Here is a 55,897-nt window from a genome sequence, read left to right on the forward strand (position 1 = left end):
CTCCACCGCCGCTGCCGGTGCCCGACGAGCCCAACTGATAAACAACCCAAACAGCGCGCCCCACGAGGGCGCAGGAAGATAAACCGATGGCCATGCGCTCTGAATATTGCGGTCTTGTGACCGAGGCCCTGATGGGCCAAACCGTGACCCTGTGCGGCTGGGTGAATCGCCGCCGTGACCACGGTGGTGTGATCTTCATCGACCTGCGCGACCGCGAAGGTTATGTGCAGGTGGTGTGCGACCCGGACCGCGCCGAGATGTTCAAGACCGCCGAAGGCGTGCGCAACGAATTCTGCGTGCAGGTCAAGGGCCTGGTGCGTGCACGTCCTGCAGGCACGACCAATGACAAGCTCAAGAGCGGCCAGATCGAAGTGCTGTGCCACGAACTGAACGTGCTGAACGCTTCGGTGACGCCTCCCTTCCAGCTGGACGACGACAACCTGTCCGAAACCGTGCGCCTGACCAACCGCGTGCTGGACCTGCGCCGCCCGGTGATGCAGCGCAACATGATGCTGCGCTACAAGACCGCCATCCAGGTGCGCAACTTCCTGGACAAGCAAGGCTTCATCGACATCGAAACCCCGATGCTGGGCAAGTCCACCCCCGAAGGCGCCCGTGACTATCTGGTGCCTTCGCGCGTGCACGACGGCGAATTCTTCGCGCTGCCCCAGTCGCCCCAGCTGTACAAGCAGATGCTGATGGTGGCCGGCTACGACCGCTACTACCAGATCACCAAGTGCTTCCGCGACGAAGACCTGCGCGCGGACCGCCAGCCTGAATTCACGCAGATCGACTGCGAAACTTCGTTCCTGAACGAAGAAGAAATCCGTGCCATCTTCCAGACGATGATCAAGGAAGTCTTCCAGACCCAACTGAACGTGGATCTGGGCGAATTCCCCATCATGACTTACCAGGATGCGGCCTTCCGCTTCGGTTCGGACAAGCCCGACCTGCGCGTCAAGCTCGAATTCACCGAGCTGACCGACTGCATGGGCGATGTGGACTTCAAGGTCTTCTCCACCCCTGCGACCACCAAGGGTGGCCGTGTGGTGGCCCTGCGCGTGCCCGGCGGCGCTGCGATCTCGCGTGGCGAAATCGACGGCTACACCGAGTTCGTCAAGATCTATGGCGCCAAGGGCCTGGCCTGGATCAAGGTCAACGAAGTGGCCAAGGGCCGTGACGGCCTGCAGTCGCCCATCGTCAAGAACCTGCACGATGCAGCGATCGCCGAAATCCTGAAGCGCACTGGCGCACAGGATGGTGACCTGCTGTTCTTCGGTGCAGACAAGGAAAAGATCGTCAACGACTCCATCGGTGCGCTGCGCCTGAAGGTCGGTCACAGCGAATTCGGCAAGAAGAACGGCCTGTTCGAAGACAAGTGGGCACCGCTGTGGGTGGTGGACTTCCCCATGTTCGAATACGACGAAGAGAACGACCGCTGGGCCGCCGTGCACCACCCGTTCACTTCGCCCAAGGACGGTCATGAAGACCTGATGGACACCGATCCCGGCAAGTGCATCGCCAAGGCCTACGACATGGTGCTGAACGGCTGGGAACTGGGCGGTGGCTCGGTGCGTATCCACCGCGCCGACGTGCAGGCCAAGGTGTTTGCGGCACTGAACATCACGCCGGAAGACCAGCGTGCCAAGTTCGGCTACCTGCTGGATGCGCTGCAATACGGCGCACCTCCCCACGGTGGCTTGGCCTTCGGTCTGGACCGCCTGATCACGCTGATGACCGGCTCGGATTCCATCCGTGACGTGATCGCCTTCCCCAAGACCCAGCGTGCACAGGACCTGCTGACCCAGGCGCCTTCGCCGGTGGACGAGAAGCAGCTGCGCGAGCTGCACATCAAGCTGCGCAACGTGGCGGTGACCACCACCACGGCCGAGTAAGCCATGGCCTGATCCAGCGGTGGTGCTGCGGCGCTAGCCGCTGGCGAGCGACCCCTGCCAACGCCACCCAGCCTCCCGGCCGGGTGGCGTTTTTCATGGCCGTCGCTCCAAGGCATGAGAGCAGGGCGGGCATCCGTTATGGCTGAAAAATGCTGTGCTGCAGCATGGTCGTGGGGCGGCTCCAGCGGCTTTTCCGCGCAGGACACAGGTTTTGACCTTTTTCGGCCCGGCTGCGGCGCTACCATGGGGTGATGGCATCCATGGTTTCCTGCGCACCGGCGTCCGCCGCTGTCCCTGTGGCAACGGTCCCGGCCCCGGATAGCGCTTTCAAAATTCCGGAATCGGTGCTGGTCATCATCTACCGTGCAGATGGCCAGGTGCTGCTGCTGCGCCGCACCCAGGCGGCGCCCGAGGGGCAGCCCTTCTGGCAAGGGGTGACCGGCAGCAAGGACTTCGAAGGGGAAGACTGGCAGGCCACCGCAGTGCGCGAGGTGGCCGAGGAAACCGGCATCGATGCCCGAGCCCCCGGCTGCGTGCTGCAGGACTGGGCCTTGCAGAACACCTACACCATTTACCCGCACTGGCTGCACCGCTACGCCCCGGGTGTATGGTTGAACACGGAGCGGGTGTTCGGCCTGCGCGTGCCGATGGGCACCCGCGTGGTCTTGAATCCGCGCGAGCACACCGCATTTGCATGGCATGACTGGCGCGAAGCGGCCGACCGTTGTTATTCGCCCTCCAATGCCGAGGCCATTCTCCATTTGCCTGCCTATCTCACCGCATGATTGTTGAGTCCACCCCTTCCCCAGAGAAGATCACCGCGTCCGGCATCGTGCTGCCGCCCGAGACCGGTTTGCTGCGCGTGGCCACCTACAACATCCACAAGGGTGTGCAGGGCCTGGGGCCGACGCGGCGCCTGGAGATCCACAACCTGGGCCATGCGGTGGAACAGTTGGATGCCGACATCGTCTGCCTGCAGGAAGTGCGCAGGATGAACCGCAAGGAGGCGGCCTATTTCGACCGCTGGCCGGAAGTGGGCCAGGCCGAGTTTCTGGCCCCCGAAGGCTATGAGTCCGTCTACCGCACCAATGCCTATACCAAGGACGGCGAGCACGGCAACGCGCTGCTGACGCGCTGGCCGGTCAAGGGCCACAACCACCTCGATATCTCGGACCACCGCTTCGAGCAGCGCGGCCTGCTGCATGTGGAGGTGGAAGTGCGTGGCCGCTCGGTGCACGCCATCGTGGTGCACCTGGGCCTGATCCCCGGCAGCCGCGTGCGCCAGATCCATGCGCTGCAGCAGTTCATCGAGCACGAAGTGCCGCCCGGCGCGCCGCTGGTGGTGGCGGGCGACTTCAACGACTGGGGCAACCACATCAAGCGCATGCTGGCCAGCTTCGGCCTGTACGAATTTGAGGGTGAAGACCTGAGGGCGCTGACCTATCCCTCGCGCCTGCCGCTGGCCCAGCTGGACCATGTGTATGTGCGCGGCCTCACGCCCACCGGGCTGATGGTGCCCCAGGGCCGTATCTGGTGGCGCATGTCCGACCACCTGCCGCTGATCGCCGAATTCCGGCTGTAATGGGGCTGTGCGGGCGGACACGCTGCGCATCGCCATGGGCGACGGCTGTCGCATCGGTATTGGAGTGCTATCTAAAACGTAGCTATCTGTGCGCTCGCAGACTGCGTGATATGCCCATTTCCTTGTTGTGACTGTGCCCGGGAATCGCTGGTAACATGCTTGGCATGTTTAGTGATCTGGCTGCCAACCCCATGAATCCTGCGAACCCGGACGAGGGTACACCCGTCTCCGTGAAGATCCGTGAACGGATCACGGCAGCCCGCAAGCGCTTCAACGCCAATGACAACATTGCCGAATTCATCGAGCCCGGTGAGCTGGAAAAGCTGCTGGACGAGGTGGAAACAAAGATGCAGGGTGTGCTCGACAGCATGGTGATCGACACCGCCAACGACCACAACACCCGCACCACCGCGCGCCGTGTGGCCAAGATGTACCTGAACGAGGTCTTCAAGGGCCGCTATGTGCAGGCCCCGGCCATCACTGAATTCCCCAATGCCGAGCACCTGAACGAGCTGATGATCGTCGGCCCCATCACCGTGCGCAGCGCCTGTAGCCACCACCTGTGCCCGGTGATCGGCAAGATCTGGATCGGGGTACTGCCCAATGAACACACGAATGTGATCGGCCTGTCCAAATACGCCCGTCTGGTGGACTGGGTGATGGGCCGCCCGCAGATCCAGGAAGAGGCCGTGGTACAGCTGGCCGACCTGATCATGGAAAAAACCCAGCCCGATGGCCTGGCCATCGTGATGGAGGCATCGCATTTCTGCATGTCCTGGCGCGGTGTGCGCGAGATGGACAGCAAGATGCTGAACTCGGTGATGCGCGGCGCCTTCCTGAAGGACGCCAACCTGCGCCGCGAATTCCTGTCGCTGATTCCAGGGAGGAACTGATCCATGTTGGTGCGCCTGCTCTATGCCAGCCGCGCGGTCGATACCTCGCCCGCGGCCATCGAAGCCATTCTTTCCCAGTCGCGCGAGCACAACCCCTGCAATGGCCTGACCGGCGTGCTGTGCTACGGAGGCGGTGTGTTTCTGCAGGCCATCGAGGGCGGACGCAGCGCCGTCAGCCACCTGTTCGGTACGCTGATGCACGACGCACGCCACAAGGATGTGGAGCTGCTGCAGTTCCAGGAAATCGACGAACGCCGCTTTGGCGGCTGGACCATGGGCGTGGTCAACCTGAACAAGCTCAACCATTCCATCTTGCTCAAGTACTCCGAGAAGGCCGAGCTTGACCCCTATGCTGTCTCCGGCCAGGTGTCGTTTGCGCTGCTGGAGGAGCTGATGGCCACCGCATCCATCATCGGCCGGGCATGAAGCCGTATCGCTGACTTCACATCGCTCCAGCCCTTGCGGCTGGAACCAGGGGCCTTTCGGCCCCTTTGCTTTTCTGCTTTCGCTTTCGTTTTTTCTTGGCTTTTCTCGGGTCCAGTCGTTGTTATGAGTTTGCAGGCATTTGCGCTGATCATTGTGGCTGGTCTGATCCACGCGGGGTGGAACGTGGCGGCCAAGAAGGCGGGGGGCGACTCCCGCTTTGCCTTTTTCACCTCCATCATCATGATGGTCATCTGGGCACCGTTGGGCTGGTGGGTGGGGCGTGATGTGGTGCCTGGCTGGGGCAGGGCCGAATGGGCGGTGGTGGTCATCAGCGGCCTGCTGCACGTGGCCTACTACGTGACGCTGCTGCGCGGCTACCGGCATGCGGACCTGACCGTGGTCTACCCGCTGGCACGCGGCAGCGGGCCGCTGTTGAGCTCCATGGTGGCGATTGCCTTTCTGGGCGAGCACATCTCGACGCTGGGCGCGGCCGGTATTGCCGGCGTGGTGCTGGGGGTGTTCTTCATCGCCGGCGGTCCGGCGCTGCTGCGCCCGCGCAGCGACCCCGAAGCCCGGTTGCGCCTGCGCCGCGGCCTGCTGTATGGCGTGCTGACCGGCGTGTTTATTGCCAGCTACACCGTGGTGGACGGCTATGGCGTGCGCCTGCTGCTGATGTCGCCCATCCTGATCGACTACATGGGCAACTTTGTGCGTGTCTTCCTGCTGGCGCCGGTGGTGCTGCGTGATCTGCCGGAAGCGCGTCGCCTGTGGGCACAGCAATGGCGCTGGGCCGCCTTGGTGGCCCTGGTCAGCCCCGTGGCCTATGTGCTGGTGCTGTATGCCATGCAGACCGCGCCCATGTCCCACGTGGCGCCGGCGCGCGAAGTGTCCATGCTGTTTGCGGCGCTGATCGGCGGCCATCTGCTGGGCGAAGGCGACCGGGCCGTGCGTATCTTCGGGGCGGTGCTGATCGCCCTGGGCGTGACGGCCCTGGGACTGGGGTGAGGAACTCTGCAGCCCGGAAGGTTTCCGATGAAGAAGCAACCACCCGTCGCCATGTTCTCGGGAGTATGACCATGCCGTATCCAACCCCCTCTGTTGCGCGCAGCCCGGTGCGCCACCGCCGCTGGCAGGCATGGCTGGCGCTGCCCGTGCTGGGTGCGCTGCTGTGGGCGGCCGCCACCCAGGCCGCACCGGCGCCCTGGTACTGGTGGGTCAGCAAGCTGGACGGAAAGCGCGTCTGTGCGCAGCACATGCCGGCCAGTGGCTGGGAGCGGGCCGAAGGCCCGTTCACCCAGGCGGGCTGCCAGACGCAGCAGCCGCGTGCCTTGCTGGGTGGACCAGGGCGCTGACGCCAGGGCCCCAGCGCCCCAGCGCCGCGTCACCCACGCGCAAGCCGCCAACGGGGTGCCCGGCGTACCATGCGGGATGCACCGGCCGCAGGAGGCCGGAATTCCGCGTTGCCCACCGAGTTGCCCATGCCTTCCCTGGAATCCCTGACCGCGTTTTTTGGCGTTGCCGTGCTGCTGGCCCTGAGCCCCGGCCCGGACAATGTGTTCGTGCTGCTGCAGTCGGCCCAGAAGGGCTGGCGAGCCGGCCTGGCCGTGGTGCTGGGGCTGTGCGGGGGGATTCTGGTGCACACCACGGCCGTGGCCCTGGGCCTGGCGGCGGTGTTTGCCGCATCGGCCGCGGCGTTCACGGCGCTCAAATGGTGCGGTGCCGCTTACCTGGCCTATCTGGCCTGGGGTGCACTGCGGGCGCCCTCCAGCGTCAGCGACGGTCCTGTGCTGCAGGCCCGCGACCAGCGCCTGCCAGTGCGCGAGGCCCTGCGCATGGTGGGCCGGGGCCTGGTGATGAACCTGACCAACCCCAAGGTGCTGATCTTCTTCCTGGCATTTCTGCCCCAGTTTGCCAACCCGGCCCATGGCCCTGTGGCGCCGCAGATTGCCGCGTTTGGCGCGGTGTTCATGGTCGCCACCTTTCTGGTGTTTGGGGCCATCGCCTGCTTCAGCGGTGTGTTCGGCACGGTGCTGCAGCGTTCGGCCCGTGCCCAGTGGTGGCTGAACCGCCTGGCAGGCGTGGTCTTTCTGGGCATGGCCGTGCGCCTGGCCACGGTGCAGCGCTGAACCTGGTCTGGGCGGCGCGTGGTCAGTGCGGCAGGCCACGGCCGCTGAATGCCGTGCTTACACCGCTGCTGGCACAGGGATGGGATCTGCTGCGATCGCAGTGGTCTGCGGCGCAGCCTGGGCCATATCGCGCTGCAGTGCGGCCGGTGCCGAAGGATAGGGCGGCAGCGGGGCGCGCAGCTGCTCGAACGCGCGGGCCATCTGCAGCACGCCCAGGTCGTCAAAGCGCGGGCCGGTAATTTGCAGCCCGATGGGCAGGCCCTGGGCCGACTGCGCGCAAGGCACGGAAATGGACGGCTGCTCCGACATATTGAAGGGCACGGTGAACGCGATGTGCTCCAGCGGGCGCAGCGGGTCGTTGGTGGGCGAGGCCAGCTGCGCATCGAATGCAGTGATGGGCGCCACCGGCGAAAGCACATAGTCGAACGCCGCACAGGCCTGCACCGTGGCCTGGCGCGTGCGGAAGAACTGGTGCTGGGCGGCAAACAGCGCTGCGGCGGTCAGCCCGTCGGCGCTGTCGGCCCACTGGCGGATGAAGGGCAGCACCTTGTCTTGCTGCGCTGCAGGCAGGGCCTGCAGATCCATGTGGGAGCGCATGCGCCAGAAATGGTCCATGCCGTCCAGCATGTCGCGGGTCAGAAACGGAGCCATGGGCTCGACGATGGCACCGGCCTTTTCCAGCAGCGTGGCCGCATGCTCGATGGCCTGGCGCACCTCGGGCGCCACCGGCAGGCCGCAGCCCGCATCCAGCAGCAGGCCAAAACGCAGGCCGCGCAGGCGTTCCAGCCCGGTATCCAGCTGTTCCCAGGCGATGAACTGTGGCGGCAGCGCCATGCAGTCGCGTGCATCGGGCTGGGCCAGCACCATCATCATCAGCGCGGCGTCTTCCACGCTGCGTGTCATGGGGCCGGCACAGCGGCCGGTGTAGGGCGGGTCGATGGGAATGCGGCCCAGGCTGGGCTTGAAGCCCACGATGCCGCACCAGCTGGCCGGCAGGCGGATGGAGCCGCCGATGTCGGTGCCCACATGCAGCGGGCCGTAGCCGGCGGCCGCTGCGGCGCCGGCACCGGCGCTGCTGCCGCCGGGGCCTTTGGACAGGTCCCAGGGATTGCGCGCCGTGGCGTGGAAGCTCGACAGCCCGGAAGACAGCATGCCAAAGTCCGGCATGGTGGTTTTGCTCCACAGCAGCGCACCGGCTTCGCGCAGGCGGGCCGCGGGTGGGGCATCGGCCGCGGCAGGCACCAGGGCGGTGGCGGCCGTGCCCAGCGGCGTGGGGTCGCCGGCAGTGGCAATGTTGTCCTTGATGGTGGCCGGTACGCCGTCCAGCCAGCCCTGCGGCGCGCGCTGCTGCCAGCGGGCTTCGCTGGCGCGGGCCTGTTCCAGCGCGGCTTCGGGGCGCAGCAGGTAGGTGGCGTGCAGCTGGGGCTCCCAGCGTGCGGCCAGGTCCAGCACCGCCTGCATGACTTCGACCGGGGACAGCTGGCGTGCCATATAGGCCCGCAGCAGCTGGGTGGCACCCAGGGTGTGCAATTCGCTCATATCCCTCCTTTGCGGCCCCGCAGGGCGTTCAGAAATCAGATACCAGGAAAACGCGGCCGGCACAGGGTGCTGGCAGGGGCGGCGGCCGGTGCCGCCCTTCAGGAGATCAGGCCCAGGACAGTGCGGCCAGATCGTTCACAAAGATCGGCATGTCCTTCCACAGCCCGCGCAGCCCCTTGCTGGCCACGGTGACCCACTGCGGCTGGTAGAGAAAGGCGTGCACGCTGTCTTCGGCCAGCAGGCGCTGCGCCTCGCCCAGCAGGCGGGCACGGTCGGCCGGGCGCGGGGTGTTCTTGATCTTGTCGTAGAGCTGGTTGAACTGCTCGGACTTGTAGCCCCAGTAGTAGTCAGGCTTGGCGAAGTTGCCCAGATCGAATGGCTCGACATGGGAGATCAAGGTCAGGTCGTAGTTCTTGTTGGTGTAGGTGCCCGACAGCCACTGCGCCCATTCCACGTTCTGCAGCTTGAGCTTGATGCCCACCTTGGCCAGTTCGGCGGCAATGATCTCGCCGCCCTGGCGCGCATAGGGCGCAGGCGGCAGTGTCATGGTCAGCTCCAGCGGCAGCTTGACACCGGCTTCCGCCAGCAGCTTCTTGGCCTTGTCCACGTCATGCGGATTGATGCCGGTGGTGTCCACATATCCAAAGGCGCCGGGCACATAGTGGCTGCCGATGGGCACGCCATAGCCTTCGGCAGCGCCTTCGATCACGGTCTTGCGGTCGATGGCAGCAGCAATCGCGCGGCGCACACGGGCATCGTCCAGCGGCTTGCGCGCGTTGTTGATGGCCACAATGGTCTTGGCCCGCGAGCCGCTGACCAGCACCTGGAAGCGGGCGTTGTTCTTGAACTGCGGCACGCTGCGGGGCGTAGCGCGGGGGAAGGCGTCCACATCCCCGGCCATCAGTGCGGCCACCTGGGCGGCGGCGTCGGGAATGAAGCGGAAGGTGGCGCGGTGGATGCGGATCTTGGCGGCATCGCGGTACTGCGGCCAGGCCACCAGGGTGACCGAGGCGCCCTTGTTCCACATGCCCAGTTTGTAGGGGCCGGTGCCCACCGGCTTGGTGGTGTTGGTGGCGGCGCTTTTGGGCTCGACGATGATGGCCGTGGCCTGGCCCAGCACGAACAGGAAGTCGGGATCGATCTCCTGGGTGAGGATGACCAGCTGGTGCTCATCGACCACGCTGACCTTCATGCTGGCGAAGGTGCGCTTGTCCTTGTTGGTGCTCTTGTCCGAAGCGGCGCGCTCGAACGAGAACTTCACCGCCTGGGCGTTGAAGGGCTCGCCGTTCTGGAATTTCACGCCCTTGCGCAGGCGGAAGGTGTAGGTCTTGAGGTCGGGCGAGACGTCCCAGCTTTCGGCCAGCATGGGGGACACGCTGCCGTCGCTGTTGATCTTGGTGAGCGTCTCGAAGATGTTGTAGTGCACGATCTCCGCCACCGACGAGGCGGCGCTGGCCGTGGGGTCCAGCATGGGCGGCTCCAGCGTCAGTGCCAGGGTGACGCTGTCCTTCTTGCCCTGTGCCAGCCCGGTCAGCGGGTGCAGCAGGGGCACGGAAGCGAGTGCACCCGTGGTCAGAAGGTGGCGGCGGTTGATCATGGGGAAGGTCTCCGGTCGGATCTTGTTGTGGTGGTTGAATCAGGCTGCACAGCGTGCGCAGCGCACTCCGCTTTGTACACCACCCGGGGGTGCTGCCGTGTCGCCCTATGCGGCACTGGAGTCGGCGGCGCGGGCTTGGCGGCGCGCGCGCGCGCGGCCGGGGGCAATCGTGGGCGAGGCCTGCACCAGCTGGCGCGTATAGGGGTGCTGCGGGGCGGTGAACAGCTGCTCGGGCGTGCCGCGTTCCACGATGCGGCCCTGGTGCAGGACCACCACGTCCTGGCACAGCTGCTGCACCACGGCCAGGTCGTGGCTGATCAGCAGAAAGGTGACGCCATGGTGCTGCTGCAGGTCCTGCATCAGGTTCAGCACCTGGGCCTGCACGGACACATCCAGCGCGCTGACCGGCTCATCGGCCACGATCAGCTGCGGCCGGGTGATCAGCGCCCGGGCTATGGCAATGCGCTGGCGCTGGCCGCCGGAAAACTCGTGCGGGTATTTGTCCAGATCGCTGTCGCGCAGGCCCACCTGGGCCAGGACCTCGGCCACACGCAGGCGGCGCTGTGCAGCGGTGCTGGGCTCCAGCGCTTCCAGGGGCTCGGCGACGATGCGGGCGATGGTCTGGCGCGGGTCCAGCGATCCATAGGGGTCCTGGAACACGATCTGGAAGTGGCGCCGCAGGGCCCGCAGCTCGGACGCGGTCAGCGCGTTCAGGTCCTGCCCCAGCAAGCGGATGGTGCCGGCGCTGGGCCGGTCCAGCGCCATGACCAGGCGGGCCAGCGTGGACTTGCCCGATCCCGATTCGCCCACCACGCCCAGACTGCGGCCGGCGTGGATCTGCAGGCTGATGTCCTGCAGCGCGGCCACGGTTTCGGGCGCGCGCCACAGCTGGCGGCGCGGCAGCTGGTAGCTGCGCTGCAGATGCTCCACCTGCAGCAGCGGGGCGATGGCCGCGATGGCCGTGCTGGTGTCCGTGGTGGCCGTGGTCGCGGTATTCATGCGGCACTCCCTGCGACCATGCCGGAAGGGGGCAGCGCTGCCATGGCCTCGGGCCGCAGGCAGCGTGCCCAGTGCCGGTCGCTGCCGTCCTGGGGCACGGGCACGGGGCGCTGGCTGCGGCACTGCGGCTGGGTATAGCTGCAGCGGCCGCTGAAGGCACAGCCGGGCGGCAGATCGGCCAGCTCCGGCACGGTGCCGGCAATGGTCTGCAAGGGTGGCATGCGGCCATCGGGCAGGCGGGCGGCACCCAGCTGCGGGCGTGCGGCCAACAGGCCCCGGGTATAGGGGTGGGCCATGTGCCGGAACAGGGTCTCGGTGGGGCCGCTTTCCACCACGGAGCCGCCGTACATGACCAGCATCTGGTCCACGTTCTGGGAGATCACGCCCAGGTCGTGGGAGATCAGGATCAGGCCCATGCCGCGCTCGTCCACCAGATCGGCAATCAGATCCAGGATCTGCTGCTGCACGGTCACGTCCAGCGCGGTGGTGGGTTCGTCGGCAATCAGCACATCGGGCTGGCAGGCCAGGGCCATGGCAATCATGATGCGCTGGCGCTGGCCGCCGGAAAACTGGTGGGGGTAATCGCCCAGGCGCCGTGCGGCCTGCGGAATGCCCACGCGTTCCAGCAGGGACAGGGCCTCGGCCTGGGCGCTGCGTGCACCCAGGCCCTGGTGGCGGCGCAGCGGCTCGGCCACCTGGCGACCAATCGGGTGTACCGGGTTCAGGGCCGTCATCGGCTCCTGGAAAATCATGGCCATGCGGTTGCCGCGCAGCCGACTCCAGCCGGCCTCGTTCAGGTCCAGCAGGGACTGGCCGTGCAGGCGCACGCTGCCGTCGGTGCTGGCGTTGTCGGGCAGCAGGCCCATCAGTGCCAGTGCGGTGAGCGACTTGCCGCAGCCCGATTCGCCGATCAGGCCCAGCGTGCCGCCCCGCTCCAGCGCGAACGAGAGATCGCGCACGGCGCTCACCTGCCCGCGGTGGGTGTGCAGAGTGACGCAGAGGTGATCGACTTCCAGCAGCGGCATGGTGTTCCTTCAGCGGCGGCGCAGGCGCGGGTCTAGCAGGTCACGCAGACCGTCGCCCAGCAGATTCAGGCCCAGCACCGACAGCGCAATCGCCACGCCGGGGAACACGGCCAGCATCGGGGCCTGGAACATCAGGGTCTGCGCTTCGCTGAGCATGCGGCCCCAGGACGGCATGGGCGGCTGCGTGCCCAATCCAAGATAGGACAGGGCGGCTTCGGCCAGGATGGCAATGGCGAACTGGATGGTGGCCTGCACCACCAGCACCGACAGGATGTTGGGCAGCACATGCTGGCGGGTGATCTGCCAGCGGTTCTTGCCGCAGGCACGGGCAGCCAGCACATATTCACGGGCCCACACGGCATTGGCCGAAGCGCGGGTGATGCGCGCGAACGTGGGAATGTTGAAGATGCCGATGGCGATGATGGAGTTGACAATGCCCGCGCCGAACACGGCCGTCAGCATGATGGCCGACAGGATGGCGGGAAAGGCAAAGGTGAAGTCCGACAGCCGCATGATGGCTTCTTCCGTCCAGCCGCGGCGGGCCGAGGCCAGCAGGCCCAGCAGCGTGCCGATGGTCAGGCCGATGCCCACGGCGATCACGCCTACCCAGATGGAATTGCGCGCACCCACCAGCAGCAGCGAAGCCACGTCGCGGCCGTAGGCATCTGTGCCCAGCCAGTGCCGGGCGTCGGGCGCCTGCAGCTTGGTGTCCAGGTCCATGGCATACGGATCCCAGGGCGTCCAGACAAAGGACAACAGGGCGCAGGCGATCAGCAGGGCGGTCAGCGTCGCTCCTGCCACAAAGCTGGGGTGGCGGCGCGCGCGCTGCCAGAAGCCGGGGGAGGCCGTGGCGGCCGATACGGTGGCCGGGGCGGTGGCCTGGGCAGGGTGGGGTGCCACGGGGGGCACTGCCGTGGGCTCAGACATCGCTCGCCTCCACACGGGGGTCGATCACGGCGTACAGCAGGTCCACCACAAAATTCACTACGATCACCATGGCGGCCAGCAGCATCACGCAGTTGCGCACCACGATCAGGTCACGGTTGGCAATGGACTGGAAGATCAGCCGGCCCAGGCCGGGCAGGTAGAACACGTTTTCCACCACGATGGTGCCGGCCAGCAGATTGGCGAACTGCAGGCCCATCACGGTGATGACGGGAATCATGGCATTGCGCAGCACATGGCCCCAGAGCACGGCACGCTGGCTCAAGCCCTTGGCGCGGGCGGTGCGCACAAAGTCTTCACGCAGCACTTCCAGCACGGCCGAGCGGGTGATGCGCGCCAGGATGGCGGCCTGCACCACGGCCAGGGCCACGGCAGGCAGGATCAGCGCCTGCAGGGCGGGCCACCAGCCGCCGCCGACCTCCTCGGTCCAGCCGGGAAAGCCGCCGGCGGAAAACCACTGCAGCTTCACCGAAAACAGCAGGATCAGCAGGATGGCGAACCAGAAGTTGGGGATGGCGATGCCGATCTGCGCCAGGCCCATGGTGCCCACATCGCCCAGCTTGTTGTGGTGCGATGCGGCATAGACGCCGGCCAGCAGGGCCAGCACGGTGGTCAGCAGCATGGCCATCACCGCCAGGGGGATGGTGACGGACAGGCGCTCCAGCACCAGCTCCAGCACGGGCGTGCCGTAGGTGTAGCTGTCGCCCATCTGGCCCTGGAACAGGCCGGTGATCCAGTCGGTGTAGCGCTGCCAGGCGGGCTGGTTCAGGCCCAGCTGCTCGGCCATGGCCTGCACGGCTTCAGGGTCGGCGTCCGGGCCCAGCAGCACCTGGGCCACGTTGCCGGGCAGGATTTCCAGCACACCGAACACCACCACGGACGCACCCAGCAGGGTGGCGACCAGGGTCAGCAGTCGTTTGGCAAGGAAAATGCTCATAAAGCAATAGCGTGTGGTGCGCGCCGGGTGTGCGTGAGGGGCCAAGCTTAACGGGAAATCTTCGTTCCCGGTGGCAACTCGGCTGCAGGGGCTTGCCCGCACACCGGTCAGGTGCTTGGCGGACACCGATAATAGGCGCCATGTGCCCTATTTGTGTGTTGTTCCCGGGAGTGAAGCTATGGCGCTGATGATCACGGACGAGTGCATCAACTGCGATGTGTGCGAACCCGAGTGCCCCAACGATGCCATTTACATGGGCGAGCACATCTATGAGATCCATCCGCACAAGTGCACCGAGTGCGTGGGACACTTTGACGAGCCCCAGTGCATGCAGGTCTGTCCGGTGTCGTGCATTCCGGTGAACCCGGAGCATGTGGAAAGCCGGGAGACGCTGATGCAGAAATACCTGCGGCTGCAAGCGGAGGCCGGGTCGGCCGCGCATTGACCACGGCAGGGCCCCTGGCGGGGCGGGAGCTGCCGGCAAGGGGTTGAGTACCCCGCAAACCCACGAACGAACGGCACATGCCCACGCCAACACCGCGCGTGGGATGTTTTTCTCAGGACTCGGCGGTGGCTGCCGGCGGAGCCTTGCGTTCCGGCTTGGGGCGCGGCGCCTTGGTGGTGTGGATCTGCAGCGTGGCCTTGTCCATGTCGCCGGCCACCAGCTGGGGCCAGGATTTCAGGCTGTGGTCAATGCTGTCGTGGATCAGGTGCCACTGGTCCTGTGGCGGCTTCTTGAGCACCCAGCTGGAGACTTCCCCCTTGTGGCCCGGGTGGCCGATGCCCACGCGCAGGCGCCAGTACTGGTCGCTGCCCAGCTGGGCATGGATGTCGCGCAGGCCGTTGTGGCCGCCGTGGCTGCCGCCCTTTTTGAGTTTGACGATGCCGGGCGTGAAGTCCAGCTCATCGTGCACGACCAGGATTTCCTCGGGCTGGATCTTGAAAAAGCGTGCCAGCGCGCCCACTGACTTGCCCGACAGGTTCATGAAGGTCTGGGGTTGCAGCAGCCATACGGTCTGCCCCTGGACATTGGCACGGGCCATCAGGCCCCAGTAGCTGCGCTCGGGGTTGAGCTGCACTTTCAGCTCGCGTGCCAGCCCGTCGATCCACCAGAAGCCGGCGTTGTGGCGGGTGTCTTCGTATTCCGGGCCTGGATTGCCCAGGCCCACAAACAGTTTGATCATGGCGGTGATTATCCCGGTGGGGCTGCGGCCCTGCAGGGCGGCCCCCAAAAACAAATGGCCCACGCAGGGTGGGCCATGTGAGGGCATGGCCCTGGCGGGCCATGCAGTGCCAGGCACAAGAATTACTTCTTGCCCTTCTTGGCAGGAGCAGCAGGAGCGGCGGCAGCGGCGGCACCGGCTTCAGGAGCGACTTCAGGCAGCTTGATGGAGATCAGGGCTGGGTTCTTGTTGGAACCGCGCACCACAGCCTTCACGCCGTTAGGCAGCTTGACGGATTGCAGACCCACCACCGACTTGGAAGTCAGGGCGCTCAGGTCCACGTTGATGAACTCGGGCAGAGCGGAAGGCATGCACACCACGTCCAGTTCATGGATCAGCTGGGTCACGGTGCAGCTTTCGCCCTTGACGGCGGGAGACTCTTCCAGGCCGGTCAGGTGCACGGGCACCTTCAGGTGCACCTTGGTGGTTGCGTCCACGCGTTGGAAGTCCACGTGCAGCACCAGGGGCTTGTAGGGGTGGAATTGCACGTCGCGCAGAACGACCTTGGTTTCCTTGCCGTCCACATCCAGGTCCAGGATCGAAGAATGGAACACTTCCTTCTTCAGAGCGTGGAACAGGTTGTTGTGGTTCAGCTCGATCAGTTGGGCTTCAGCAGCGCCACCGTAGATGATGCCGGGGGTGTTGCCCGAATTACGCAGGCGGCGGCTCGCACCCGTACCTTGCAAAGCGCGCGAAGTTGCGGCGAATTTCATAATGAACTCCAGAGGGGGCGGACCGCGACCAGTCTCGCCCTGTTAATAAAAAGATGGGGCAGCACCTGCTGTCCCTGTCTTTGCGGTGCCCCGGAACACACCGCAGCCTCCGCGAGGGAGGCTGTGGGGTTTCGGACTTGAAAGGGGCTTAGTCCTGGAACAGGCTGCTCACCGAGTCACCCGAGGAGATGCGCTGAATGGTTTCAGCGAACAGGGGGGCGACGGAGAGTTGACGGATCTTGGTGCAGGCCTGGGCGTTGGCGTTCAACGGGATGGTGTTGGTCACCACCACTTCGTCCAGTGCTTCGCCTTCGGAGATGCGCTGGATGGCCGGGCCCGAGAAAATGGGGTGCGTGCAATAGGCATACACCTTCTTGGCGCCGCGCTGCTTGAGCACTTCGGCCGCCTTCACCAACGTACCGGCGGTGTCGATCATGTCATCCATGATCACGCAGTTGCGGCCTTCGATGTCACCGATGACGTGCATCACTTCGGACACATTGGCCTTGGGACGGCGCTTGTCGATGATGGCCAGGTCGCAACCCAGTTGCTTGGCCAGCGCACGGGCACGCACCACACCGCCCACGTCGGGCGAGACCACGATCAGATCATCGTAGTTCTTCTGGCGCAGATCGCCCAGCAGCACCGGCGAGGCGTAGATGTTGTCCACGGGGATGTCGAAGAAGCCCTGGATCTGGTCAGCGTGCAGGTCCATGGTCAGCACGCGCGACACGCCAGCAGCCTGCAGCATATTGGCAACCACCTTGGCGGTGATGGCCACACGGGTGGAGCGCACGCGGCGGTCCTGGCGGGCATAACCGAAATAGGGGATGACAGCGCAGATGCTCTCGGCGGAAGCACGCTTGAGTGCGTCCACCATCACCAGCAACTCCATCAGGTTGTCATTGGTGGGGGCGCAGGTCGGCTGCACGACGAAAACGTCACGGGTGCGAACGTTTTCCTTGATTTCGACAGTGACTTCACCGTCGGAGAAACGACCAACGTCGGCAGCGCCCAGAGTCGTGCCGAGATGCTGAGCGATCTCCGTTGCCATGGCAATGTTGGCATTGCCGGTGAAGACCTTGAATTGAGAGTGATTGGAGTGCATGTGCGTCCCAGTTATTGGGGTTACCTGTACGCAAAGAAATCTGGCAGGGGAAGAAGGATTCGAACCTTCGCATGCCGGAATCAAAATCCGGTGCCTTAACCAACTTGGCGACTCCCCTACACTGGTCTGCTGCTGTTGCAGCAAACCGGTAGTTCTTTAATCTGCTACCCACTCTTTCAGTGGATGGCGCGGCAGATTCTCGCAAATTCGGATTGTCCAGCTGCATTGCTCTGCAATTGGAAAATCCGCTTGCTTTATTTGCGCAAACACTGCACTTCCTGAGCCCGTCATTCTAGCCTGTAAACCGAGCGATTCGAGCCAATTTCTGACTTTTTTCACATCGGGGCACAAAGCCTCTGCGACAGGCTGCAAGTCGTTGTGACCAAAGTCAAAGTGATTTGCAGCAAAGTCTTCGATTGTAGCATTGTTTGTATCGCGCTGCAGCAGAGGCGAGGTGAAAATCCCCTTGGTGTCCAAACCGGCGGCCGGCTTGACCACGACAAAGCGGGCGGCAGGCAGAGGATGGGCGGGCGCCAGCGGGGTGATGTGCTCACCGATGCCTTGCACCCAGGCATTGTCTCCGCCAATGAAGAACGGGACATCGGCGCCCAGTTGCAGGCCGATGCGCGCCAGGGCGGCGCGGTTCAGCCCCAGATTCCACAGGCGGTTGAGCGCGATCAGGGTGCTGGCGGCGTCGGACGAGCCGCCGCCCATGCCGGCCTGTGACGGGATGTGCTTGTCCAGCGCGATGCGGGCGCCTTGTGTGCAGCCCGTGGCCGCTTGCAACGCCCGTGCGGCACGCACGATCAGGTCGTCCGCTGGCAGCGCCGGGGCATCGGCGTTCAGATCCTGGCGCGTGACGGCGCCGTCGCTGGTTTTTTCAAAATGCAGCCGGTCCTGCCAGTCGATGAGCATGAAGACCGATTGCAGCAGGTGGTAGCCGTCGGCCCTGCGTCCGGTGATGTGCAGAAACAGGTTGAGCTTGGCCGGTGCGGGCACGTCGTAGAGCGAGTGCATGGGAATCCGAGAGTAGGAAAAAGGATGGGTGAGGCCGTGCGGTCTCAGCGGTCTCAGCGGTCCAGGATCAGGCGCAGGCTGGCGGCCGGTGTGGGGCTGTGGCGTGTGGCAGCAATGCGGCCATCGGCATAGCGCTCCAGGTCCACGCTCCAGCCGTCGGCTGCCTGGTTCTGGCCCTGCAGCCAGGCAAACAGGGCGGGCACGGGAATGTGGGTGCCCAGGGTGTCGCGCACCAGTTCATCCAGCGATGCGGAGGTGCGCTGTGTCTGGCCCTGCTGCAGCAAGGCGCTGCCGGGTTGCCAGCTGATCAGGGCCACGCTGGAGCCCAGCGGGGTGAACAGCTGCAGGCTGCCGGCCTGGGGCGAGCCGCGCAGCTCGAACGAGGCGCTGAAGGACTGCGGGCCGTTGCTGTTCAGCACCGAGTCGTCCTGCAGCTGCAAGGCCATGCGGCCACTCCAGAACTGGCTGCCGGCATCCGCCGTGCTGCGCGGCGGCGTGCTGCAACCCACCAGCCAGGCGGTGGCGCCGAGGCCCGCCGCCAACAGCAGCCTGCGGGAAACCGCTTGCGTCACGGACGCACTCCCAGGCGCTTGAGGGTGGCCCGCAGCGTGTCATTCTGCGGATCGCGTGCCAGCGCCTGCTGCCAGATGGTGCGGGCACGGGTCTTGTCACCCAGTTGCCACAGCACTTCGCCCAGGTGGGCGGCGATGTCCACATCGTTGCGCAAGCCATAGGCTTTTTCCAGGATCGCCAGCGCTTCGGTCTTGCGGCCTTGCTGGAATTCCACCCACCCCAGGCTGTCCAGGATGAAGGGGTCATTCGGCGCCAGGTCTAGCGCCTTCTGGATCAGGGTCTTGGCTTCATCCAGGCGGATGCCGCGTTCCGCGAGGGAGTAGCCCAGCGCGTTGTAGGCATGGTGGTGGGTGGGCTGGCGTTCGATGACGCCGCGCAGCAGCGCTTCGGCGGTGTCGTACTTGCCGGCCTTGTCGGCCAGGATGGCCGTGTCATAGGCGATGTCGTTGTCTTCCGGCGACTGGTCCAGCAGGGTGCGCTGCAGCAGGTAGGCCTCTTGCGGCGCACCGGCATCGCGCAGCAGCTGGATTTCGGCGCGGCGCTTGAGCTTTTCCTGGGCGGGCGAGCGCGTGGGCACGGCGCGGATCAGCGCACGTGCCTGGGGCAGCTGGCCCTGGCGCGCCAGGATGGTGGCGCGCAGGCTTTGCACATTCAGGATGGCATGGCCGTCCTCGATCTTGTCCAGCCACTGGCTGGCGGCCTTGTCATTGCGCTGCTGCAGCGCGATGCTGGCGTGCATCAGATAGGCCTGGGTCAGCACGGCCTGGCGGGTGCTGTCGTCGGGCACTTTCTCGGCCAGCGGGATGAACTGGTCCAGCGAACGCTGGGCCGCTTCCGGTTCGCCGTTCTGGAATTGCAGGCCGGCCAGGGCCAGCCAGGCATCGGCAAACTCGGGATTTTCGTTGGTAATGATCTCCAGCTGCTCCCGTGCCTGGGCATTGCGTTCATAGCCCATCAGCACCCGGGCGTAGGCCATGCGGATGGTGGCGGAAGGCGAATGCTTCAGATAGCCCTGCACCAGCGGCTCGGCTTCGGGCATGTCGGCTTCCATCAGCTCCAGGGCCAGCAGGGCGGCGGCGCCGTTGTCCGGGGCCATGGCGTGCGACTTGCGCGCGGCGTCCAGTGCCAGTTCCTTTTGCCCGGCGACGATGCGCAGGTGGCCGACCGTGGCCCAGGCGGCCGGTCCGGTGTCGGGCTTGCGCAGTTCCTTGGCCAGTGCCTGCTCCACCACGGCTGCGGCCAGGGACTTGTCCGAAACCCGGCTGTACAGCTGGGCAATGGCCAGAAAGGAGGCCGGTTTGGAGGCTGCCGGGGTGAAGGCGATTTCCTGCTGCAGCGGCTGCAGGCTTTCGGAGACACGGTTCAGTGCCAGCAGCAGTTGCAGCACATAGCGGTTGGCGTCGCGTGACTGGGGGAAGGCGTGTTTCCATTCCTGCGCGGCCGACAGTGCACGGTCACCGGAGCGCGACTGCAGGCCCAGCTCGGTGGCGCGGCGGTACAGCTGTTCGCTGCCTGACTGGCGCGCCGCTTCCAGCATCAGGGCCATGGCATTGACCATGTCGCCCTGGCCTGCGGCCATTTCGCCCACCAGAATTTCGTAGAACAGCTCGGCCGACAGCTCTTCGGCACTGGTTTCGGGCTGGGCTGCGGAGGGGGCGGCGGCTGCCTTGGGCGTCGCTGGCCGGCCCTGGGCAAGCACGGCGTGCGACCCCAGAAGCAAGGCAAGGGCGAGGGGCAAGTGCAGAGGGCGGAAGTGAAGCTGCATCGACCCATAATAATCCAAGCCAACACCCCTTTGTCTCTATCTGCCCATGCCTGAATTGCCCGAGGTTGAAGTCACACGCCGCAGCTTTCGCGATGCCATCGTCGGGGCGCGGGTTCAGAGCGTGCGCATGGGCAAGCCTTTGCGCTGGCCTTTGGGCGTGGAACCCCAGGCATTGGCGGGGCGCGTGGTGCAGGAGGTGCGCCGCCGCGGCAAGTATCTGTTGGTGGATCTGGACGCCGGCATGCTGCTGCTGCACCTGGGCATGTCGGGCAGCCTGCGTTTTGCGCCAGAGCAGGGGGCTGCCGGCGTGCACGACCACTTTGACATGCAGACCGACCACGGCATGCTGCGGCTGCACGACCCACGCCGCTTTGGCGCCGTGGTGCATGTGACCGGCGAGGAAGACCCGCTGGCGCACAAGCTGCTGGATGGCCTGGGCATGGAGCCGCTGGACCCGGCGTCCTTCCGCTTCGAGCGCTTTGCCGCCGGGCTGCAGTCCAGCCGCACGCCGATCAAGCAGTTGCTGCTTGGGGGCAAACTGGTGGTGGGGGTGGGCAATATCTATGCTTCAGAAGTGCTGTTTCTGGCGCGCATTGACCCCCAGTTGCCGGCCAGGGACGTTGGTCCGCGCAAGGTGCGGCGCCTGTTTGACGGCATCCGCGAGGTGCTGGCACTGGCCGTGGCCCAGGGGGGAACGACCTTGCGGGACTTTTCCAGTGCCGACGGCATGCCGGGCCACTTTCAGCTGCAGGCCAAGGTCTATGGGCGCGACGGCCAGCCTTGCGTGGGCTGCGGCCGGCCGATCCGCATGCTGCGCCAGGGCCAGCGCAGCACCTATTTCTGCGCGCACTGCCAGAAGTAGCCAGTCGCCAGGCGGCTCGGCGGCCGGAATGGGCCAGCCGCAGCAACCATGCAGCGCTTGTCGCACAATGGCGGCCGCTGCCAGCGCAGTGCCGGAAGTCTGGAGTCTGGAGTCTGCCGGGGCAGGGTATTCCGCTCCACAGCAGATTGGAAACGCGGTGCTGCGCAGCTGGAGCCATGAATAACGGCAATGCAGCAGGGCACGGTTCTGGTGCCGGAACGCTGCTTGCCCACACACCTACATTCCCACGCGTGACCACTTCTTCTTTGTCCCTTGCCTCCGCCGTGGTGCAGTGGCAGGCCAGCCATGGCCGCAACCACCTTCCCTGGCAGCAGACCCGCGATCCCTACCGCGTGTGGCTGTCCGAAATCATGCTGCAGCAGACCCAGGTCACCACGGTGCTGGGCTACTACGAGCGGTTCTTGCAGCAGTTTCCCGATGTGGCCAGCCTGGCTGCGGCGCATGAGGATGCGGTGCTGGCGCTGTGGAGCGGCCTGGGTTACTACAGCCGGGCGCGCAATCTGCACAAATGTGCCCAGGCCGTGGTGCGTGACTTCGGTGGCCAGTTTCCGCGCACTGCGGTGCAGCTGGCCACGCTGCCGGGCATAGGCCGGTCGACGGCCGCTGCCATTTCCGGTTTTTGCTTTGGGGAACGGGCCGCCATTCTGGATGCCAACGTCAAGCGCGTGCTGACCCGGGTACTGGCGTTTGGCGACGATCTGTCGGTGGCCCGGAACGAGAAAACCCTGTGGGCCCTGGCCGAAGACCTGCTGCCCACCGGCGACCTGCAGGTTCAGATGCCGCGCTATACCCAGGGCCTGATGGACCTGGGTGCCACCGTCTGCCTGCCGCGCAGCCCCAACTGCCTGATCTGCCCTGTGCAGACGCTGTGCAAGGCCGCTGCCCAGGGCAATCCGCAGGACTATCCGGTCAAGACGCGCAAGACCAAGCGCAGCACGCAGGCCTGGTGGTTGCTGGTGTTGCGGGACGCCGCAGGCCACACCTGGCTGCAGCGCCGCCCGTCCAGCGGCATCTGGGCCGGCCTGTATGCCCAGCCCGCATGGGAAGCTGCCGTGGATGGGGTGGATGCGGCCATCGCCGGGCTGGGGGCTGTGCAGTCCCGCCAGGATCTGCCGGCCGTGCTGCATGTGCTGACCCACCGCGATCTGTTCCTGCACCCGGTGGTGGTACAGCTGGCAGGGGATCGCCCTGCGGTGGCTGGTGACTGGGCTGCGGGCGGCGCGTGGTTCAGCCCGGAGGCATGGCCCGGTCTGGGGTTGCCGGCGCCGGTGCGGCGCTTGCTGGAAAGCCTGGAATAAGCCGGAGCGGTGTACGGTGGGTGGCGTGCACGCCGCTGCACGCGACCTGCTGTGCCCATTCTCAGTGGCGGCGTTGGTCCATTTCGCGGTGGCGGCGCAGGGTGGTCCACTGGCCCAGGTAATGGTTGGCCAGTTGCTCCACCAGATAGACCGAGCGGTGCTGGCCGCCGGTGCAGCCAATGGCCACCGTCACATAGCTGCGGTGGTTCTGGTTCAGCATGTCCAGCCAGTGGTCCAGAAACTGGATGATGTGGGCCTGCATGCGCTGCACATCGGGTGACTGGCGCAGGTAGTCCATCACGGGCTGGTCCATGCCGGTCAGGGGGCGCAGCTCCTGCTCATAGTAGGGGTTGGGCAGCATGCGGACGTCAAACACATAGTCGGCATCCACCGGCAGGCCGTGCTTGAAGCCAAAGGACTGGAACACCAGCGTCATCTGCCCCGGCGGGACCGAAATCAGGCTCTTCACATAGCTTTGCAGCTGGGCGGAGCGCAGATTGCTGGTGTCGATCACGTGCGCGCTCTCGCGCAGCGGGCCCAGCAGTTCGCGTTCGTCCTCGATGGTTTGCACCAGGGCCAGGCGTGCGCCGTCCGTGTCCTGGCGCGAGAGCGGGTGGCGGCGGCGGGTTTCGGAAAAGCGGCGCACCAGCGTGCCGGTGGAGGCGTCCAGAAAGATGGAATGCACCACGGCACCACGCGCCTTGAGGGCGGTCAGTTGCTCGGGCAGCAGCGGCAGGCCCTTGGGGCTGCGCGCGTCCATGGCCACGGCCACCTTGTGCCCATAGCGGCTGGGCTCCAGCTGGGTCAGCGGGCCCAGCAGCTCGGGCGGGAGGTTGTCCACGCAGTAATAGCCCGCATCTTCCAGTGCGTGCAGGGCAACGGACTTTCCGGAGCCGGACATGCCGGTGATGAGTACAACTTCCAGGGCCATAGCGCGATACGTCTCCTTACAGCGCTCCACTATAGGCGATCAGCCCACATGGGCCTGGGCCAGCATTTCCCGGGCGTGTGCCAGCGTGGTGTCGGACAGGCGCTCGCCCCCCAGCATGCGGGCCACTTCCTGGACCCGGGCCTGCTGCTGCACGGGGGTGACCGAGCTGGTGGTGGCGCTCTTGTCGCGCCGCTTGCTGACCACATAGTGCTGGTCGGCGCAGGCGGCGACCTGGGGCAGGTGGGTGACGGCCAACACCTGGCGGTCGCGGCCCAGGGCGCGCATCAGCTTGCCCACGGTCTCGGCCACGGCGCCGCCTACGCCGGAGTCCACCTCGTCAAAAATCAGGGTGCCGGCCTGGCCCAGCTGGCTGGTGGTGACGGCAATCGCCAGCGACAGCCGGGAAAGCTCGCCGCCCGAAGCCACTTTGCCAATCGGGCGCGGTGTGGCGCCCGGGTGACCGGCCACCAGAAACTGCACGCCATCCAGGCCGCTGGGTGTGGGTTCTTCCAGCTTGTCCAGCTGCACGGCGAATTTGCCGCCCTGCATGCCCAGGCCCTGCATGGCCTGGGTGATGGCGCGCGAGAGCTTGGGCGCGGCCTTGGCGCGCTGCAGCGACAGGGCGCGTGCGGCGGCCTGGTAGGCCTCGTGTGCCTGCTGTTCCAGCTGGCGCAGCCGGCCCACATCGACCACGGCATCCAGCTGGCGCAGTTCGTCGCGCCAGGATTGCAGCAGACCGGGCAGCTCTTGCGGCGTGCGCTTGTAGCGGCGGGCCAGCTGCATCCACAGCGTCAGGCGGCTGTCCAGTTCTGCCAGGCGTTCGGGGTCCAGCTCGGTGCGGCGCAGATAGCTGTGCAGGCTGTGGCGGGCATCGTTGACCTGGGCCAGGCTGGAGGCCAGCACATCCGCAATCGCCAGGAATTCGGGCTCCAGGTGTTCCTGGTGCTGGAGCGTGCTGTGGGCGCGGGTCAAGGGGCTGGTGATGCCTGTTTCATCGTCTTCCAGCAGATGCAGTGTGCCCAGGGCGGTTTCCAGCAGGCTCTGAGCGTGGGACAGGCGGGTGTGCTGGGTGTTCAGCTCTTCCCATTCATCGGTGCCGGGGCTGAGTTTGTCCAGCTCGCCAATCTGCCACTGCAGGCGTTCACGTTCGCGCTGCAGCGTGTCCTGGGCGGCCAGGGCATGTTCCAGGTTCTTGTGTGCGGCACGCCAGGCGGTCCAGTGGGCGCGCAGCGATTGGGTGTCCACGCCGGCGTAGGCGTCCAGCAGCTCGCGCACGGCTTCGGGCCGGGTCAGGCTTTGCCAGGCGTGCTGGCCGTGGATGTCCAGCAGCGCATCGCCCAGGTGGCGCAACTGGGTGGCTGTGGCCGGTGCGCCATTGATCCAGGCGCGGCTGCGGCCCTGGGCATCGATCACACGGCGCAGCAGCAGGCTGTCTTCCTGGGCAAAGCCGCCTTCGTCCAGCCACTGGGACAGGTGGGGCGGGCAGTCGAATTCGGCGGTGATGTCGGCCTGGGGCGTGCCTTCGCGCACCACGCCGACATCGGCACGGCTGCCCAGCACCAGCTGCAGGGCGTCGATCAGAATGGATTTGCCGGCGCCGGTTTCGCCCGTCAGCACCGTGAAGCCGGCGTGGAGGTCCAGGTCCAGCGCCTGCACGATGACAAAGTCGCGCAGTGCAATGCGTTTGAGGGCCATGGCTCAGGTGCCCCCTTCGTTCCAGCCCAGTTTCTTGCGCAGCGTGGCGTAGTAGTTCCAGCCCAGGGGATGCAGAAAACGGATGCCATGGAGCGCACGGCGCACATAGATGCGGTCTCCGTGGCGCAGCGAGGCCAGCGACTGCATATCGAAATTGGCGCTGATGTCGCGCCCGCCCACCACTTCGATCATGACTTCGCCCTGGTCGGGCAGCACGATGGGGCGGTTGGACAGGGTGTGGGGGGCAATGGGGGCCATCACCCAGGCGCCCACGGACGGGTGCAGCAGCGGACCGCCCACCGACAGCGCATAGGCGGTCGAGCCGGTAGGTGTGGCCACGATCAGGCCGTCGGCACGTTGGTTGGAGACGAAACGGCCATCCACCTCCACCCGCAACTCCACCATGCCCGAGGTGCTGCCCCGGTTGACCACCACATCGTTCATGGCCAGGGCCTCGAACACGCATTCATCGCCCCGCATCACGCGGGCTTCGATCAGCGGGCGGCTGTCTTCTTCGTAGCAGCCTTCCAGCATGGCTTGCAGCGTGGGTTGGAAGTTCTCATCCAGCGGGATGTCGGTGACAAAGCCCAGGCGCCCTTGGTTGATGCCGATCAGCGGCGTGCCGTAGCGTGACAGGTGGCGGCTGACGCCCAGCATGGTGCCGTCGCCACCCATGACCAGGGCCAGATCGCAGGCTTGCCCCAGGGCGTCCACATCCAGACTGCGGTACTGTGCGGGCAGACCCATGTGCAAGGCGGTCTCGGCTTCCACAATCACTTCACAGCCCTGCGTGGTCAGAAAAGCTGCAATATCTTCCAGGGCCTGGCGCGGGCTGTCCTGGGGAAGGCCCGTGGGGGAAGCGACACGGTACTTTCCGATCAGGGCTACATGGCGAAACTTGGACGTCATAAGGGAAATTACATCATTAAAATCGTTCCATGCTCGATGATCGTTCCAAGTTGTTGTTGAAAGCGCTGGTCGAGCGCTACATTGCAGACGGCCAGCCTGTGGGGTCGCGCACGTTGTCGCGCGCCTCCGGCCTGGAACTGTCGCCGGCCACCATCCGCAATGTGATGGCGGATCTGGAGGAACTGGGCCTGATCGTCAGCCCCCACACCTCCGCAGGCCGCGTGCCCACCGCCAAGGGCTACCGGCTGTTTGTGGACACCATGCTGACCGTGAGCCGCGACATGCTGCCTGCGCAGGAACTGGTGCCCGAACAACCGCAGAAGGTGATTGCGAACGCCGCCAACATGCTGTCCAGCCTGTCGCAGTTTGTCGGCGTGGTGATGGCGCCGCGGCGCAGCTCGGTGTTCAAGCACATCGAGTTCGTGAAGCTGTCCGAGCGGCGGGTGCTGGTCATCATCGTGTCGCCGGAAGGCGATGTGCAGAACCGCGTCATCTTCACCGACCATGATTTCTCCGGCTCGCAACTGCTGGAAGCATCCAACTTCCTGAACGCGCACTACGCCGGTCTGGCCATCGAGCAGGTGCGCGAGCGCATGCAGTCCGAAGTGGAGCGCCTGCGCACCGAAGTGGCCAATCTGATGCAGGCGGCGGTCAATGTCAGCGCCGAGGCCATGAACCCCCAGCCCCAGGAGCAGGTCATCATCTCGGGCGAGCGCAATCTGCTGTCGGTGAGCGACTTCTCCAGCGACATGGGCAATCTGCGCAAGGCGTTCGACCTGTTCGAGCAAAAGACCCAGATCCTGCGGCTGCTGGATTTCTCCAGCCAGGCCGAAGGTGTGCGCATCTTCATTGGTGGAGAAAGCCAGGTCGTGCCTTTCGAAGAGCTGTCCGTGGTCAGCGCCCCTTACGAGGTCGATGGCCAGATTGTGGGCACGCTGGGCGTGATCGGCCCCACACGCATGCACTACGACCGGATGATCCAGATCGTGGACATCACCTCCAAGCTGGTCACCAATGCGCTGAGCAGCCGGCGCTAAGCCGTTACAATGCGTGCGCCCTGCCATGCGCCGGGCTGGCAAGGGGCGTTAGCTCAGTTGGTTAGAGCAGAGGACTCATAATCCTTTGGTCGCGGGTTCAAGTCCCTCACGCCCTACCAGTATTTATAAGGAAAGCCTGCTACCTAATTGGTAGCGGGCTTTTTTGATTTTGGAATCTGTAGGCACTTTTGAGGAACGCAGTTCAATGCCGAGTTCTGCGCTGCTGCCTTGAGTCCGCTGAGGTGCTCCTTGGTCCATTTCGTCCATACTTCGGCGCTGTTGCATAAATCAGCCCCAGGCCAGACTTCCCCAGCCCTAGACGTAGCTATGCCACAGCCACCGTCTGTGGGCAGCCCAGCTCCGTGAATCGATTGAGGATGGCGGCTCGGATGTGCAGCTCGTTGACCTGTCTCTCAAACGTGCGTGACATCACTCGTTCACCCAGTCGTTTGATGCAGTGCATCTTGGTTTCCACCAAGCTGCGCCGGTGGTAGCCACTCCAGTTCTTCCAGAGCTTGCGCCCGAGGCGCCTGCATGCGGCGATCGCCGCATTGCGATGTGCAGAGGCGTCGCCTTTGCGCATCCTGGCATTCTTTCTTGGGGGAATGATGGGCTTGGCATTGCGCCGCATGACAGCCGCATGCACGGGCTGGGTGTCATAAGCGCCATCGCCTGTCACCGTCAGAAGTGGCTCATCACCCGGCACTTGCTCCAGCAACTGCGGCAGCACGGCAGCGTCAGTGACGTTGTTGGAGGTGACGCAGATAGCCCGCACCTGCAGCGTTTGTGCATCGATGCCGATGTGCAGCTTGCGCCATTGGCGCCGGCGCTACGGCCCATGCTTTTTGCACTTCTACCCGCCTTCACCCAGGAACTTGATGCCTGTGGAGTCAACCAGCAGGTGCAGGCCGGCTGAACTGGGCCGGTATGCCACCTGCACATCCAGATTGCGTTGGCGGCGATACAGCGTGCTGAAGTCGGGAACTGGCCACGGCAGCCCAGACAACGCCAGCAGAGACTGAACAAATCCCGTGGTCTGCCGCAAGGCCAGTCCAAAGAGGTTCTTAATGGTCAGGCAGAACTGGATGGCTGCATCCGAGAACTGCGGGCTGCGCCCGCGTTTGCCGCTGGCAGCGGCAAACCAGGAGATGCCCTTGTCCAACCAGATGGTCAGTGAGCCCCGCGCTATGAGTGCTGCGTTGTATCGCTTCCAGTTGGTGGTGCGGTAGCGGGGCTTGGGTTGCGGAGACTGACTCATCGCCCGAGGCTACCTGAACCCAGGAGCCGATTTGTGCAACAGCGCCGGTGGAATTCAACACCGGGGTGATTCAATCCCGGGCTTCACTCGAGTCAAAAATAAGGGTAAACCCCATGTCCATTATGTGGTTTATTAAGATGCACGTCGTGCCGATTTCGAATCAAAATTCCACTAAACAATTGATATTATTGATTATTTTGTAATTTCAGAAATTTCAGAAATTTATGATTTATTAAGCATTTGCGATATTTGTATTGCAAATCAACTCCGCCACTGCACACCTTAGTTATAAAAAATAAGATACCGGCCTCGCATCTGTTGGTAGTTTGTGTGGAAATGCTCACTCTCCTGACATGCGAGTCTTCGGCCATGCCGATGTGTGCTTCGTTTTCGGGGCTAAAAAGCTAACTAACAACATGCCATTCTTTTACTTATCTTCGTTCCAGGGGGTTGTGCGATGCGCGCGTTAACCCTTTTGCTGTTGGCCATTCTTGGTATTCCGCTGACCCTTGGTGGCGGCTACCTGCTGTCGCTGGGCGGCAGTCCCTTCTATTTCATCAGCGGTGTCGTCGTGTTGATCGCCGCCTGGGGCTTTATCAAGCGCCAGCGCTGGTCCACTATGGTTTACGCCGCCTGGTTGCTGGTGCTGCTGGCCTGGTCGCTGTGGGAAGCAGGCCTGCACTGGTGGCCTCTGTCCACCCGTCTGGGTCTGCCCGCCATCATCGGTTTCATCATGGCGATTCCGGCATCGCGCCGCGGTCTGGCAGATACGCCTGCATTCGCTGAAGGCAAGCCCGTGCTGGCCATGTCGCTGCTGTCAGCGCTGGTGGCTGTGATGGGCATGCCGTTTCATTTGCATGAAATCGAAGGCAAGCTGTCGATGGAAGTGGTCAACCCCGACGCCAAGACCGGTGATACCGCGCAGGCCGAGGGTGACTGGGAAGCCTACACCGGCAGCCACCATGGTCAGCATTACTCCAAGCTGGGCCAGATCACTACAGAAAACGTGAACAAGCTGGATGTAGCCTGGCAGATTCAGACCGGCGACAAGAAAGGCCCTGGCGATGTACATGAAACCACGTACCAGGCCACGCCACTGAAGATTGGCAACAGCCTGTACCTGTGCACGCCGCACAGCATGGCCATTGCGCTGGACGCCGACACCGGTGCTGAAAAATGGCGCTTCGACGCCCAGGCCGGTCTGGAAAAAGGTCGCCAGCACCAGACCTGCCGTGGCGTGTCCTTCTACCGTGGTGCGGACGTGACCCCAGTGGCCGCTGCCGTTGCAGCTGTGGCTGGTGCTCAGCCTGCTGCACTGCTGGAAGCTCCTGTGGCCCAAGCCTCGGCTGCCCCCAAGGCCACCATGTGCAAGGATCGCATATTCCTGCCATCGTCCAACGCTAAGTTGTTTGCGCTGGACGCTGAAACCGGCAAGCCCTGCGAAGACTTCGGCGACAAGGGTGCTATCGATCTGATGCACAACATGCCCAACAAGCAGCCGGGCTACCTCAACCCCACCTCGCCTCCTGTGGTCGTGGGCGACACGCTGATCATCGGTCATTCAGTGAACGACAACTATGCCGTGGAATCTCCTTCGGGCGTGATCCGTGCCTACGACGTGCACACCGGCAAGCTGCTGTGGAACTGGGATTCAGGCAATCCTGACGCGACCGAGCCTTTCGATCCCGCCAACCCTGCGCAGGTGTACAAGGCCTCGTCGCCCAACAGCTGGACCGTGTTCTCGGCCGATGCCGAGCTGGGCCTGGTCTACGTACCACTGGGCAACCGCGTGCCTGACCAACTGGGTCAGTACCGCAACGAGCACGAAGAAAAATACACCGCGGCTGTCGTAGCGCTGGACATCAAGACCGGCAAGCTCAAGTGGCACCACCAGACCGTGCACCACGACCTGTGGGACATGGACCTGGCTTCGCAACCCGTGCTGCTTGATCTGGATCTGGAAAAGGGCCGCACGCCTGCCTTGGTACTGCCTACCAAGCAAGGTGACGTGTATGTGCTGGATCGCCGCGATGGCAGCCCCATCCATGCGGTGACCGAGCGCCCAGCGCCTCAAGGCTCTGACATTCCTGGCGAACACACCGTGGCCACCCAGCCCCTGTCTGCACTGAGCTTCGAACCACCCAAGCTCCAAGAGTCCGACATGTGGGGCGCTAGCCTGATCGACCAGATGATGTGCCGTATCCAGTTCAAGAAGCTGCGCTATGAAGGCCGTTACACCGCACCGTCGCTGCAAGGCACGCTGGTGTATCCCGGTAACTTCGGCACCTTCAACTGGGGCTCGATTGCGGTCGATCCACAGCGCCAAGTAATGTTTGGCATGCCGACTTACCTGGCCTTTGTGTCCACTCTGATCCCGCGCAGTGAGCTGAAGGGTGACACCGTGATGAACCTAGGCGAGCAGGGCATCAACGCCAACGACGGCGCGGGTTATGCCGTCAAGATGCATCCCTTCCTCTCGCCCATCGGCGTGCCTTGCCAGACCCCACCATGGGGCACGGTGGCTGCGGCCGATCTGCGTACCGGCAAGATTGCTTACCAATACCGCAACGGTACCATCCGCGATCTGTCGCCCATCCCACTGCCTATCAAGGTGGGCGTGCCAGGTATCGGTGGGCCACTGATGATTTCCTCCGGCGTGGCCTTCCTGGGCGCTGCCGTAGATAACAACTTCCGTGCCTACGATGTGGCCACGGGCAAGGAACTATGGAACGTGCGTCTGCCCGCTGGCGGTCAAGCCACGCCCATGACCTATCTGAACAGCAAGGGCGAACAGATGGTGGTGTTGGTAGCCGGCGGTCACGGCTCCATCGGCACTAAGGCCGGTGACTATGTCATTGCCTACAAGCTGAAGAAGTAAGCCAAACAAGCAGTGGCTGGCTGAGGTCAGCCACTGCCTTGCCTAGCAGGCCGTTGGTGGCTCCTGACCGGATGCTGCCAGCGGCTTTTTCTATGGCCTTGCCCGGCACGCAATGCGTTGCGTGCAAGGCTTCTCGAACCCTTTCTCTCTGACTCTCTATGAACAAAACTATTTGGGCGCTGGCTGTTGCTGCCATGCTGCCCGTGCTTTCGCTCGCACAATCGCATGTGACCATCTCGGGCCGTCTGGTGGGCGGTGCGGAATACATCGACAAGATCGCCAATGCCCAGGGCGGCACCGACTCGCTGACCCGCGCGGCCAACAACCAATGGGGCACCAGCATGCTGGGCTTCTCAGGCTCGGAAGATCTGGGCGCTGGCACCAAAGCCATCTTTAACCTGGAAGGTGGCTTTGGCTCGTCTACCGGTGATTTCAGCAATTTCAACCGCCGTGCATTTGTGGGTCTATCTAGCAAGAGCATGGGCACGCTGCAAGTGGGTCGTAACCTGCTCAACAGCAACGATGTCTGGAACCTGGACCCGACAGGCCAACAGTTCATGGGCAGCGCTACGCTGGTGCAGGGCCGCAACTGGCAAGGGTTGAGCAATGCGATCGAATACACCACCCCCAATATGGCTGGCCTGACTGTCAATGCCCAATATGGCTTTGGCGAAAAAGCAGATAACAGCAAGGCCAATCGCAGCGAGGGACTGTCGGCAGCTTACACCCAGGGCAATCTGGAGGTGCGCGCCATCTACACCAGCCGCCGCGATGCCATGGGCAGCTACAGCGATGTGTACAAGCATTCACAAGAAGCCATCATCGGCGCTACCTACCGCTGGGGTGCTGCCAAGTGGTTTACCGCCTACGACCACGTCAAGGCCAAGCATGCCAAGGCTGGTGCGCCTGACCGCTTGAAGCACGGCTGGGTCGGTGTGCGCTATGACGCCACGCCCCAGCTGACGCTGATCGGCGCTGGCTACCGCGTACTGGCCAACCCGGGCCACGGCAGCGCGACGCTGCTGATGTTGGGGGCTGACTACCGCCTGTCCAAGCGCACGTTCTTGTACGCATCGCTGGGCGGCGTCAGCAACAGCGCCCAGGCCAACTTTGCAGCCGATGTGTCTGTGAGCGGTCCAGGCAAGGGTGCCTCGCAGCGTGTGTTGTATGCAGGGGTGGGCCATTCGTTCTAACGAGGAGACGTCGGGTCCAGTGCGATCACGCATGATGTGAGTGAGGTTGTACCGAGTGCGGTGGAAGCTGGTGCTGGGCTGCTGCCGGTCTCGTAGACACCAGCCTAAGCTTCTCGAGCTTCTTCGAACTTTATCGGACTGATGTACCCAAGCGTCGAGTGCCACCGCGTTGGGTTGTAGAACGACGCTGTTGCATAACCCTGCGTGAGGATGAGCCTTCCCTTACCCAAGGCGCAGTTATGCCACACGCACAGTCGCAGGCGTTCCCACGCTGGTAAACCTGTTGAGGATGGATGCACGAACCTGTAGCTCTGTGACCTGCCGATCGAAGTCACGGGCCATCACCTGCTCACCCAGCCGCTTGAAGCAGCCCATCTTGGTCTCCACCAGGCTGCGGCGGTGGTAGCCGCTCCATTTCTTCCATATCGTGCGCCCGAGCTTGCGCGTCGTTCTCAGGATCTCGTTGCGGGCTTGTGCTCCCGCTCTGGCATAGGTCCACGGTTTCGCATTGCGGCGAGTCGGGATGATCGCTGCGGCTTGCCGACCGGCGATGGTCTCGTGGCAAGCTTTGGTGTCATAGGCACCATCTGCACTCACCGAGCACACGGGCTCGTCAGGTGGTATCTGGGCCAGTAGTTCCGGCAGCATGGGCGCATCGCCAATGGCGTTGTCCGTTATTTCGATGGCGCGGATCTCTAGAGTTTGTGCATTAATGCCTAGGTGAACATTGCGCCACTGTCGCCGGTAGTCGGCGCCATGCTTCTTGGTCTTCCACTCCCCTTCGCCCAGCATCTTCACGCCGGTGCTGTCGATCAGCAGCTGTAGGCCTGTCTGGTGGGGGCGTGCGGGGATGGTCACGCTCAAGGTCTTCTGGCGCCTGCACAGGGTGCTGTAGTCGGGTACCGCCCAATCAAGCCTGGCGAGCCGCAAGAGACTCTCAGCAAGGCCTGTTGTTTGTCGCAGCCCTAGACCGAACATGCACTTGAGCGTCAGGCAGAACTGGATCGCTGCGTCGCTGAATACCGCCGGCCGCCCGGTCCTGCCACTCGATGGAGCCTGCCATTGAAGGTCCGCGTCAAGCCACATCATCAGCGAGCCTCGGCGTTTGAGGGCAGCGTTGTACTCGGTCCAGTTCGTCGTGCGGTACTTCGCCCGAGGTGGTTTGCTCATAGGGGGAGCCTACCAAGTCGCGGGGTCTCGCATGCACGCCTCGGCCGACTTATGCAACAACGCCGTGAATCGTGCCAATACCACCCTCTGGTGGCCGCAAGTGCAAGCGCCTCACTCCCCCCTATTTCCGCAACCCGCAATTGAGTAGGAGGTGGGTGTTGTTTTATGGAGTGGCCGCAGGGCGCGCTGCGCCGGCATCTTCGGGTGAAGATGCGGCGTTTTCAGCAGGGGTGCCGCTGTCCATGGCTTGCCAGTCTTCGCCCCACAGTTCGCTGGGGTGGGGCGTGCGGTCGGAGCCATTGCCGCAGCGCAGGTCGGTGGCGGGGCAGTAGAGGTCACAGCCCCAGCACAGGCGTTCAGGGTGGGGCGGGTTGCTGGGGAATTTCTTGGCCATGGTGCCGCTCGCGGCATGGGGAGAATGCCCAGCCAGTATGCGCTGCAGTGGCTGTTGGGTGCTACGGCAAGCGACAGAAGATTCACCGCGGCTTGCCCTGTATCAAGCAATGGCTGTCTGCAGGCAACGCATGTTCGCACGGCACCGCACGGACCTGGCACCGTACCGTGCGAGCGCAGCGGGTGGCCGCTGGCATGGCCTGGACCCCAGGTGCCGCCCCGTGTGCCGGGCGGCACATCGCGGGTGCTCAGGCGGCGGTCAGCGCGCCGGGCATGGTCAGCTTGTCGGCGACCAGCAACTGCTGCATCTGGGCCTGGCTCATTACGCCCAGTTCCTCGGCCACGACCCCGATGGGTTTGCCGCTGGCAATGGCGGTTTTGGCAATCTGGGCGGCCCTTTCGTAACCGATCAGCGGGTTCAAGGCGGTCACCAGCGTCACCGAAGAGGCAATGCGCTCGTCCAGCACGCGGCGGTTGGCGACGATGCCTTCCACGCAGTTGACCTGCAGTGTGTGGCAGGCATGGGCCAGGTGTTGAAGGCTTTTGTGCAGGGCCCAGGCCATCAGCGGTTCGAAGGCGTTGAGCTGCAGCTGACCGGCTTCGGTGGCCATGGTGATGGCGACGTCGTTGCCAATCACTTCGAAGCACACCTGGTTCATCACTTCCGGGATCACGGGGTTGACCTTGCCGGGCATGATCGACGAACCGGCCTGGCGCGCGGGCAGCTGAATGTCGCCCACGCCGGCCTGGGGGCCGGAGGACAGCAGGCGCAGGTCGTTGCTGATCTTGGACAGCTTGACGGCAATGCGCTTCAGGATGCCGGAGATGTCGGCAAAGGCACCGGTGTCGCAGGTGGCGGCGATCATGTCGGCGGCCTTGACCACGGGCACGCCCGAGAATTCGGCCAGCTTCGGGATGACCACGTCGACATAGCCCACGGGGGCGTTCAGGCCGGTACCGATGGCGGTGCCGCCCATGTTGACCTCGCACACCAGGGGGGCGGATTCGCGCAAGCGCTTTTCATCGTCGGCAATCATGGAGACGAAGGCGTTGAATTCCTGGCCCAGTGTCATGGGCACGGCGTCCTGCAGCTGGGTGCGGCCGATCTTCAACACATCCTTGAATTCCACGGCCTTGTCCTGAAAGGCGCCGCGCAGTGCGGCAAGGGCCGCCAGCAGCTCCTGGATGCCGAACCAGGTGGCCAGCTTGACAGCGGTGGGGTAGGAGTCATTGGTGGACTGCGAGGCATTGACGTGGTCGTTGGGATGGATCACGTCATAACGGCCCTTGGCCAGACCGAGGTGTTCCAGCGCCCGGTTGGCGATGACCTCGTTGGCGTTCATATTGGTGGAGGTGCCGGCGCCGCCCTGGATCACATCCACCACGAACTGGTCGTGCAGTTGGCCGGCCGCCAGGTCGTCACAGGCCTTGGAGATGGCATCGGCCTGCGGGGCCGTGATGGTGCCCAGTGCCAGGTTGGCGTGGGCGGCAGCTTTCTTCACCAGGGCGTAGGCGCGAATCAGCTGGGGCATATGGGCCACGCTGTGGCCGGTGATGGGAAAGTTCTCCACCGCACGGGCGGTGTGGACGCCCCAGTAGGCGTTGTCGGGGATGTCCTTGGGACCCAAAAAGTCGCTTTCTTGGCGCATGGTGAGCAGATTGGCTGAAAAGAATAAAAAATCGGCTCCGGCACAGTGGGCCGGGGCCACGCGGGCGCAAGGTCCGGGCGTGGCAAAGCCCGGCTGATTGGCACTAAAACAGTGCAGTACCAAGCCGGGCTGTTGGGTGAAATTATGCTTAGAACGGATGAGAAGCCAAATTTTGCTGCATATCATGTCCATCGTCGCACTGTTTTGGTGCGATATGGGGAGTCCGTTTGACACGGTGCGAAAGCGTGCTCCACCGCACAGGGCATGGCTTTGCCGGGCTTCAGGGGGCGGACCCAATGGGATAGGCCGTGCTGGGCGGCGATGTGCTTGGCGCGGGGCTGCAAGCCCGTGCGCTGGTGAAAAACGGCACGGAACAGGAAAACGACTTGGGGGAAAGGGGCGTGCGCAACCCCGTTAGCGGGGATGCCTGACCTTGCCAGGGCGCGTGCCAACGGGGGCGATGGCACGCGACGGAAACAAAAAAGCCCACTTGCAGTGGGCTTTTTTTGTGGTGCGGATGCACCAATTGGTTGCGAGGGCTGGATTTGAACCAACGACCTTTGGGTTATGAGCCCAACGAGCTACCAGACTGCTCCACCTCGCGATAACTGGTTTTCTCTGATTCTGTGGTGCCCGGGGCCGGAATCGAACCGGCACGCCTTGCGGCGGCGGATTTTGAGTCCGCTGCGTCTACCAATTCCACCACCCGGGCAGCAATCAGGGAAGCGTGGATTATGGCACATTTATGCACATGCAAACGTATCCTTCGATTGAAAGCGTCATCGGCAACACGCCTCTGGTGGCACTGCAGCGCATCAACGCTGCCGCAAACGCGGAAAAAGGCAATGTGGTTCTGGGCAAGCTGGAGGGCAACAACCCTGCGGGGTCGGTGAAAGACCGTCCCGCGCTGTCCATGATCCAGCGCGCCCAGGAGCGCGGTGAGATCAAGCCTGGCGACACGCTGATTGAGGCCACATCCGGCAACACCGGCATCGCGCTGGCGATGGCGGCCGCCATCAAGGGCTACCGCATGGTGCTGATCATGCCGGAGGACCTGTCTATCGAGCGCGCCCAGACCATGAAGGCCTATGGTGCCGAGCTGATCCTCACGCCCAAGAGCGGCGGCATGGAGTACGCCCGCGACCTGGCCGACCAGATGGTGGCCCAGGGCAAGGGTGTGGTGCTGGACCAGTTTGCCAACGCCGACAACCCCCGCGCCCACTACGAAACCACGGGCCCGGAACTGTGGGCGCAGACCGGCGGCAAGATCACCCACTTCGTCAGCGCCATGGGCACCACCGGCACCATCACCGGCGTGGCCAAGTACCTGAAGGAGCAGAACCCGGATGTGAAGATCATCGGTGCCCAGCCCTCCGAAGGTTCGCGCATTCCCGGCATCCGCAAGTGGCCCGAGGAATATCTGCCCAAGATCTATGACGCCAGTCTGGTCGACGAGCTGGTCTATGTGAGCCAGGATGATGCCGAGGACATGGCCCGCCGCATGGCGCGCGAGGAAGGCATCTTCGCCGGCATTTCTGCCGCCGGTGCGTTGTGGGTGGCCCAGGAAATCGCCAAGCGCGAAACCAATGCCACCATCGTCTTCATCGTCTGCGACCGCGGCGACCGCTACCTGTCCACCGGCGTGTTCCCTGCGTAACAGCAGGCCTCCTGCCTGGCGGCTACACTGGCCGGGTTGATGCTCAAGATAGCAGTCTGCGCATGCTGCAAGCGTGCAGGCTGCTATCAAAAACTCAAACTCGCACCGGAACTTCCATGGCATTCGAAACCCGTTTTTGCTCGAACTGTGCCACGCCGCTGGAATGGATCACCCAGGCGGAAGACAGCGGCGATGTCAGCCGTCTGCGCTGCCCGGCCTGTGGCTTCACGCACTGGGGCAACCCCACGCCCGTGCTGGCGGCAGTGGTGGAAAACGACCGTGGCCAAGCCTTGCTGGCGCGCAATGCGCTGTGGCAGGAAGGCGTGTTCGGCCTGATCACCGGTTTCATGGAAGCCGGCGAATCTCCGGAAACCGGCATCTGCCGCGAGGTGCTGGAAGAAACCGGTCTGCAGGTCAAAGCCCTGCGCCTGCTGGGCAGCTGGGAATTTCTGCGCATGAACCAGGTGCTGATCGCCTACCACGTGCGCGTGGCGGGCAATCCCGACGATGTGCGCCTGTCTCCCGAGCTGCTGGAATACCGCTGGGTGACCCCCGAAGCCGCGCGCTGCTGGCCGGCGGGCACGGGCTATGCCCTGGCCCACTGGATCCGCGACAAGGGCGTGGAGCCACAATTCGGGGCCTTCCGTCCCGGCCAGAGCCCGGAACCGGATCCCGCCAAGTGGCCGCTGCGGCCATGGAGCGAAGATGCGCGGTTTCAGTTGCCGCCCACCCTGGCGTAACGCCCCCTGAGCCGCGATGCGGCTTCCCCTTCCCCCGTCTTTCCCCGTGGGCTGCTCCAGAGGGTGCCGTGTGCGCGATGGGGCAGCCCTTGTGCGTCGTGTGCGTCGCCCGCCCCCAGGCGTCGTGGTGCACTCACGCTTCGGAAGACGGTGGTGTGGAGCGTCACCCGTGGGGGCAGGTCGGTACCGCTGTCCGTCACAAGGCTGCTGCAGGCTTTCTACAATGGCCCTCCAGAGCAGCCCCCAAGGCTGCACTTTTGCGAGAACCCCATGCAGATTGACCAAGAAATCGACACCCGCGGCATGAACTGCCCTTTGCCCATCCTCAAGGCCAAAAAAGCCCTGTCGGGCATGGAGAGCGGCCAGTTGCTGAAAGTAGTGGCCACCGACACCGGTTCGTTGCGCGACTTCCAGGCATTTGCCAAGCAGACGGGCAACGAACTGGTGCACCAGGAAACCGTGGGCGACGAGTTCATTCACGTGCTGCGCCGCCGCTGATGCGTTAAAGGCGGGCTTCTGATCACAAAAGGCCTGCAATTGCAGGCCTTTTGTTCATTGTGACCGGGCAGAGTGTGCGGTCAGATGTCCAGGGTCTGGAGGTAGGCGCGGAACGAGGCGCCCACTTCCGGGTGCTGAAGTGCCAGTTCCACCGTGGCTTGCAGAAAGCCTTCCTTGCTGCCGCAGTCATAGCGCTTGCCGCTGTACTGGTAGGCGTAGACGGTTTCATGCTGCATCAGGCGCTCGATGGCATCGGTGAGCTGGATTTCTCCACCCACGCCCTTGGGCTGGCTGCGAATCTCGTCAAAGATGCGCGGTGTCAGCACATAGCGGCCGGCCACGCCCATGCGCGAGGGGGCCACTTCCGGTGCCGGTTTTTCCACGATCTCATCCACGCGCAGCAGCGGGCCGCCTGCGGGCTCGCCTTTGACAATGCCGTAGCGCTTGGTGTGTTCCAGCGGTACTTCCTGCACGGCCAGCAGCGAGCGGCCTTGCTTCAGGAAAGCGGCGGTCATCTGCGCCATCACGCCGGGGCCGCCGGGCAATCCGGTCATCAGGTCGTCGGCCAGGATGACGGCGAAGGGTTCGTTGCCCACCAGGGGCTCGGCGCACAGTACCGCATGGCCCAGGCCCAGCGACCGTGGCTGGCGCACAAACAGGCAGTTCATGTCGGCCGGGACGACGGCGCGCACCAGGTCCAGCATGGCCTGTTTGCCGGCACGTTCCAGCTCGTTTTCCAGCTCGTAGGCGGTGTCGAAATGGTCTTCGATGGCGCGCTTGCTGCGGCCGGTGACAAAGATCATGTCGCGGATACCGGCTTCATAGGCTTCCTCGACGGCGTACTGGATCAGCGGCTTGTCCACCACGGGCAGCATTTCCTTGGGTGATGCCTTGGTGGCAGGCAAAAAACGGGTGCCCAGGCCGGCGACAGGGAACACGGCTTTGCGCACGCGGTTCGGGTTGGTCATGACAAAACCTCAACAAATCCTCTACAAAAGGGAAAAAGGCGCTGTGACCGAAGCCGCAGCGCCTTCTGAGCTCAGCTTACCAGCGATCAGCCCAGGCGGGCCAGTTGTTCCTGGATGCGGGTCAGCGTGGCGCCAAAGTCGGCAACGCGCTTTTTCTCCTGCTCCAGCACCGCAGCGGGTGCCTTGGCGCAGAAGGCTTCATTGCCCAGCTTGCCGTTGGCCTTGGCGATTTCGCCTTCCAGGCGCTTGGCTTCCTTGGACAGGCGGGCCTTTTCGGCTTCCACGTCCACTTCCACGAACAGCGCCAGGCGGGCATCTCCCACCACGGACACGGGGGCGTTCTGCGCCTCGGTGGCCCAGGCGGCTTCGTCGTCGAACACCTTGACTTCGCTGAGCTTGGCCAGGTTCTTCAACACATCGGCATTGGCGCGCAGGAAGGCAGCGCCGTCGGCCGAGCCGGCCACCGTCAGCAGCGGCAGGCGCTGGGCGGGCGACACGCCCATCTCGCCGCGCAGGGCACGGCAGGCGTCCACCATCTGCTTGATGCGCGCCACATAGGCGATGGCGGCTTCGTCGATCTTCTCGGGCTGTGCCTCGGGGTAGGCGGCGATGGCGATTGAGGCACCGGCGCGGCCGGCCACGGGGGCCACCTTCTGCCACAGGGCTTCGGTGACGAACGGGATGATGGGGTGGGCCAGACGCAGAATGGTTTCCAGCGTGCGGATCAGCGTGCGGCGTGTGGCGCGCTGCTGGGCTTCGTTGCCGGTCTGGATCTGCACCTTGGCGATTTCCAGGTACCAGTCGCAGAACTCGTTCCAGACAAAGTCGTAGAGGGTGTTGGCGACGTTGTCCAGACGTAACTCTGCAAAGCCCTTGGCCACTTCGGCCTCGACCTTTTGCAGCTGCGAGACGATCCAGCGGTCGGGCTGGCTGAACTGCAGATAGCCGCCGGCACAGTCGGCCGCGGTGTGGTCCTGCAGACCGCAGTCATAGCCTTCGCAGTTCATCAGCACAAAGCGGGAGGCGTTCCACAGCTTGTTGCAGAAGTTGCGGTAGCCCTCGCAGCGCTTGCTGTCGAAGTTGATCGAGCGGCCCAGCGAGGCCAGTGCGGCAAAGGTGAATCGCAGCGCATCGGCACCGTAGGCGGGAATGCCTTCGGGGAATTCCTTTTGCGTGTTCTTGCGCACCTGGGGTGCGGTTTCGGGCTTGCGCAGGCCGGTGGTGCGCTTGTCCAGCAGCGGCTCCAGCGAGATGCCGTCGATCAGGTCGACCGGGTCCAGCACATTGCCTTCGGACTTGGACATCTTCTTGCCCTGTGCATCGCGCACCAGGCCGTGGATGTAGACATGCTTGAACGGCACGCGACCGGTGAAGTGCGTGGTCATCATGATCATCCGGGCCACCCAGAAGAAGATGATGTCGTAGCCCGTCACCAGCACCGACGAGGGCAGGTAGAGGTTGTAGTCATCGTCGGTGGCATCGGTCTGGTCGGGCCAGCCCATGGTGGAGAACGGCACCATGGCGGACGAGTACCAGGTGTCGAGCACATCCGGGTCGCGCGTGAGGGTCTTGCCGGGGGCCTGGGCCTGGGCTTCGGCTTCGTTCTTGGCAACGTAGAGGTTGCCTTCCTCGTCATACCAGGCCGGAATCTGGTGGCCCCACCACAGCTGGCGCGAGATGCACCAGTCCTGGATGTTGTTCATCCACTGGTTGTAGGTGTTGACCCAGTTCTCGGGCACAAACTGCACTTCGCCAGAGGCCACGGCATCGATGGCCTTCTGGGCGATGGACTTGCCGGTCGGATCCTGGTCGCTGACCTTGCTCATGGCGATGAACCACTGGTCGGTCAGCATGGGTTCGATCACCTGGCCGGTACGGTCGCAGATCGGCACCATCAGCTTGTGCTTCTTGATCTCGACCATCAGGCCCAGTTCTTCCAGGTCGGCGACGATGGCCTTGCGGGCCACGAAACGGTCCATGCCGCGGTATTTCTCGGGCGCTTCGTCGTTGATCTTGGCGGTCAGCGTCAGCACGCAGATCATCGGCAGCTTGTGGCGCAGGCCCACCTGGTAGTCGTTCTGGTCGTGCGCAGGCGTCACCTTCACCACGCCGGTGCCGAACTCGCGGTCCACGTATTCGTCGGCAATGATGGGGATGTGGCGGCCCACCAGCGGCAGGGTCACAGTCTGGCCGATCAGGTGCTTGTAGCGCTCGTCTTCGGGGTGGACCATCACGGCCACGTCGCCCAGCATGGTTTCGGGGCGGGTGGTGGCGACCACCAGATTGCCTTCACCGCTGGTCAGCGGGTAGGCGATGTGCCAGAGCGAACCGTCCTTTTCCTGGTTTTCCACTTCCAGATCGGACACGGCCGATTGCAGCACCGGATCCCAGTTCACCAGGCGCTTGCCGCGGTAGATCAGGCCTTGCTGGTACAGCTTCACAAAGGTCTCGGTCACCACCTTGGACAGCTTGTCGTCCATGGTGAAGTACTCACGGCTCCAGTCCACGGTATCGCCCATGCGGCGCATCTGCGTGGTGATGGTGTTGCCGGACTTTTCCTTCCACTCCCAGACCTTCTTGGTGAACTCGTCACGGCCCAGGTCATAGCGGCTCACGCCCTGGGTCTGCAGCTGGCGTTCCACCACGATCTGGGTGGCAATGCCGGCGTGGTCGGTACCGGGAATCCAGGCCGTGTTGTAGCCCTTCATGCGGTGGTAGCGCGTCAGCGAGTCCATGATGGTCTGGTTGAACGCGTGGCCCATGTGCAGCGTGCCGGTCACATTGGGGGGCGGCAGCTGGATGGCGAAATTGTTGCCCGCAGCGGTGGCTTCGGCGCCGGGCTGGCCCGTGCCGCGGTAGCCGGCGTTGCCGTAGCCGCGCTTCTCCCACTCGGGGCCCCACTGGGCTTCGATGGCGGATGGCTCAAAAGACTTGGAGAGGCTGTCGAGGCCTGGCTGGGCAATGGTGTCGCTCATGGCTGCGTGAAGGAAATCTGGAAATGCAAACGGCATCCACAGGGGATGCCGTCTGCAGGGAAAAAGACGGATTGCAATGATTTTAGCCAGCACCCCCGGCTGCGCGCAGGTCGGGGTCTATGGTGGAGTGCCAGATCGGTGCCGCATGCCAGCGGCATGCGCATGGTGTGCTGTGAAATCAGGAGCACACCATGCCGTTGTCCGCGTGCCCCTGGCCGTGCGCCTACGGCCGGCGCGCTCAGCGCTTGCCGCCGTATTCCGGTCGGTCGTTGTGCTGGGGCTTGAGGGGCGTGCTGCTGGCGCCGGCGGCGCGTTCCGCACGCCACTGCTGCTTGCGGGCGGTCCATTCGGCCAGGCGGGCATGGGCGGTGGTGCTTTCGCGTGCCATCTGCACGGCGTCGGCCAGCTGGGCCGATAGCTCCAGCCGGATGCCGTTGGGGTCGAAGAAATAAATGCTTTTGAAGATGTGGTGGTCGGTCACGCCCAGCACCTCCACACCGTGCGCCTGCAGGCGGGCCTTGGTGTTTTCCAGCTCCTGCACGCTGTCCACGCGGAAGGCAATGTGGTTGATCCACAGCGGGGTGTTGGGGGATGGCAGGGCTTTTTCGTCGTCGCCGATGTCAAAGAAGGCGATGAAGCTGCCATCGCGCAGGCGGAAAAAGAAGTGGGTGTAGGGGCAGTACTCACCCGTGGAGGGCACATGGTCGCTCTGGATGATGTGGTAGAGCGGCAGGCCCAGGATGTCTTCGTAGAAGTGGCGCGTTTCCTCTGCATCGCGCGCCTTGTAGGCGTAGTGGTGCAGCTGCTGGATGGCGGCAGGCGGTGGCAGCGTGGCCAGGTCCGGGCGGGCGCCGGTCGAGAGGCTGACCTGGGAGATGGCCTGGGGACTGGCAGAGGCGGTGGGCATGTGCAGCTCCTTTTACGTATATGCAATGCATTGCACTAAACGGAATTCTAGGAACTGACGGCGCTGTTGGGCAAAGAAAAACCCGCATGCCGGGAGGGCAGGCGGGTGGCAGGCACGGCTGCGTGGGCGGCCATGCAAGGCGGTCGGTGCAGGGCTTACTGCTTGACGGCTTCCAGCTGCAGCACCAGGCGCACGTTCTTGGCAAAGCCCCAGTCCACGCCGTAGTTCACACCCCACTGGGTGCGGTCGATGGTGGCTTCAAAGTCGCCGCCGCAGACTTCACGCTTGAGCATGGGGCTTTCGTAGCAGGTGAACTTGTTGGCCTTGATGGTGATGGGGTGGGTCTGGCCGTTCAGCGTCAGCTGGCCGGTCACTTCCTTGAGCTTGTCGCCGTCGAACACGAACTTGTCGGACACGAACTTGGACACCGGGTACTGGTCGGTGTTGAAGATGTCCTTGCTCTTCAGGTGCTTGTCGAAGGCTGCTGTGCCGGAGTTCACGCTGGTCATGTCCAGCGTCACTTCCACCTTGCCGGTCTTGGCGGCCTTGTCGAATTCCACGGCGCCTTGCTTCTTGTCGAAACGGGCGCGGTTGGTGGAGGCGCCGAAGTGGTCGATTTCGAAGGTGGCGAAGGTGTGGGTGGGGTCGATGGCGTACTGGGCCGGTGCAGCGTGGGCGGCGGTGGCGAACAGGCTGGCTGCAGCCAGAGCAAACAGGGTGGAACGCATGAAGGAATCTCCTGTGTGAAAAATGAATGAGAGAGGGAAAACGGAACCGTGAATCAATGGCTGCCTGTGTGCATGCCGCATTGCCCTGAACGCATCTTGGAAATCAAGATCGCGGTCCTATGCAGCAGAGCGGGTATGCACACCGGTGGCTGTCCAGAACGTCAGAGCTTGCCCACACCGGTCAGTGCCAGCTTGAACTGCACGGTGACTTCGTCGGCCACCATGGAGGTGTCGGCCCAGTCGCCATCGCCGATCTTGAACGACAGGCGCTTGAGCGGCAGGGTGCCGGCAGCGATGGTGGTGGCGCCCGATTGGGTCAGCACCACGGGCACGGACACCTTCTGGGCGTTGCCCTTGATGGTCAGCGTGCCGTCCACCTGGTACTTGCCGCCGCCCAGCGCCTTGACGGCGGTGGAATCGAACGTGGCCTTGGGGAACTTGGCGATGTTGAACCAGTCCGCGCCGAGCAGGTTGCTGTCGGTCTCCTTGGAGCCCATGGTGGCGCTGCCGGTTTCCACGGTGAAGTGGATCTTGCTGGTTTCGGGCTTGGCGGTGTCAAAGCTCACCTGCGCGTCGAACTTCTTGAACTGGCCTTGCAGGGGCACGCCCATCTGCTTGGCGGTGAAGTTGATGCTGCTTTGCGCCGGCACCAGGGCCTGGGCGGCCATGGCGGCGGTGCCTAGCAGGGTTGCACTGGCAAAGAAGGCGGCGCGGAAAGTGGTGCTGAAAGTCATGGTGAACTCCTGACGCTCGAAAAAAAACAGGGGACGAATTACGCGGCTTTGCCGGGCAGCATGCGGCGCAGCAGGCCGTCGCGGTCGATGAACTGGTGCTTGAGTGCTGCCGCAATGTGCAGGGCAATCAGGGCGGCCAGCGTGTAGGCGCTGATCATGTGCCAGGGCTTGAGGGCTTCGGCCAGTGCCGGATCGGCCGGCACGAAATTGGGCAGCTGCCACAGACCGAACCACACGATGGGGAAGCCGGCGGCCGAGCTGTAAGCCCAGCCCAGCAGCGGCACCGCAAAGAACAGCAGGTACAGCAGGTGGTGCACGCCATGGTGGGCGAGGTGCTGCCAGCGCGGCATCCCCGCGGCCATGGCAGCAGGCAGTGCGGGCGGGCGGTGGGTAAGGCGCCAGACCAGGCGCAGCAGGCTGAGCACCAAAATGGTGACGCCGGCCCATTTGTGCCAGTTGTAGTACTTCAGGCGTGCCGGGGAAAACGGCAGTCCGGTCATGTACCAGCCAAAGGCCAGCAGGCCGATCAGGCCAACGGCCAACAGCCAGTGCAGTGCGATGGCGGGCAGGCTGTAGCGGGTGGAAGCGGTGGGGGTGGGCATGGTTATGCGTTGTTTTTAAAGCACCTGGCAAGCGGCCATGAAGCGCGACAAGAGATGGAGTGTAGGAAGCAAAGGTGACAAAAAAGTTCAGGCAAATTGACGTGACAGTTCAAAAAGCTTGAATGCCGGAGTGGCCCGCAGTGGGGCCCCTGGCTCAGGTAAGCTCACCAGCCCTATGGCCCAGACCCTTGCTTCCCCCGCGCACAGTGAATTGATCATCAAGAAAAGCCGTTTCATCGGCTGCGTGCAGCCCATGCGCGACCGCGCCAGTGCCCAGGCCGCCGTGGATGCCTTGTGGAAGCAGCACCCGGCGGCGGCCCACATCTGCTGGGCCTTGCTGGCCGGCGGCCAATCTGCGGCGGTGGATGACGGCGAGCCCAGCGGTACGGCCGGCCGCCCGATGCTGGATGTGCTGCGCCACCAGGAGCTGGAAGGCGTGCTGGCCACCGTGGTGCGCTACTTCGGTGGGGTCAAGCTGGGGGCCGGCGGCCTGGTGCGGGCCTATACCGACAGCGTGGCGCAGGCGCTGATCGGCGCGGAAAAAATCACGCTGCAGCGCATGGCGCTGCTGCAGTGCGAGGTGCCCTATGCCATGGAAGGCTGGCTGCGCCGTGAAATCGCCCAGGCCGGGGCCGAACTGCTGCAGGTGCAGCACGGCAGCATGGTGGCCGCGCAGTGGACCTTGCCGGAAAGTGCCGCCTTCGCCCTGGTGGAACGCCTCAACGATCTGGGGCAGGGGCGGCTGGGCTGGCTGGAGCACTGGCCGGACTGACGCCGCAGGCAAAGGACGCTCCTTCGCGCCAGGCTGGCGCAGGCGGCGTTCCCTGTCCGTTGTCCGAAGTGGTGGACCAGGGGGCTTACTTGCCGTGCAGCGCCGCCTGCTTCCAGGCGTGGGCGGCTTCGTCGGGCGCTTCGTGGCGCTCGGCCAGAATGGCCAGGGCCGTCCAGGCGCTGTGCAGCAGTGCCTGGTCCTTGAGCTGCTGGGTAGACTGGCCCAGCAACTGCTGGGCCTTGCCCCATAGCTGGCGCTGCAGGCAGGCCATGCCGGCCAGGTACTGCAGGCGCGGGTTGTGCGGGGCATGCCGCAACGCCGCTTCGATGCGGCCCAGCCAGGCGGCGTCCAGATCGTCCAGGCTTTCCTGCAGGGCCAGGACCAGGCGGGTGCTGTGCTCGCTGTGCAGGCCCTGGGGCTGCTGCAACTGGGCCTCCCAGACCGGCAGCAGCCATTCGCGTGCAGTGGCGCTGTCACCCCCCAGGGCCACCAGGCGGCGGGCGGCGGGAATGGCCAACTCGGGCGCGCTGCGTTCGCGCGCTTCGGCTTGCAACCAGGCGTGCAGCAGCTGCCCTGCGTCGTGGGCGCTGTGGATCTGCTCCAGCAGCAGGCTGCGCAGCAGGCTGGCCGACGCTTCGGGCGAGAATGCCTTGTGCTTGGCCAGCAGGCGCGCGGTTTCCAGTGCCGGCTGGGTCTGCCGGGCCAGGCGCGTGGCCTTGAGCTTGATGCGCAGTGCAATCGTGCGGCGTGCCGCGCCATGGGGCAGTTCGCTCAGGCGTTCCAGTGCGCCACTGGCGTCGCGGTCGTCCAGTGCCCAGCGGGCCGAGCGCATTTGTGCGCCTTCGCGCAGCTCCTGCTGCTGGGTGGTGCCGTTCAGCGGCGCCAGATCCAGCGCGGCGTCCAGGTGTTCGTCCCGGGTGGCCCGGTCCTGCAGGGCATGGGAGCTGTCGGCCGCCGCCATGTGGGCGATGGTGCGCAGCTGCAGCCGGTAGGCCACCGTGGCCTTGTCCTTGTCCAGGCCGTCTTCCAGCGTGAGCGACTGCAGGGCCGCCTTGCGGGCCCGCAGGAAGCGGCCGGCATGCAGATGGGTCAAGGACTCCAGCAGGGCCTGGTGCATATTGCGTTCGCGTTGCTGCAGGCGCCAGCGCTTGGCCTGCAGCGGCAAGGTGACCAGGGCGGAAAAGCCGCGCAGGGCGCCATACAGAATGAAGAATGCCGCCAGCAACAGCAGCACCACCATGTTCAGGGACAGGTCCAGCCGGTAGGGCGGCCAGAACAGCATGACCGAGCCCTGGTTGTTGCCCGCAAACAGGGCGCCAGCCACAGCTAGGCAGAACAGACCGACAAACCACAATGCAGCGCGCATGCTGGGCCTCCCCGGTCAGCGGCTGGAAGCGGCTGTGGCCAGCGCGCTCAGCGTGTCGTTGATGGAAGGCTGCTCGGTCTGGCGCAAATGCGTCTGGATCTGCAGCATCAGGGCCTGGGCGCTTTGCGTGCGGCGGGACTGGCTGTCGAAGTACTTGGCCAGGGCGGTGTTGGCACTTCCCAGGTCGGAGCGTGCCGAGTCATATTGGCGCGCCAGCAGGCCCAGGCGGGCATTGAGCAGCTTTAGCTTGAGGTTCTCGCGCAGGAAGAAAGCCTGTTCGGGCGCCAGCAGCACGGCGTCCGGGTGGTCGATGCGACGGATGCGCACCAGATCGCGGGCTTCATCGGCCGAAGCGCTCCAGACGCGCTCGCCCCAATGCTTCCACCAGGCCCATTGGGTGGGGGTGACCGCCGCATCCAGCGCGGGCGGCAGCGGCACACCGGTGCTGGCGCTGCCCTTGGCCAGGTTGGGGGCCTGGGTCACGCTGTTGAGCATGGGGATCTCGTCCACCATGCGCACCAGCTCATCCAGCCGGGCCAGCAGGCCGGCGGTGTCGGTGACCGAGGCACGGGACAGGCGTTCCAGATCCTGTTCGATGGCGCGCTGTACCGGGGCCAGGCGCGGCTGGGCCGTTCGTTCCACACGCTGGGCCGAGCCTTTGAGGGTGGCCACCAGCGGTTCCAGGCTGCCGGAGAGCTGGGCCTGCTGCACGGCCATGCGCAGGGCGGATTCGAGGTCGATCAGCAGCGTCTCGTCGCGCGAGCGGGAGACGCTGTGCATCAGCTCTTCGAGCTGGGTGCGTTGCAGGGTGGCGTCCTGCATGCGGGCTTCCACCACGGCCAGGCGGCCGGTGGCGTCGCGCACCAGATCCTGGGACTCACGGGCAAGCGCACGGGCTTCGGTGGCCTGGGTGCCGGACTCGGCCGTCTGGCGTGCCAGTTGCTCCTGCATGCCATCCACCTTCTGCCACAGCAGCACGCTGCTGCCCAGGCCGGCAGCGGCCAGCACCATGGCCACCCAGGCCAGGGGCGAGGGACCGGTACCGGTGCGCACGGGGGCGCCTGGTGGCGTCGGGGGCTGCTCGGAAGATGGGGGGAAAGGAGGGTGCTGTGCGCCGTCGGTGCTCATGACCAGGATTCTATCGACGCAGACACACTTTCCACATCAGGCTTACATTCCAAAACATGGCCAAAGCCCGCGGCGCGTGCCGTGGCGGCGATGCGGGGGTGGGTGGCCAGCGCGCGCTGGCGGCTCCAGTCCTGTTTGGGGTACAGCTGCAGCAGGTGGGCAATGGCTTCCGAGCTGCTGAACAGCCACAGGTCGCGGGCGGCGCAGTGGGCTGCAAGGCGCTCCTGCAGTGCCGGGGTGGCTGCAGGGCATTGGCGGCTGTAGACCCCCACCAGCTCGACCTGTGCACCCAGGCTGCGCAGCTGGCTGGACAGCCATTCGCGGCCAGAGCCCTGGCTGTCGGTGGTGCTGTGGAGGCTGGCGCCGCGCACGATCAGCACGCGGTCGCCGGGGCGGATCTGCGGTGCCACGACGGCCCACAGGGATTCGGAATCGAACTGCCGCGCATCGGCGGGCGGACTGTCGATGGCGGAGGCCGCAAGGTCCGCCTGCTCCAGCACCTTGGCGGTGCCGGGGCCGGGGGCCCACAGGCGCAGGCCCTGGGCATGGACGGCCTGGGCCAGGAGGTCAGGCAGGTCGGGGGCGGCCAGCAGGCCGCGCACCGCATTCGGGCTGACAAACATCACGGCCCGGTAGCCCGCCAGTTCCTGGCCCACGCGCTGCAGCGCGGCCAGCGTGGCGGGATCGGCAGCGGGGGCAATGTCCAGCAGCGGCAGCACGGCGGCATTCAGGCCCCGGGCCTGCAGCAGTTGCTGCCAATGCAGCGCCTCCGGCAGGGGACGGGTCAGGATGACGGTGGGCCGCGCGGCCATCACTCCGCCTTGGCGGCGCAGCGGGCGCCCTGGGCCAGCAGCTGTTCGGCCACGGCATTGCCCAGGGCTTCGGCCTGGTCCAGCGTGGTGACGTGGGCCTGCTGGCGCACCTGGATCAGGGCCTGCACGCCTTCGATATCGCCCCAGGCGGCATCCAGCGTCAGTGTGCCATCGTCGGCCAGCAGGGCATGGGCGGCCAGCGGCACGGAGCAGCTGCCGCCCAGGCGGCGGCTGACGGCACGCTCGGCCGCCACGCGCAGCCAGGTGGGCATGTGCACCAGCGGCTGAAGTGCCGCAATCAGGTCCGTGCGGTCGCTGCGCACCTCGATGCCCAGTGCGCCCTGTCCGGCAGCGGGCAGCATGCTGCCCGGTTCGAATTCACAGCGGATGCGCTCGGCCATGTTCAGGCGCTTGAGGCCGGCGGCCGCCAGCACGATGGCGTCGTACTGGCCTTCGCCCAGCTTGCGCAGGCGGGTGTCGAGGTTGCCGCGCAGCGGCTCGATCTTCAGGTCCGGGCGCAGGGCCTGCAGCAGCACCTGGCGGCGCAGGCTGGAGGTGCCGACGACGGCACCCTGGGGCAGCGCATCCAGGCTGGCGTAGCGGGGGGAGACGAAGGCGTCGCGCGGGTCTTCCCGTTCCATCACGCAGGCCAGTACAAAGCCTTCGGGCAGTTCCATGGGCACATCCTTGAGGGAGTGCACGGCAATGTGGGCGCGGCCTTCTTCCAGGGCCACTTCCAGTTCCTTGACGAACAGGCCCTTGCCGCCGACCTTGGACAGCGAACGGTCCAGAATCTGGTCGCCCTTGGTGGTCATGCCCAGCAGCTCCACCTGGTGGCCACGCGCGCGCAGCAGGGCCTGCACATGTTCGGCCTGCCACAGGGCCAGGCGGCTTTCACGGGTGGCGATCACAAGAGAGGAAGAAGTGTGGGTAGCAGTCATGGGTTGTCAGCCTTCGGGGCAACTGGGAATGCTAGCATGCGCGCCGACACCATCCGCCACCTGGAGCCTTTTGCATGAATGCAGCAGCCCGCCGACGTTCCGAGTCCCCCACCACCGCGCCCGTCCGCCGTACCGACAAGGACCAGCCGCTGATTGACGATATCCGGCTGCTGGGCCGCCTGCTGGGCGATGTGATCCGCGAGCAGGAAGGTGCCCCCGCCTATGAGCTGGTGGAGCAGGTGCGTCAGCTGTCCGTGGCATTCCGCCGCGACGCGGACCAGGCGGCCAACAAGGCGCTGAAGAAGCTGCTCAAGGGGCTCACGGGCGACCAGACGGTCAGCGTGATCCGCGCCTTCACCTATTTCTCGCACCTGGCCAACCTGGCCGAAGACCGCCACCACATTCGCCGCCGCGAGGTGCACGAGCGCGCGGGCCACAGCCAGGAAGGCAGTGTGGAGGTGGCCCTGTCGCGCATCCGCTGGGAAGGGATCGACACCGATGCCGTGGTGCAGGCGCTGGCCGCCGCCTATGTGGCCCCGGTGCTGACCGCCCACCCCACCGAAGTGCAGCGCCAGAGCATTCTGGCGGCCGAGCAGGACATTGCCCGGCTGCTGGCCGAGCGCGACCTGATCCGAGCCCGGGCCCAGCTGTATGCCAGCAGCAAGGATGCGCTCAGCCCCAGGGAGCTGGCGCAGAACGAGGAGCAGCTCAAGGCCCGCGTGGTGCAGCTGTGGCAGACGCGCCTGCTGCGCCATGCCAAGCTGACGGTGGCCGACGAGATTGAGAATTCGCTGCGCTACTACGAGGCCACGTTTCTGCGCGAGATTCCACGTATCTACCGTGAAATGGAGCTGCAGCTCGATGGCAAGCGCATCCACAGCTTTCTGCGCATGGGCCAGTGGATCGGTGGCGACCGCGATGGCAATCCGAATGTGACGGCCGAGACCCTGGCGCTGGCACTGCGCCGCCAGTCCGAGGTGGCGCTGCGCCACTACCTGACCGAGGTGCACTTTCTGGGCACCGAGCTGTCGATGGCCGCGCGCCTGGCCGACGTTTCGCCCGCCATGCAGCAACTGGCCGATGCGTCGCCGGACCGCAATGCCCACCGCGAGGACGAACCCTATCGCCGCGCGCTGACCGGCATGTACGCCCGCCTGGCGGCCACGCTGCGCAAGCTGTCGGGCGGGGAAGCCGCCCGCCACGCGGTGGCGCCGCAAAACCCCTATGACACGCCGCAGGAGCTGCTGGGGGATCTGCGCACCATCGAGGATTCGCTGCAGCGCAACCATGGCGGGGCACTGGCAGCACAGCGCCTGTCGCCGTTGATCCGTGCGGTGGAAGTGTTTGGTTTCCACCTGGCCACGGTCGACCTGCGCCAAAGCTCGGACCAGCATGAACTGGTGGTGGCCGAACTGCTGGCGGTCGCCATGATCGAGGCCGACTACAGTGCGCTGGACGAAGCCGGCCGCCAACAGCTGCTGCTGCGCATGCTCAGCGATGCGCGCCCGCTGCGCGTGGTGGGGGCGGCGTACTCCGCACACAGCCAGGCCGAACTGGCAATCTTTGCCACCGCCCGCCAGGCCCGTGCCGACTACGGCGCCGAAGCACTGCGCCACTGCATCATCAGCCACACCGAATCGGTCAGCGATCTGCTGGAAGTGTTGCTGCTGATGAAGGAAGTGGGGCTGATGCGCGGAACGCTGGACAGCAGCGAAGCCGTGGCCGACATGGTGGTGGTGCCGCTGTTCGAGACCATTGGCGATCTGCGCCAGGCGGCGTCCATCATGCAGGCCTATTACGACCTGCCCGGCATTGCCGCGCTGTGGAAGCGCTCCGGCGCCGAGCAGGACATCATGCTGGGCTACAGCGACAGCAACAAGGACGGCGGCATCTTCACCAGCAACTGGGAGCTGTACCAGGCCGAATCGGCACTGGTGCAGGTGTTCGATCCGCTGGCGGCGCAGTACGGCATTCGCCTGCGCATGTTCCACGGCCGGGGCGGCACCGTGGGCCGGGGCGGCGGCCCCAGCTACCAGGCCATCCTGGCGCAGCCGCCGGGCACGGTGCGCGGCCAGATCCGCCTGACCGAGCAGGGCGAGGTGATTGCCTCCAAATATTCCAACCCGGAGATCGGCCGCCGCAATCTGGAAACCCTGGTGGCCGCCACACTGGAAGCCACGCTGCTGCAGCCCACCAAGCTGGCGGGCAAGCCTTTTCTGGTGGCGGCCGAAGCGCTGTCGCAGTCCAGCATGGCGGCCTACCGCAAGCTGGTGTACGAGACCCCGGGCTTCACCGATTACTTCTTCAGCGCGACACCGATCCGCGAGATTGCCGAGCTGAACATCGGTTCGCGCCCGGCCTCGCGCAAGCCTTCGCAGAAGATCGAAGACCTGCGCGCCATTCCCTGGGGCTTCAGCTGGGGCCAGTGCCGTCTCACCTTGCCGGGCTGGTACGGCTTCGGCACGGCGGTGCACGAGTTTGTCCATGCCAAGGGGCAGGACCCCGCCAAGCAGCAGGCCCTGCTGCGCCGCATGTGCAAGCAGTGGCCGTTCTTCCGCACGCTGCTGTCGAACATGGACATGGTGCTGGCCAAGAGCGATCTGGCGCTGGCATCGCGCTACAGCGATCTGGTGCCCGACGCCAAGCTGCGCAAACGCATTTTTGCGTCCATTCAGGCCGAATGGCACCGCACGGCCGAAGCGCTGGAAATGCTGACCGGCGAGAAGGACCGCCTGGCACACAACAGCGCGCTGGCACGCTCCATACGCCACCGCTTCCCCTACATCGACCCCTTGCACCACCTGCAGGTGGAACTGGTACGCCGCTGGCGCGATGGGGCGGGCGATGAGCGGGTGAAGATGGGTATCCATATCTCCATCAACGGCATTGCGGCAGCGCTGCGCAACACGGGCTGACAGGGCCTTTGCGGCGCCCGCTGCGGCGCTGTGTGCCGGGAGCTGGCGCCATGCTGCGCGCGGGCGATGGCCTGGGGTGGCAGGCGCCGGTGTGCGTCAGGGCCGGCACGCTGAAACCGCCATGGGCTAAAGCCCAGCGGGCTTGCGGGCCATGCTCCCGTGCTGATAGCGGGCAGCGCCATAATGCGGCCCATGCACCAAGCTCCCATCCCGTTGTCCACGGCGTGCGGTTCTGACCGTGCCGCATCGCCGCCTGCTCCTCAATGGCCTGCCCGCCGCCTGCTGTTGCTGGGCGCAGCGGCGACGGCCGCCGTCCTGGCCGGCTGCGCCAGCAGCGGCAAGCGCAGCAGCTCGGCGGCCGCCGTGCCCAAGGCGCGCGGCGGCGGGGTGCCCGCGGTGAACCCGCTGGCGCTGAGCAGCGATCTGCGGGAAGCCTTGCTGGCGCGGACCATGCTGGTGGTCAACACCCCCTATACCTATGGCGGCAACAACCCGGAAGGCGGGTTTGATTGCAGCGGGCTGATCCAGTGGGCCGTCGCGGGCATCCATGCCAGCCGCCTGCCGCGCACCACGGCCCAGTGGGCCCAGGCCAGCAGCCCGGTCAACCGCGATCTGCAGCGCGGCGACTTCGTGTTCTTCAACACCCTGGGCGGCGCGTATTCGCACATGGGCATTTATGTGGGCAACGGCCAGTTTGTGCATGCCCCGTCCAGCGGCGGCACCGTGCAGCGGGTGCGCATGGACAACGTCTACTTTGCCAAGCGCTTCACCGAAGCACGCAGCATCTTCGCCTGAAGACGACACCCCACCCAAAACGGCCTGCGAAGGCAGGCCGTGGGCCGCTGATCGCTGACCGCGCTCAGCCCTGGTGCAGCAGAGTGGTCTGTGCCGGGCGGCCGGGCAGGTTCAGCGTGGCCACCGGTGCCGGCGTGCTGGCAATGCGCTGGCCGCGGCGCCACACGCCCAGGCGGGCACTCTTCAGGCGCAGGGCTTCGACCGGGTCCTTGGCGTGCAGCAGCACGAAGTCGGCGTTGCAGCCGGCCTGCAGGCCGTAGCCTTCCAAACCCAGCAGCTGGGCAGGGTTGCGGGTGATGGCATCGAAGCACTGCTGCATGCCTTGGCGGCTGGTCATCTGCGCCACATGCAGGCCCATATGGGCCACGTCCAGCGCATCGCCGCTGCCCAGGCTGTACCAGGGGTCCATCACGCAGTCATGGCCGAAAGCGACGGTGAGGCCGGCGGCCATCAACTCGGGCACGCGGGTCATGCCGCGGCGCTTGGGGTAGGTGTCGTGGCGGCCCTGGATGGTGATGTTGATCAGCGGGTTGCTGACCACGCCCAGCTGGGCTTCGGCCATCAACGGAATCAGTTTGCTGACGTAGTAGTTGTCCATGCTGTGCATGGAGGTCAGGTGCGAGCCGGTGACGCGGCCGTGCAGACCCAGGCGCTGCGTGTGGTAGGCCAGGGTCTCGACATGGCGCGACAGCGGGTCATCGGACTCGTCGCAGTGCATGTCCACGCGCTTGCCCAGCTCCGCCGCCAGTTCGCACAGCTGCTTCACGCTTTCGGCACCATCGGCCATGGTGCGCTCGAAGTGGGGGATGCCGCCGACCACGTCGACCCCCATGGCCAGCGCGCGCTTGAGGTTGTCCATGCCGCCCGGGGTGCGCAGCACACCGTCCTGGGGGAAGGCGACCAGCTGCAGGTCGATGTAGGGTGCCACGCGCTTCTTGACGTCCAGCATGGCTTCCACCGGCAGCAGGCTGGGGTCGCTGGTGTCCACATGGCTGCGGATAGCCAGCAGGCCGCGTGCCACCGCCCAGTCGCAATAGGCCAGTGCGCGCTCCACCAGGGCGTCGTGCGTCAGCTGAGGCTTGAGCTCGCCCCACAGCGCAATGCCTTCCAGCAGCGTGCCGCTTTCGTTGACGCGCGGCATGCCGTAGCTCAGCGTGGCGTCCATGTGAAAGTGCGGGTCCACAAAAGGGGTGGACAGCAGCAGGCCTTGTGCATCCACTGTTTCGTGCGCAGGGGCCTGCAGGCCCTCGGTCACTTCGGTGATTTTGCCGTCCTGCACGGCCACGGACATATGGGTGCGGCCGTCGGCCAGCGTGGCATGGGTGATCAGTAAGTCCAGCATGGGTGTTTCTCTTGGTCGGTGAAGGTGGCCGCTCGTGCACTCGGCACGTGCCGCAGCGGCCGTGGACAGGGGGGACGGAGCCTCAGCGTTCGCCCTTGCGGTATGGCTTCATCAGCGCCTGGGGATAGGCCGCCTTGCGCGCCACCAGCACCAGGGCCAGGATGGACAGCAGATACGGCAGCATCAGATAGAACTGGTAGGGCAGCAGGCCTTCGCCCGACTGCTGCAGGCGCAGCTGCAGCGCATCGAAGAAGGCGAACAGCAGCGCACCCAGCAAGGCCTTGCCCGGTTTCCACGACGCAAACACCACCAGCGCAATGCAGATCCAGCCCCGGCCGTTGATCATGTTGAAGAAGAAGG

The 55,897-nt window shown here is 64.9% G+C and carries 51 protein-coding genes, 4 tRNA genes and 1 pseudogene (2 of these 56 cut by a window edge); 22 read left to right on the top strand and 34 right to left on the bottom strand.

Translation table 11 applies throughout. The features are described from left to right. The 9 genes from CT3_RS03890 to CT3_RS03930 all read left to right on the top strand — a co-directional run. Window positions 1-38, top strand: the end of a protein-coding gene (locus CT3_RS03890; protein ID WP_066540605.1) for a DUF502 domain-containing protein. Its footprint begins 586 nt before the window's first position; the window shows 38 of its 624 coding nt (coding positions 587-624); the start codon falls outside the window, past its left edge; its stop codon occupies window positions 36-38. Between the two features lie 48 nt (window positions 39-86). Next, entirely contained in the window at window positions 87-1,895 is a 1,809-nt protein-coding gene (aspS, locus tag CT3_RS03895) for an aspartate--tRNA ligase (protein WP_066540609.1), read from the top strand. 344 nt (window positions 1,896-2,239) lie between these two features. Beyond that, entirely contained in the window at window positions 2,240-2,680 is a 441-nt protein-coding gene (gene nudB, locus CT3_RS03900) for a dihydroneopterin triphosphate diphosphatase (RefSeq protein ID WP_428042425.1), read from the top strand. Then, on the top strand, window positions 2,677-3,477 hold the full coding sequence (locus CT3_RS03905; RefSeq protein ID WP_083520584.1) for an endonuclease/exonuclease/phosphatase family protein: 801 nt from the start codon (window positions 2,677-2,679) through the stop codon (window positions 3,475-3,477). Before nudB ends, CT3_RS03905 begins: the two co-directional genes overlap by 4 nt. 164 nt (window positions 3,478-3,641) lie before the next feature. Continuing rightward, a complete protein-coding gene (folE, locus tag CT3_RS03910) occupies window positions 3,642-4,370 on the top strand; it encodes a GTP cyclohydrolase I (RefSeq protein WP_066540614.1) in 729 nt (242 codons plus the stop codon). Between the two features lie 3 nt (window positions 4,371-4,373). Next, entirely contained in the window at window positions 4,374-4,796 is a 423-nt protein-coding gene (locus CT3_RS03915; protein ID WP_066540617.1) for a BLUF domain-containing protein, read from the top strand. A 123-nt stretch (window positions 4,797-4,919) separates the two neighbouring features. Continuing rightward, window positions 4,920-5,801 (top strand): EamA family transporter, encoded by an 882-nt coding sequence (locus CT3_RS03920; RefSeq protein ID WP_066540621.1) that lies wholly within the window; start codon window positions 4,920-4,922, stop codon window positions 5,799-5,801. A 71-nt stretch (window positions 5,802-5,872) separates the two neighbouring features. Further along, on the top strand, window positions 5,873-6,148 hold the full coding sequence (locus CT3_RS03925; protein ID WP_305954874.1) for a hypothetical protein: 276 nt from the start codon (window positions 5,873-5,875) through the stop codon (window positions 6,146-6,148). A gap of 126 nt (window positions 6,149-6,274) precedes the next feature. After that, a complete protein-coding gene (locus tag CT3_RS03930; RefSeq protein ID WP_066540876.1) occupies window positions 6,275-6,922 on the top strand; it encodes a LysE family translocator in 648 nt (215 codons plus the stop codon). A gap of 57 nt (window positions 6,923-6,979) precedes the next feature. Here the strand turns inward: CT3_RS03930 and CT3_RS03935 are convergent, their stop codons facing one another. From CT3_RS03935 to CT3_RS03960, 6 genes are all read right to left on the bottom strand, one after another. After that, window positions 6,980-8,461 (bottom strand): amidase, encoded by a 1,482-nt coding sequence (locus CT3_RS03935; protein ID WP_083520585.1) that lies wholly within the window; start codon window positions 8,459-8,461, stop codon window positions 6,980-6,982. A 106-nt stretch (window positions 8,462-8,567) separates the two neighbouring features. Then, window positions 8,568-10,058: an ABC transporter substrate-binding protein gene (locus CT3_RS03940; protein ID WP_066540626.1), complete on the bottom strand. Its 1,491-nt coding sequence runs from the start codon at window positions 10,056-10,058 to the stop codon at window positions 8,568-8,570. Window positions 10,059-10,163: 105 nt separating this feature from the next. Next, the gene (locus CT3_RS03945; RefSeq protein WP_066540628.1) at window positions 10,164-11,057 is read right to left on the bottom strand and encodes an ATP-binding cassette domain-containing protein; all 894 of its coding nucleotides are present in this window, start codon (window positions 11,055-11,057) and stop codon (window positions 10,164-10,166) included. Next, window positions 11,054-12,082 carry an ABC transporter ATP-binding protein gene (locus CT3_RS03950; RefSeq protein ID WP_066540630.1) on the bottom strand — a complete coding sequence of 343 codons (1,029 nt, stop codon included), beginning with the start codon at window positions 12,080-12,082 and terminating at the stop codon, window positions 11,054-11,056. The genes CT3_RS03945 and CT3_RS03950 overlap by 4 nt, the downstream gene beginning before the upstream one ends. A gap of 9 nt (window positions 12,083-12,091) precedes the next feature. Further along, entirely contained in the window at window positions 12,092-13,009 is a 918-nt protein-coding gene (locus CT3_RS03955; RefSeq protein WP_083520586.1) for an ABC transporter permease, read from the bottom strand. Beyond that, complete coding sequence (locus tag CT3_RS03960; RefSeq protein WP_066540632.1) at window positions 13,002-13,964, bottom strand: ABC transporter permease; 963 nt, start codon at window positions 13,962-13,964, stop codon at window positions 13,002-13,004. Before CT3_RS03960 ends, CT3_RS03955 begins: the two co-directional genes overlap by 8 nt. 178 nt (window positions 13,965-14,142) lie before the next feature. On the opposite strand from CT3_RS03960, the gene CT3_RS03965 reads away from it, so the two are divergent. After that, a complete protein-coding gene (locus tag CT3_RS03965; RefSeq protein WP_066540635.1) occupies window positions 14,143-14,409 on the top strand; it encodes a YfhL family 4Fe-4S dicluster ferredoxin in 267 nt (88 codons plus the stop codon). 112 nt (window positions 14,410-14,521) lie between these two features. Here CT3_RS03965 and pth read toward each other — a convergent pair whose 3' ends face one another. The 7 genes from pth to CT3_RS04000 all read right to left on the bottom strand — a co-directional run bounded on the left by pth (window position 14,522) and on the right by CT3_RS04000 (window position 20,336). Then, on the bottom strand, window positions 14,522-15,148 hold the full coding sequence (pth, locus tag CT3_RS03970) for an aminoacyl-tRNA hydrolase (protein WP_066540880.1): 627 nt from the start codon (window positions 15,146-15,148) through the stop codon (window positions 14,522-14,524). A 122-nt stretch (window positions 15,149-15,270) separates the two neighbouring features. Further along, entirely contained in the window at window positions 15,271-15,900 is a 630-nt protein-coding gene (locus tag CT3_RS03975) for a 50S ribosomal protein L25/general stress protein Ctc (RefSeq protein WP_066540637.1), read from the bottom strand. Between the two features lie 148 nt (window positions 15,901-16,048). After that, window positions 16,049-17,008 carry a ribose-phosphate pyrophosphokinase gene (locus CT3_RS03980; protein WP_066540638.1) on the bottom strand — a complete coding sequence of 320 codons (960 nt, stop codon included), beginning with the start codon at window positions 17,006-17,008 and terminating at the stop codon, window positions 16,049-16,051. Window positions 17,009-17,049: 41 nt separating this feature from the next. Then, window positions 17,050-17,126: transfer RNA gene (locus tag CT3_RS03985), tRNA-Gln, on the bottom strand. A gap of 38 nt (window positions 17,127-17,164) precedes the next feature. Then, window positions 17,165-18,025, bottom strand: a complete 861-nt coding sequence (gene ispE / locus CT3_RS03990; RefSeq protein WP_066540641.1) for a 4-(cytidine 5'-diphospho)-2-C-methyl-D-erythritol kinase — start codon at window positions 18,023-18,025, stop codon at window positions 17,165-17,167. Window positions 18,026-18,078: 53 nt separating this feature from the next. Continuing rightward, window positions 18,079-18,597: a lipoprotein insertase outer membrane protein LolB gene (locus CT3_RS03995; RefSeq protein ID WP_066540643.1), complete on the bottom strand. Its 519-nt coding sequence runs from the start codon at window positions 18,595-18,597 to the stop codon at window positions 18,079-18,081. Continuing rightward, complete coding sequence (locus CT3_RS04000) at window positions 18,594-20,336, bottom strand: tetratricopeptide repeat protein (protein ID WP_225608832.1); 1,743 nt, start codon at window positions 20,334-20,336, stop codon at window positions 18,594-18,596. The genes CT3_RS03995 and CT3_RS04000 overlap by 4 nt, the downstream gene beginning before the upstream one ends. Window positions 20,337-20,409: 73 nt before the next feature. On the opposite strand from CT3_RS04000, the gene mutM reads away from it, so the two are divergent. Further along, entirely contained in the window at window positions 20,410-21,225 is an 816-nt protein-coding gene (gene mutM, locus CT3_RS04005; protein ID WP_066540649.1) for a bifunctional DNA-formamidopyrimidine glycosylase/DNA-(apurinic or apyrimidinic site) lyase, read from the top strand. A gap of 251 nt (window positions 21,226-21,476) precedes the next feature. Next, the gene (gene mutY, locus CT3_RS04010) at window positions 21,477-22,544 is read left to right on the top strand and encodes an A/G-specific adenine glycosylase (RefSeq protein ID WP_066540652.1); all 1,068 of its coding nucleotides are present in this window, start codon (window positions 21,477-21,479) and stop codon (window positions 22,542-22,544) included. A gap of 61 nt (window positions 22,545-22,605) precedes the next feature. Here the strand turns inward: mutY and rapZ are convergent, their stop codons facing one another. The 3 genes from rapZ to CT3_RS04025 are packed head-to-tail and all read right to left on the bottom strand — an operon-like array spanning window position 22,606 to window position 26,079. Continuing rightward, the gene (gene rapZ / locus CT3_RS04015; protein ID WP_066540654.1) at window positions 22,606-23,475 is read right to left on the bottom strand and encodes an RNase adapter RapZ; all 870 of its coding nucleotides are present in this window, start codon (window positions 23,473-23,475) and stop codon (window positions 22,606-22,608) included. Between the two features lie 39 nt (window positions 23,476-23,514). After that, complete coding sequence (gene recN, locus CT3_RS04020; protein ID WP_066540656.1) at window positions 23,515-25,170, bottom strand: DNA repair protein RecN; 1,656 nt, start codon at window positions 25,168-25,170, stop codon at window positions 23,515-23,517. A gap of 3 nt (window positions 25,171-25,173) precedes the next feature. Further along, window positions 25,174-26,079, bottom strand: coding sequence for an NAD kinase (locus CT3_RS04025; RefSeq protein WP_066540658.1), 906 nt, complete (start codon window positions 26,077-26,079; stop codon window positions 25,174-25,176). Between the two features lie 29 nt (window positions 26,080-26,108). Here CT3_RS04025 and hrcA point away from each other — a divergent pair, with 29 nt between their 5' ends. Continuing rightward, the gene (hrcA, locus tag CT3_RS04030; protein ID WP_066540660.1) at window positions 26,109-27,116 is read left to right on the top strand and encodes a heat-inducible transcriptional repressor HrcA; all 1,008 of its coding nucleotides are present in this window, start codon (window positions 26,109-26,111) and stop codon (window positions 27,114-27,116) included. Between the two features lie 42 nt (window positions 27,117-27,158). Continuing rightward, window positions 27,159-27,235 (top strand) — tRNA-Ile (locus CT3_RS04035). Window positions 27,236-27,441: 206 nt separating this feature from the next. Here the strand turns inward: CT3_RS04035 and CT3_RS04040 are convergent. Next, window positions 27,442-28,374: pseudogene (locus CT3_RS04040) on the bottom strand (IS5 family transposase). A gap of 457 nt (window positions 28,375-28,831) precedes the next feature. Here CT3_RS04040 and CT3_RS04045 point away from each other — a divergent pair. Together CT3_RS04045 and CT3_RS04050 are read left to right on the top strand one after the other, a co-directional pair. After that, window positions 28,832-31,252 (top strand): membrane-bound PQQ-dependent dehydrogenase, glucose/quinate/shikimate family, encoded by a 2,421-nt coding sequence (locus CT3_RS04045; protein WP_066540662.1) that lies wholly within the window; start codon window positions 28,832-28,834, stop codon window positions 31,250-31,252. A 158-nt stretch (window positions 31,253-31,410) separates the two neighbouring features. Continuing rightward, entirely contained in the window at window positions 31,411-32,445 is a 1,035-nt protein-coding gene (locus tag CT3_RS04050) for a porin (protein WP_066540664.1), read from the top strand. Between the two features lie 237 nt (window positions 32,446-32,682). Here the strand turns inward: CT3_RS04050 and CT3_RS04055 are convergent, their stop codons facing one another. The 5 genes from CT3_RS04055 to CT3_RS04075 form a co-directional block, all read right to left on the bottom strand. Next, entirely contained in the window at window positions 32,683-33,615 is a 933-nt protein-coding gene (locus tag CT3_RS04055; RefSeq protein WP_066540666.1) for an IS5 family transposase, read from the bottom strand. Window positions 33,616-33,778: 163 nt separating this feature from the next. Further along, window positions 33,779-34,009, bottom strand: coding sequence for a DUF3079 domain-containing protein (locus CT3_RS04060; RefSeq protein ID WP_066540669.1), 231 nt, complete (start codon window positions 34,007-34,009; stop codon window positions 33,779-33,781). Between the two features lie 247 nt (window positions 34,010-34,256). Beyond that, window positions 34,257-35,657, bottom strand: coding sequence for an aspartate ammonia-lyase (locus CT3_RS04065; protein WP_066540671.1), 1,401 nt, complete (start codon window positions 35,655-35,657; stop codon window positions 34,257-34,259). Window positions 35,658-36,184: 527 nt separating this feature from the next. Beyond that, window positions 36,185-36,261 (bottom strand) — tRNA-Met (locus CT3_RS04070). Window positions 36,262-36,284: 23 nt separating this feature from the next. Beyond that, window positions 36,285-36,369: transfer RNA gene (locus CT3_RS04075), tRNA-Leu, on the bottom strand. A gap of 39 nt (window positions 36,370-36,408) precedes the next feature. Between CT3_RS04075 and cysM the strand changes: the two genes are divergently transcribed. The 3 genes from cysM to CT3_RS04090 all read left to right on the top strand — a co-directional run bounded on the left by cysM (window position 36,409) and on the right by CT3_RS04090 (window position 38,552). Beyond that, window positions 36,409-37,314 carry a cysteine synthase CysM gene (gene cysM, locus CT3_RS04080; RefSeq protein ID WP_066540674.1) on the top strand — a complete coding sequence of 302 codons (906 nt, stop codon included), beginning with the start codon at window positions 36,409-36,411 and terminating at the stop codon, window positions 37,312-37,314. Between the two features lie 116 nt (window positions 37,315-37,430). Continuing rightward, a complete protein-coding gene (locus CT3_RS04085) occupies window positions 37,431-38,054 on the top strand; it encodes an NUDIX domain-containing protein (protein ID WP_066540676.1) in 624 nt (207 codons plus the stop codon). Between the two features lie 270 nt (window positions 38,055-38,324). Then, window positions 38,325-38,552 carry a sulfurtransferase TusA family protein gene (locus CT3_RS04090; protein WP_066540678.1) on the top strand — a complete coding sequence of 76 codons (228 nt, stop codon included), beginning with the start codon at window positions 38,325-38,327 and terminating at the stop codon, window positions 38,550-38,552. A gap of 80 nt (window positions 38,553-38,632) precedes the next feature. Here CT3_RS04090 and galU read toward each other — a convergent pair whose 3' ends face one another. The 6 genes from galU to CT3_RS04120 form a co-directional block, all read right to left on the bottom strand. Further along, window positions 38,633-39,520: a UTP--glucose-1-phosphate uridylyltransferase GalU gene (galU, locus tag CT3_RS04095; protein ID WP_066540680.1), complete on the bottom strand. Its 888-nt coding sequence runs from the start codon at window positions 39,518-39,520 to the stop codon at window positions 38,633-38,635. An 86-nt stretch (window positions 39,521-39,606) separates the two neighbouring features. Next, window positions 39,607-42,495 (bottom strand): valine--tRNA ligase, encoded by a 2,889-nt coding sequence (locus CT3_RS04100; protein WP_066540682.1) that lies wholly within the window; start codon window positions 42,493-42,495, stop codon window positions 39,607-39,609. Window positions 42,496-42,733: 238 nt separating this feature from the next. After that, entirely contained in the window at window positions 42,734-43,402 is a 669-nt protein-coding gene (locus CT3_RS04105; RefSeq protein WP_066540685.1) for a VOC family protein, read from the bottom strand. Between the two features lie 155 nt (window positions 43,403-43,557). Further along, complete coding sequence (locus CT3_RS04110) at window positions 43,558-44,130, bottom strand: YceI family protein (RefSeq protein ID WP_066540688.1); 573 nt, start codon at window positions 44,128-44,130, stop codon at window positions 43,558-43,560. 161 nt (window positions 44,131-44,291) lie between these two features. Next, window positions 44,292-44,864: a YceI family protein gene (locus CT3_RS04115; protein WP_066540691.1), complete on the bottom strand. Its 573-nt coding sequence runs from the start codon at window positions 44,862-44,864 to the stop codon at window positions 44,292-44,294. Between the two features lie 38 nt (window positions 44,865-44,902). Next, window positions 44,903-45,466, bottom strand: coding sequence for a cytochrome b (locus tag CT3_RS04120; protein ID WP_066540693.1), 564 nt, complete (start codon window positions 45,464-45,466; stop codon window positions 44,903-44,905). 175 nt (window positions 45,467-45,641) lie between these two features. On the opposite strand from CT3_RS04120, the gene CT3_RS04125 reads away from it, so the two are divergent. Further along, the gene (locus CT3_RS04125) at window positions 45,642-46,238 is read left to right on the top strand and encodes an IMPACT family protein (RefSeq protein ID WP_066540695.1); all 597 of its coding nucleotides are present in this window, start codon (window positions 45,642-45,644) and stop codon (window positions 46,236-46,238) included. A gap of 85 nt (window positions 46,239-46,323) precedes the next feature. On the opposite strand, the gene CT3_RS04130 is transcribed toward CT3_RS04125, so the two are convergent. The 4 genes from CT3_RS04130 to hemC are packed head-to-tail and all read right to left on the bottom strand — an operon-like array spanning window position 46,324 to window position 50,485. Beyond that, window positions 46,324-47,604, bottom strand: coding sequence for a heme biosynthesis HemY N-terminal domain-containing protein (locus CT3_RS04130; RefSeq protein ID WP_066540697.1), 1,281 nt, complete (start codon window positions 47,602-47,604; stop codon window positions 46,324-46,326). 15 nt (window positions 47,605-47,619) lie between these two features. Beyond that, window positions 47,620-48,732, bottom strand: coding sequence for a uroporphyrinogen-III C-methyltransferase (locus CT3_RS04135; RefSeq protein ID WP_066540700.1), 1,113 nt, complete (start codon window positions 48,730-48,732; stop codon window positions 47,620-47,622). After that, a complete protein-coding gene (locus CT3_RS04140) occupies window positions 48,729-49,544 on the bottom strand; it encodes a uroporphyrinogen-III synthase (protein ID WP_066540702.1) in 816 nt (271 codons plus the stop codon). The genes CT3_RS04135 and CT3_RS04140 overlap by 4 nt, the downstream gene beginning before the upstream one ends. Then, complete coding sequence (gene hemC / locus CT3_RS04145) at window positions 49,544-50,485, bottom strand: hydroxymethylbilane synthase (protein ID WP_066540703.1); 942 nt, start codon at window positions 50,483-50,485, stop codon at window positions 49,544-49,546. Before hemC ends, CT3_RS04140 begins: the two co-directional genes overlap by 1 nt. A gap of 74 nt (window positions 50,486-50,559) precedes the next feature. Here hemC and ppc point away from each other — a divergent pair, with 74 nt between their 5' ends. Together ppc and CT3_RS04155 are read left to right on the top strand one after the other, a co-directional pair. Continuing rightward, window positions 50,560-53,400 carry a phosphoenolpyruvate carboxylase gene (gene ppc / locus CT3_RS04150; RefSeq protein ID WP_066540712.1) on the top strand — a complete coding sequence of 947 codons (2,841 nt, stop codon included), beginning with the start codon at window positions 50,560-50,562 and terminating at the stop codon, window positions 53,398-53,400. A 192-nt stretch (window positions 53,401-53,592) separates the two neighbouring features. Further along, window positions 53,593-54,195 (top strand): C40 family peptidase, encoded by a 603-nt coding sequence (locus CT3_RS04155; RefSeq protein WP_083520589.1) that lies wholly within the window; start codon window positions 53,593-53,595, stop codon window positions 54,193-54,195. A gap of 64 nt (window positions 54,196-54,259) precedes the next feature. On the opposite strand, the gene CT3_RS04160 is transcribed toward CT3_RS04155, so the two are convergent. Together CT3_RS04160 and CT3_RS04165 are read right to left on the bottom strand one after the other, a co-directional pair. Then, the gene (locus CT3_RS04160; protein ID WP_066540716.1) at window positions 54,260-55,537 is read right to left on the bottom strand and encodes an amidohydrolase family protein; all 1,278 of its coding nucleotides are present in this window, start codon (window positions 55,535-55,537) and stop codon (window positions 54,260-54,262) included. 82 nt (window positions 55,538-55,619) lie between these two features. Next, window positions 55,620-55,897 carry the 3' end of an ABC transporter permease gene (locus tag CT3_RS04165; protein ID WP_066540719.1) on the bottom strand. Its footprint extends 646 nt past the window's final position, so only the last 278 of its 924 coding nucleotides appear in the window; its start codon lies beyond the right edge, outside the window; its stop codon occupies window positions 55,620-55,622.

It is taken from the genome of Comamonas terrigena NBRC 13299, assembly GCF_006740045.1.
Lineage (GTDB): Bacteria > Pseudomonadota > Gammaproteobacteria > Burkholderiales > Burkholderiaceae_C > Comamonas > Comamonas terrigena.

Excerpts from the sequence above, each read along its gene's own strand:
- aspS (WP_066540609.1), top strand. The coding sequence starts at position 87 with ATGGCCATGCGCTCTGAATATTGCGGTCTTGTGACCGAGGCCCTGATG.
- CT3_RS03905 (WP_083520584.1), top strand. The coding sequence starts at position 2,677 with ATGATTGTTGAGTCCACCCCTTCCCCAGAGAAGATCACCGCGTCCGGC.
- folE (WP_066540614.1), top strand. The coding sequence starts at position 3,642 with ATGTTTAGTGATCTGGCTGCCAACCCCATGAATCCTGCGAACCCGGAC.
- CT3_RS03915 (WP_066540617.1), top strand. The coding sequence starts at position 4,374 with ATGTTGGTGCGCCTGCTCTATGCCAGCCGCGCGGTCGATACCTCGCCC.
- CT3_RS03920 (WP_066540621.1), top strand. The coding sequence starts at position 4,920 with ATGAGTTTGCAGGCATTTGCGCTGATCATTGTGGCTGGTCTGATCCAC.
- CT3_RS03925 (WP_305954874.1), top strand. The coding sequence starts at position 5,873 with ATGCCGTATCCAACCCCCTCTGTTGCGCGCAGCCCGGTGCGCCACCGC.
- CT3_RS03930 (WP_066540876.1), top strand. The coding sequence starts at position 6,275 with ATGCCTTCCCTGGAATCCCTGACCGCGTTTTTTGGCGTTGCCGTGCTG.
- CT3_RS03935 (WP_083520585.1), bottom strand. The coding sequence starts at position 8,461 with ATGAGCGAATTGCACACCCTGGGTGCCACCCAGCTGCTGCGGGCCTAT.
- CT3_RS03940 (WP_066540626.1), bottom strand. The coding sequence starts at position 10,058 with ATGATCAACCGCCGCCACCTTCTGACCACGGGTGCACTCGCTTCCGTG.
- CT3_RS03945 (WP_066540628.1), bottom strand. The coding sequence starts at position 11,057 with ATGAATACCGCGACCACGGCCACCACGGACACCAGCACGGCCATCGCG.
- CT3_RS03950 (WP_066540630.1), bottom strand. The coding sequence starts at position 12,082 with ATGCCGCTGCTGGAAGTCGATCACCTCTGCGTCACTCTGCACACCCAC.
- CT3_RS03955 (WP_083520586.1), bottom strand. The coding sequence starts at position 13,009 with ATGTCTGAGCCCACGGCAGTGCCCCCCGTGGCACCCCACCCTGCCCAG.
- CT3_RS03960 (WP_066540632.1), bottom strand. The coding sequence starts at position 13,964 with ATGAGCATTTTCCTTGCCAAACGACTGCTGACCCTGGTCGCCACCCTG.
- CT3_RS03965 (WP_066540635.1), top strand. The coding sequence starts at position 14,143 with ATGGCGCTGATGATCACGGACGAGTGCATCAACTGCGATGTGTGCGAA.
- pth (WP_066540880.1), bottom strand. The coding sequence starts at position 15,148 with ATGATCAAACTGTTTGTGGGCCTGGGCAATCCAGGCCCGGAATACGAA.
- CT3_RS03975 (WP_066540637.1), bottom strand. The coding sequence starts at position 15,900 with ATGAAATTCGCCGCAACTTCGCGCGCTTTGCAAGGTACGGGTGCGAGC.
- CT3_RS03980 (WP_066540638.1), bottom strand. The coding sequence starts at position 17,008 with ATGCACTCCAATCACTCTCAATTCAAGGTCTTCACCGGCAATGCCAAC.
- ispE (WP_066540641.1), bottom strand. The coding sequence starts at position 18,025 with ATGCACTCGCTCTACGACGTGCCCGCACCGGCCAAGCTCAACCTGTTT.
- mutM (WP_066540649.1), top strand. The coding sequence starts at position 20,410 with ATGCCTGAATTGCCCGAGGTTGAAGTCACACGCCGCAGCTTTCGCGAT.
- rapZ (WP_066540654.1), bottom strand. The coding sequence starts at position 23,475 with ATGGCCCTGGAAGTTGTACTCATCACCGGCATGTCCGGCTCCGGAAAG.
- recN (WP_066540656.1), bottom strand. The coding sequence starts at position 25,170 with ATGGCCCTCAAACGCATTGCACTGCGCGACTTTGTCATCGTGCAGGCG.
- CT3_RS04025 (WP_066540658.1), bottom strand. The coding sequence starts at position 26,079 with ATGACGTCCAAGTTTCGCCATGTAGCCCTGATCGGAAAGTACCGTGTC.
- hrcA (WP_066540660.1), top strand. The coding sequence starts at position 26,109 with ATGCTCGATGATCGTTCCAAGTTGTTGTTGAAAGCGCTGGTCGAGCGC.
- CT3_RS04045 (WP_066540662.1), top strand. The coding sequence starts at position 28,832 with ATGCGCGCGTTAACCCTTTTGCTGTTGGCCATTCTTGGTATTCCGCTG.
- CT3_RS04050 (WP_066540664.1), top strand. The coding sequence starts at position 31,411 with ATGAACAAAACTATTTGGGCGCTGGCTGTTGCTGCCATGCTGCCCGTG.
- CT3_RS04055 (WP_066540666.1), bottom strand. The coding sequence starts at position 33,615 with ATGAGCAAACCACCTCGGGCGAAGTACCGCACGACGAACTGGACCGAG.
- CT3_RS04060 (WP_066540669.1), bottom strand. The coding sequence starts at position 34,009 with ATGGCCAAGAAATTCCCCAGCAACCCGCCCCACCCTGAACGCCTGTGC.
- CT3_RS04065 (WP_066540671.1), bottom strand. The coding sequence starts at position 35,657 with ATGCGCCAAGAAAGCGACTTTTTGGGTCCCAAGGACATCCCCGACAAC.
- cysM (WP_066540674.1), top strand. The coding sequence starts at position 36,409 with ATGCAAACGTATCCTTCGATTGAAAGCGTCATCGGCAACACGCCTCTG.
- CT3_RS04085 (WP_066540676.1), top strand. The coding sequence starts at position 37,431 with ATGGCATTCGAAACCCGTTTTTGCTCGAACTGTGCCACGCCGCTGGAA.
- CT3_RS04090 (WP_066540678.1), top strand. The coding sequence starts at position 38,325 with ATGCAGATTGACCAAGAAATCGACACCCGCGGCATGAACTGCCCTTTG.
- galU (WP_066540680.1), bottom strand. The coding sequence starts at position 39,520 with ATGACCAACCCGAACCGCGTGCGCAAAGCCGTGTTCCCTGTCGCCGGC.
- CT3_RS04100 (WP_066540682.1), bottom strand. The coding sequence starts at position 42,495 with ATGAGCGACACCATTGCCCAGCCAGGCCTCGACAGCCTCTCCAAGTCT.
- CT3_RS04105 (WP_066540685.1), bottom strand. The coding sequence starts at position 43,402 with ATGCCCACCGCCTCTGCCAGTCCCCAGGCCATCTCCCAGGTCAGCCTC.
- CT3_RS04110 (WP_066540688.1), bottom strand. The coding sequence starts at position 44,130 with ATGCGTTCCACCCTGTTTGCTCTGGCTGCAGCCAGCCTGTTCGCCACC.
- CT3_RS04115 (WP_066540691.1), bottom strand. The coding sequence starts at position 44,864 with ATGACTTTCAGCACCACTTTCCGCGCCGCCTTCTTTGCCAGTGCAACC.
- CT3_RS04120 (WP_066540693.1), bottom strand. The coding sequence starts at position 45,466 with ATGCCCACCCCCACCGCTTCCACCCGCTACAGCCTGCCCGCCATCGCA.
- CT3_RS04125 (WP_066540695.1), top strand. The coding sequence starts at position 45,642 with ATGGCCCAGACCCTTGCTTCCCCCGCGCACAGTGAATTGATCATCAAG.
- CT3_RS04130 (WP_066540697.1), bottom strand. The coding sequence starts at position 47,604 with ATGCGCGCTGCATTGTGGTTTGTCGGTCTGTTCTGCCTAGCTGTGGCT.
- CT3_RS04135 (WP_066540700.1), bottom strand. The coding sequence starts at position 48,732 with ATGAGCACCGACGGCGCACAGCACCCTCCTTTCCCCCCATCTTCCGAG.
- CT3_RS04140 (WP_066540702.1), bottom strand. The coding sequence starts at position 49,544 with ATGGCCGCGCGGCCCACCGTCATCCTGACCCGTCCCCTGCCGGAGGCG.
- hemC (WP_066540703.1), bottom strand. The coding sequence starts at position 50,485 with ATGACTGCTACCCACACTTCTTCCTCTCTTGTGATCGCCACCCGTGAA.
- ppc (WP_066540712.1), top strand. The coding sequence starts at position 50,560 with ATGAATGCAGCAGCCCGCCGACGTTCCGAGTCCCCCACCACCGCGCCC.
- CT3_RS04155 (WP_083520589.1), top strand. The coding sequence starts at position 53,593 with ATGCACCAAGCTCCCATCCCGTTGTCCACGGCGTGCGGTTCTGACCGT.
- CT3_RS04160 (WP_066540716.1), bottom strand. The coding sequence starts at position 55,537 with ATGCTGGACTTACTGATCACCCATGCCACGCTGGCCGACGGCCGCACC.